Source organism: Nocardioides astragali, assembly GCF_024436375.1.
In the GTDB taxonomy this organism is placed as follows: domain Bacteria; phylum Actinomycetota; class Actinomycetes; order Propionibacteriales; family Nocardioidaceae; genus Nocardioides; species Nocardioides astragali.
The window spans coordinates 170,185-224,572 of record NZ_JAFMZM010000006.1 but is presented as its reverse complement, the minus strand read 5'-3'; the positions used below and the strand labels follow the sequence as shown (position 1 = coordinate 224,572).

The window sequence follows — 54,388 nt, the reverse complement described above, 5'->3', positions numbered from 1 at the left end:
AGTTGAAGAAGGTGTCCCGTGACCGACCAGCTCTCTCGCGTCTTCGCCGCGCTCGCCGACCCCACCCGTCGCGACATCGTGGCCCGCCTCACCGAGACGGACCACACGGTGAACGACCTGGCTGCGCCCTACGACGTCAGCCTCCAGGCCGTCTCCAAGCACCTCAAGGTGCTCGAGGACGCCGGCCTGGTGACCAGGACGCGCGAGGCACAACGCCGGCCGGTCCACCTGGAAGCCGAGGTGTTCGACCTGATGACCAAGTGGATCGAGCGCTACCGCCGACAGGCCGAGGAACGCTTCTCGCGCCTCGACGCCGTGCTCGCGCGGATGCAGGACGACGACAAGCCCCACACCAGCCCCACCACCCAGCAGGAAGGAACAGCATCATGACCACCATGCAGAACCACGAGACCCGCTACACCGAGGCCGTGATCGAGCCCGACGAGAAGGTCCCCGCCATCCACATCTGGCGCGACTTCGCGGCCACCCCCGCCCAGCTCTTCCGGGCCCACACCGATCGCGACCTCTTCGCACGCTGGAGCGGACCGAGCAGCGTCGGCGCCGAGATCACCGAGTGGGACGCCCGCGACGGCGGCAGCTGGCGCTACACCGCCCGCGGGGTCGAGGGCCGCGACGACTTCGAGACCTCCTTCCACGGGTGCTTCCACACCGTGCGCGAGGACCGCATCGTGCAGACCTTCACCTGGGACGGCATGCCCGACGAGGTCGCGCTCGAGACGATGACGTTCGAGGACCTGGGCGACGGTCGCACCCGGCTGCACGCGTTCAGCCTGTGCGACTCCTTCGAGGGCCGCGACGCCTGGCTGCGCAGCGGCATGGAGGTGGGTGTGCACGACGGCTACGCCGCGATCGACCGGCTGCTCGCCGACGGCACGCTCTGATGGCCCTCCCCGACTCCCCGGCCGCCCGTCACGCAGAGGTGGCCGGTGAGTTCTCCCGGCTCGTGGACGCGACGTCCGACTGGTCCGCCCCGGCCCCGGTCGACGGGTGGACCGCACGCGACGTCGTCGACCACCTGGTGACCTGGTTCCCCGGCTTCCTGGCCTCGGGCGGAGTCGAGCTGCCGGTCGGTCCCGCGGTCGCCGACGACCCGGGCGCCGCGTGGCGCCAGCACGCCGACGCCGTGCAGGCGCTCGTCACCGAGCGCGGCGAGGAGGAGTTCACCCACCCCCACGTCGGCACCCAGCCGCTCGCCCAGGCGGTCGACCGGTTCTACACCTCCGACGTCTTCATGCACTCCTGGGACCTGGCCCGCGCCGGCGGCCAGGACGCCCGCCTCGACGAGGACTTCGCCGGCGAGCTGCTGGGCGGCATGTCCGCGATGGAAGACGTGCTGCGCAGCTCCGGGCAGTACGGCGACCCGGTGCCCGTACCTGCCGACGCACCGGTCGTCGACCGGCTGATGGGCTTCATCGGTCGCGACCCCGCCTGGCGGCCGCCTGCCTGACGATCGCGGCGCCCTCGTAGGCTCGGGACGTGAGGTACGTGGTGTACGGCGCCGGCGCCGTCGGCGGAGTCATCGGCGCGCACCTGCACCTCGCGGGACTCCCCGTGACGCTGGTGGCTCGCGGACAGCACCTGGCGGCCATCCGCGCCCGCGGGCTCGTGCTCGACAGTGGCAATGGCCGGCACCGCATCCACGCACCGGCGACCGACACCGCCTCGGAGGTCGGCTGGACCGACGACACCGTGGTCATCCTCGCCGTGAAGTCGCACCAGGCAGCCGCCGCGCTCGGCGACCTGCGTGAGCACGCGCCCACCCGCGTGCCGGTGGTGTGCGCCACCAACGGCATCGCCACCGAGCGCGCGGCCCTGCGCCTGTTCCCTCGCACGTACGCGGTGTGCGTGATGCTGCCGGCGACGCACCTCGAGCCCGGCGTCGTGGTCGCGGCCTGCCACCCGACGCCGGCGATCCTCGACATCGGCCGCATCCCGTCAGGCACGGACGCGACCACGGCGGCCGTCGCGGCCGACCTGCGTAAGGCCGGCATGGCCTCCGAGGAGCGCGCCGACATCCTCGCGTCCAAGCGACGGAAGCTGCTGATGAACATCGGCAACGGTGTCGACGCGTCGTTCGCCCAGGGCGATGCCGCCGACGAGCTCGCGAAGCGGGCGCTGGCAGAGGGCGAGCAGGTGCTCGCCGCGGCCGGGGTCACCGTGGTCTCCGCGGCCGAGGACGAGTCCCGGCGCGGCTCCATCCTCCAGCGTCGCCCCGAGCTCGAGCGGCGCGGCGGGTCGACCTGGCAGAGCCTGGCCCGACGCACCGGCGACTCCGAGATCGACTACCTCAGTGGCGAGATCGTGCTCCAGGGCCGGCTGCACGGCGTTCCCACCCCGGCCAACGAGGCGATCGTCGCTGCCACGCGACGCCTGGCGTACGGCGGCGGCGTCCCGCGCAGCCTCGACGCGACCGAGGTCCTGTCCTCGTTGTGACGACCCACCGCGACGCACGAAGGCCCGCCACCCCAGTGGGGTGACGGGCCTCGTGGACTGGCCTGGATCGGGCCTGGATCAGGCCTTGGACTCGTCCTCGGCGTCGACCTCGGCGGCGTCGCCCTGGGCCTGCGCCTCAGCGGTCTCCACGTCGGTGGCCTCGGTCTCCACGACCTCGGTCTCACCGTCGACGCCCTCGGCCTCGACCTCGGCAGGAGCCGACTCGGCGGCCGGCGCAGGAGCGGCGGCAGCCTCGGTCTTCTTGGTCGACGGGGCCTTCGGGTTGTAGGCCTCGGTCACGAGCTCGATGACCGCCATGGGGGCGTTGTCGCCCTTGCGGGGACCGATCTTGGTGATGCGGGTGTAGCCACCGGGACGCTCGGCGAAGGTCGGCGCGATCTCGGTGAACAGCGTGTGCACGACCGACTTGTCACGGACGGTCTTGAGGACCTCGCGACGGTTGTGCAGGTCGCCCCGCTTGGCCTTGGTGATCAGCTTCTCCGCGACCGGGCGGAGCAGGCGCGCGCGGGTCTCGGTGGTGGTGATCCGGCCGTGCTCGAACAGCGCAGTCGCCAGGTTGGACAGCATCAGGCGCTGGTGGGCCGGGCTGCCGCCGAGGCGGGCACCCTTCTTGGGCTTGGGCATTGGTCTTCTCGATTCTCCCGAGCCGTATCAGGTACTCGGATAGATGGTTTCAGTGGGTCGTGCGCCGCTCAGATCAGAGCTGCTCGTCCTCGATGAACGCGTCGTCGTCGTCGTCGCCGTAGGCGGCGAGGGCGGCGTGCGGGTCGAAGCCGGGCGCGCTGTCCTTGAGCGAGAGGCCCATCTCGACGAGCTTGGCCTTCACCTCGTCGATGGACTTCGCGCCGAAGTTGCGGATGTCGAGCAGGTCCTGCTCCGAGCGGGAGATGAGCTCACCCACGGTGTGGATGCCCTCACGCTTGAGGCAGTTGTAGCTGCGGACGGTGAGCTGCAGGTCCTCGACCGGCAGGGCCAGGTCGGCGGCGAGCTGCTCGTCGACCGGCGACGGGCCGATGTCGATGCCCTCGGCCTCGACGTTGAGCTCACGGGCCAGGCCGAAGAGCTCGACCAGCGTCTTGCCGGCCGAGGCGATCGCGTCGCGGGGACGGATCGACGGCTTGGTCTCGACGTCGATGACGAGCTTGTCGAAGTCGGTGCGCTGCTCGACACGGGTGGCCTCGACCTTGTAGGTCACCTTCAGCACGGGGCTGTAGATCGAGTCGACCGGCATGCGGCCGATCTCGTTGTCGGCGCCCTTGTTCTGCACCGCGGAGACATAGCCGCGGCCACGCTCGACGACGAGCTCCATCTCCAGCTTGCCCTTGTCGGACAGGGTGGCGATCTTGATCTCGGGGTTGTGGACCTCGACACCGGCGGGCGGGGTGATGTCGGCGGCGGTGACGTCACCGGCACCGGACTTGCGCAGGTACATCACGACCGGCTCGTCGTGCTCGGAGGAGACGACGATGCCCTTGAGGTTGAGGATGATCTCGGTCATGTCCTCGGTGACGCCCTCGATGGTCGAGAACTCGTGGAGGACGGAGTCGACCTTGATGCTGGTGACCGACGCGCCCGGGATGGAGCTCAGGAGCGTACGGCGCAGCGAGTTGCCGAGCGTGTAGCCGAAGCCGGGCTCGAGGGGCTCGATGACGAACCGCGAGCGGAACTCGTCGACGGTCTCTTCCGTGAGGGTGGGGCGCTGAGCGATGAGCACGGAGTTTTTCCTTTCCGGATCCACCCACTATTTGACGGATCCGAACCGTATGAGGTTGGCGGAGAGATGACGTTGGAAGAGGGGCGTCGGTGGCCGCCCGAGTGATCAGGCGGCCACCGACGGAGAGTCACTTCTTGGAGTAGTACTCGACGATGAGCTGCTCCTGGACCGGCACGTCGATCTGTGCCCGGACCGGGACCTGGTGGATGAGGATGCGCATCCGCGACGGGATGACCTCCATCCAGGCAGGGGTGACGCGCTCGCCGTGCGTCTCGCGGGCGACGATGAGCGGGGTCAGCTCGAGCGACTTCTCCCGCACGTCGATGATGTCGTGGTCGCTGACCTGGAAGGACGGGATGTTGACCTTCTTGCCGTTGACCAGGAAGTGGCCGTGCACGACGAGCTGGCGGGCCTGGCGACGGGTCCGGGCGAAGCCGGCGCGGTAGACCACGTTGTCGAGGCGGCACTCGAGCAGCTGGAGCAGGTTGTCGCCGGTCTTGCCCTGGCGACGGCTGGCTTCCTTGTAGTAGCGGACGAACTGCTTCTCCATCACGCCGTAGGTGAAGCGAGCCTTCTGCTTCTCACGGAGCTGCAGCAGGTACTCGGACTCCTTGATACGGCCGCGGCCGTGCTGGCCGGGGGCGTAGGGGCGCTTCTCGAAGGCAGCGTCGCCGCCGACGAGGTCGACACCGAGACGGCGCGACTTGCGGGTCATGGGGCCGGTGTAGCGGGCCATGTCAGTCTCTCTTTCTCAGTCTCGGGTCGGTCAGACGCGGCGGCGCTTGGGCGGCCGGCATCCGTTGTGGGGGGTGGGCGTGACGTCCTGGATGGTGCCGACCTCGAGGCCGATGGCACCCAGCGAACGGATCGCGGTCTCACGGCCCGACCCCGGACCCTTGACGAAGACGTCGATCTTCTTCATGCCGTGGTCCATGGCGCGACGGCCGGCGGCCTCGGCAGCCATCTGGGCGGCGAAGGGGGTGGACTTGCGCGAGCCCTTGAAGCCGACGGTGCCGGCAGAGGCCCACGAGATCACCGCACCGGTCGGGTCGGTGATGGTCACGATGGTGTTGTTGAACGTGCTCTTGATGTGGGCTTCGCCCTGGGCGACGTTCTTCTTCTCCTTGCGGCGGACCTTGGTCGCGCGGCTCTTGGGAGGCATTCACTAACTCCTGATGAGGTCTGGTCTGGAAGCTTGCGTAGGGACTGAAGTGATCAGCGCTGCACCCGATGAGGGGCGCAGATCACTTCGCCTTCTTCTTGCCGGCGACGGTGCGCTTGGGGCCCTTGCGGGTGCGCGCGTTGGTCTTGGTGCGCTGACCGCGGACCGGGAGGCCCATGCGGTGGCGGCGACCCTGGTAGCTGCCGATCTCGATCTTGCGGCGGATGTCCGCCTGGACCTCACGCCGGAGGTCACCCTCGATCTTGAAGTTGGCTTCGATCTCGTCGCGAAGCTTGACCAGCTCCTCGTCACCGAGCGTGTGAACGCGAGCGTTCGGGTCGACGCCGGTGGCGGCCAGGAGCTGCTGCGAGCGGGTACGGCCGATGCCGTAGATGTAGGTGAGTGCGATCTCGATGCGCTTGTCGCGCGGGAGGTCGACCCCAACGAGGCGTGCCATGTGGCGGTTTCCTTGTCTGTTCGTCGCTTTGGTTTCTGGTCGTGTCGCGTCTCATCCCGCCTCGGGTGAGCTCCGGCCAAAGCGCCGGAGGTGAGTTCAGCCAGGTGGTGCCCGACCTAGCGATCACGTTGTATTGAGTTGCTGGTGGCCCTGCTGAGGTTCAAGCCCGCTTGCCGCAAGCGGCTGCGCGGCTCGCTCGGTCGCTGTGCCCGGGCTCCGCCCGGTCTCAGCGACCTTGCATCAACCTTGCCGCTGCTTGTGGCGCGGGTTCTCGCAGATGACCATGACCCGGCCGTGACGGCGGATGACCTTGCACTTGTCACAGATGGGCTTGACGCTCGGGTTGACCTTCATGTCAACGACTTCCTTGCTGCTCGGCTGCTGGATACTGATGAACCGGAGCCCCTACGGGCTCGGTCACTTGTAGCGGTAGACGATCCGACCCCGCGTGAGGTCGTACGGCGAGAGCTCCACCACGACCCGGTCCTCGGGGAGGATCCGGATGTAGTGCTGGCGCATCTTGCCGCTGATGTGGGCGAGCACCTTGTGTCCGTTGGCAAGTTCCACGCGGAACATGGCGTTGGGAAGGGCCTCCGTGATGGTGCCCTCGATCTCGATCACGCCTTCTTTCTTCGGCATGTCCTCCACAATCTGTTGGTCTGTTGTCTACCGTGGCCCGGGAACCGCCCGGCTCCTGCACGCAGGAGGCCGGTGGACCTCGTGAGGCGGTCCCGGAGCACCTCTTCCCGGGCACACGCCAGATTCGTCAAGAACGAGTCGGACGGGGTCCGGGCAGCCGCGAGGCGCCACGAAACACAGCCCACGTTGGGCCGACGCACCAGTTTACTCAGGCGTCCCGCGAGAACGCCAATCAGCGAGCCCGCGCCGGCGCCCGGCCAGGCCGGCGAACCGCCCAGGGGCAGTCGGAGCGGCGGCCGCGGGGTCCGCGATGTCGGACGGCGCCGTGACGGCCCGCACTGAGCCCCGCCGTGAGCCCCGCCGCAGCGACCGGAGGCTGACCGCGGCGCGCAGGCGCTGCCACCGGGTCACCTCCCGCGACATCGCCCGGCGCTCGGCGTCGATCGACTCCCAGTACGTCGCCGCGGCGGCGTCCTCGGGCACGCGCGGGCCGAACACGGAGTTGTCAGCGCGGCGGGCGAGCGTGGTGGCCCCGGCCGACACGAGGGCGACCGACTGCTCGCGCCGGGTGACGCTCGGGCCCAGCGGTACGACCTGGCCGAGGTCGCGGGCGTGATCGACCAGCTCGCGCCAGGCGCCCACGAACCGGGCGGACGCCGAGTCGGCCCTGCGTCGACGATGGCGGCGCCACGCCTTGAGCCCGACGACGGCCCCGAGCAGCAGGGCGACCACCAGCACCGGCAGGGCGACGTAGGTCAGCACGACCCCCACCCACGCCGGGAGGCCCGGGATGATGCCCTCCTCCTCGTCCTCCTCGGAGTTCTTGCGCGTGGCCTTGCGCTCCTTGAGGTCGGCGTCGCTCTGCTCCCCCGCGTCGGAGGGCGGCGGGATCGGGTTGGGGGGCGGGATCACGGTGCCGGACATCGGCGTGTTGGTCTCGGGGACCTGGTCGGCCGGCGGGGTGGTCGACATGAAGCTCTCGGTGGGCAGCGTGCGCCAGGAGCCGTCAGCGGCGCGGAGCTCCACCCATGCCTGGACCTCCTTGCCCGTGACGCGTCCGCCCTCCGGCACGACCGCGCCGAGCACGACCCGCGCCGGGACGCCGATCTCGTTGGCGATCAGCGCCATCGTCGCGGCGTACTGCTCGTCGTTGCCGACGATCTGCGGGGCGTTGACGAACTCGTCAGAGAGCCTCCAGACGCTGTGCCCGCCGACGTAGATCCGCTCGGTCCGCCCGATGCCGTCGGAGTACCTGCCCTCGGACTTGAGGTGCTCCGCGGCAGCCAGGACACGGTCCATCGGGTCGGTCCCGGCCTTCTCGGTCCACTTCTCGGCCGGTCCTTGGATGAACGCCGCCCCCGGAGGCAGGCTCGCCGTCTCCGCCGATCCCACCGTCTCCGGGGTCAGGACGTCGTCGGGCTGGACCGCGGTGAAGGAGTAGCGGTCGCCGGGCTGGAGCCCGCTGGGGACGACCGCGGTCGAGGTGGCGAGGTTGTAGCGGAACACCTCGGCCTTGGCCCGAGCGTCGCTGGTCTCGAACGTCATCGACTGGAGCGCGCCCACTGTGGGCAGCCACACGCCCGACCAGCCCTCGCCGAGAGTGACCGTGGCCTCCACCTCCTCGCCGTCGACCGGGTTGTCGATCGTGGAGGACACCCGCTGGAAGGAGTCGTCGGCCGGACCGGGCAGCGCGTTGTCGCTCGCACCCCAGACCATGCCGTCGTAGCGGTCCATCGTGGCGAAGCGGATCAGCCGGCCCGCCTCGACGCCCTCGACCTCGAGCAAGGTCTTGTCGTAGACGTTGCTTGGGTCGTTGCGGCCCTTGAGGTCGACGTACTTGCGGAACCCGGCCAGCGGGGACGGGTAGCGGCCGATGTCGAAGGGCGGCTCGACCCAGTTGCGGGCCACCGCCCGCTCGTCGTCGTCGCCAGCGAGCACGGCGCTGGCGGGGAACGCCACTCCGGCGGCCAGGGCCAGCATGGCGACGGCACCGACGGCACGGACGTACGACGTGCTGCCGCCCTGCACCGCGGCGCTCGCGCGGCGCGCCCGGACCGCGAGCCAGGCCAGCGCCACCCCGGCGAACACCGAGCCCTGCAGGAGCAGCGACTGGGGGTGGCGGACGCCGACCAGGATCGCGCCGGAGAGGACCGCCGTCATGCCGAGGACGGGGAGCACGGCGGCGAGCCAGGCGCGGCGTACGGGCAGGTGCGCCAGCCCGAGACCGACCAGGCCGGCCAGCATTCCGGAGAGCCACGGGAGGACGAGGAGCGGACCGTCGCCGTCGATGGGAGGCAGCGTGGTGAGCAGGTCCTTCCAGCCGAAGATCGCCTGGTCGGCCACCCGGCCGAGCGTCGACGCCCCCGGCAGCACCGAGGAGTCACCGAGCGAGCGCAGGCACAGCGGTCCACCCAGCAGGAAGAAGAGGACGAGGCAGATCACCGCCGCCGAGATGATCGGCCAACCCGCGGCGCGCGTCAGGTGGGTCACGGTCACCGCGATCACGGCGCCGAGCAGGCCGACCACGAGGTAGCTCGACCCGGTGAAGGAGGTGCCGAGCGCGCTCAGCGCCATGGCCGCCAGGACGAGGGTGAAGCCGATGTCGACCCACGAGTGCCGGTCGGGCAGCAGGGCGTGCGAGCGGACGCGGGTGCGCGTGCCGGTCGTAGCGGTGCTCGCGCGCGGGGTATTTCTCATCGGACGCTCCACCGCAACAGCCCGCCGAGGTCCTCTTTGGCGGCGAGGTGCAGGACATGCAGGCCACCGGTCTCGGTCACGCGGCTGTTGCCCTGGGGGTCGACGACGATGCCGAACCGGCGGACCTCGGGCGGGAAGGCCGCCGCCGACCGCAGGATGTCGGTGAACGTGGTCCGGCTGCCACCCACGAAGAAGGCGAGGCTGGTGTCGGGCGCCAGGATGCTGGCCTGCCGCCCGGACTCGACGAGACCGCGGTCGCCGAAGTCGGCGCGGCAGACCGCGTCGAGCGCGAGGTAGCCGTCGGAGCCGGTCGAGGCGCGCGCGCCGCAGACGAAGGAGACGTCGAACTCGTCGAGGACGGCGCGCACCGCGATGGAGGCAGCCACGGCCATGGCCGTCTCGAAGTCCTCCGGGTCCGCCCAGGCGGCGAGCTGGTCGTCGACCACGATCGTCGCGTGGCTGCGCCGGGTGTCGAGGTACTGGCGCACGAGCAGCGCCGACTCGCCGGTGGACGCCATCACCTTCGCCGAGGAGCGCCAGTGGATGTGGCGCAGGTCGTCACCGGGGACGTACTCGCGCAGCGCGTGGAAGGCCAGGTCGCTCTGGCTGACCGCATCGGTCGACACGCCCTCGAGGTCGCGAAGCAGGCCGGCGCCCAGGGACTCCATGGGGACCAGGTGCGGGCGGACCAGAACCTCTCGGACGGGGGTCCACACGACGTCGCGCGAGAAGATGCCGACCGGATCGCCCCTGCGGGTCATCGCCGGACCGACCGAGATCACGCCGCGTCGCTCGGTGCGGATCGTGAACGACTCCTCGTGGGCGGCCCCCGGGGCCAGCGAGCTGATGCCGTAGCGGTGGATCGCCGAGCCGACCGGCACCTCGAGCGTCGTGGGGACCAGGCGCGAGGAGGCGCGGTTGACGACGAAGACGCCGGCTGCCACCGACTCCCCCGCCGCCACTCGCTCGGGCTGCAGCCGCAGGTCCACCGAGACCGACGTGCGGCCCAGCAGGAAGGGGGCAGCGAGGACGAGCAGCGCCAGGCACGCGACGGACAGCACGGCGAGCTCGCGCCAGTGCGCGACCTGGGCGACCACGCCCGTGCCGAGTCCGATCACGAGGATCAGCCAGCCGATCGGCTTGACCACCTCGAGTGCCTGGAGGATGCGGTTCATCGACGCGTCAGACTCCCACGCGGTCGGTCGGCGGGGCCACGGAGTCGAGCAGGCGCGAGATCACGGTCTGCACGTCGATGCCGCTGAACTGGGCTTCGGCGTCGAGCAGCAGCCGGTGCGAGAGCACGGGCTCGGCGAGCTCCTTGATGTCGTCGGGCACGACGTGGTCGCGACCGTCGGCAGCGGCCCAGGTCTTGGCGACCCGGACCAGTGCCAGGCAGCCGCGCGGGGAGAGGCCGAGCTTGACGTGCGGCTGGCGACGCGACTCCTCGGCCAGCTCGGCGACGTAGCCGACCACGGCCGGATCGACGTACACCTGGTCGGCGAGGCCGCTCATCTGCGCGATCGTGGCGGCCGTGATCACCGGAGTGACCAGGGACGCGCGGTCGCGCACCGCTGCGTTGTTGAGCAGCTCCACAGTGGCCTGCCGGTCGGGGTAGCCCACGGCGGTCTTCATCAGGAACCGGTCCAGCTGCGCCTCCGGCAGGCGGTAGGTGCCGGCCTGCTCGATCGGGTTCTGGGTGGCGATCACGAGGAACGGCTTGCCGACGGGGTGCGCGACGCCGTCGACGGTCACTCGGCCCTCCTCCATGACCTCCAGCAGGGCCGACTGGGTCTTGGGTGAGGCGCGGTTGATCTCGTCGGCCAGCACGATGGTGTGGAAGATCGGGCCGGGGTGGAACTCGAAGGTGCCCTTGTGCTGGTCGTAGACCGTGACGCCGATGACGTCGGAGGGCAGCAGGTCGGGGGTGAACTGGATGCGGGCGTGGCTGCCCTGCACGGTGTTGGCCAGCGCCCGCGCCAGCATCGTCTTGCCGGTGCCCGGGAAGTCCTCCAGGAGGACGTGCCCCTCCGACAGCAGGCAGGTCAGCGCGAGCCGGACCACGTGGCGCTTGCCGAGGACGGCCTTCTCCATGTTGTCGGTGAGCTGGTCGAACGTGGACTTGAACCACTCGGCCTGTTCGTGGCTGATCGTCATGGTGTCTTCCTGTCGGTGCTGTCAGCGGTGAGTGGGGGTGTGGTGGGTGCGGGCGACGGCTACCACGATTGCGAGGCGCTCGCGGACTGGCCGAACAGGCCCGAGCCTCGGCAGGTGACGACCGCTCCTCCCCCGCTCGGGGCGTACCAGTTGGTGTCTGCACTGTTCTGCCCGCTGTAGGTCGCGTCGAAGTCGACCCGTCCCCAGCTGTCGTACGGGTTCTCCCAGGACATGGAGACCGAGCATTGGAAGTCTTCGTAGAACCCGGACACGGTGATGGCGATGAAGCCGCACGTCTCGTTCTCGCACGGAGGCGGCTTGCCGTTGCCGGGACCGCTCCAGCACTCGTTCGTGTTGTCCGTGTCGTCGTCGCGGCACGCGAGCCTCTTGGTGACCGACACACCCGGCGTCGGCACACCGCTGGTGGAGGTCTTGCTCTTGTAGGACTCACCGCGACCGCCGGGCGAGCTGTCTCGCAGCCACACCTCCAGCTTCGTCTGCTGGGCGAAGTCCGCGGTGGTGGTGCTGATCGAGCGGGTGAAGGTGCCGGTCTCGTTGAGGTCGAGGACCTGCTCCGCCCCTCCGTCGATGCGGAAGTAGAGCTGGGCCGCGTCGCCGTTGCTGGAGCCGTTCACCGTCCAGGTGACGCTCTTGCCGTTGACCGCGGCATCGGGGATGTCCGCGAGCATGCCGTCGAGGCGGCCGTAGGTCTGTACGTTCTGTTGCGCGCTCACCGTGCACCCCACGGGAGCGTCCTCGTTGCACACCCGCAGCTGGACGGGATGGGGCTGCTCGTTGTTGGGCGTCAGCACACGAGTGGTGTGGGGGCCGGTCTGCTGCGCGAACGACTTGACCACCAGGCCGCCGACGAGGATCTCGACACGACTCGTGTCGCCGCGTGAATCGGGGACCGTGTAGGTGACCTCGGCCTCCTGGCTGGTGCCGGTGCCGCGGAGCTGGAAGGCACCCCACTGCGCCGGACGACCGACGGCCTCGATGGCCGTGCCTTCGCTGGGCACGGAGCGGTTGCCCGGTTGGTTGGCGGCCACGACCCGGTAGGTGTAGGTGAGCCCGTCGTAGGGCACGCCGGAGTGTGTGCAGGTCAAGGAGGCCAGCTTCTGGCAACCCGGCACCGCAGCGGACGTGGTGCCGTTCGTGTAGGTGACCGTGTAGACGGTGGGGCCCGGCCCCTCGGGCAGGACCGCCTGCCACGCGATCCGCAGGTTCGTCTGGTTGGAGCCGGCCTCGAGGTCGGTCACGGACGGTGCCGGCGGTGCGACCGGTGTGCCGAGGGACTGCATCTCGGGCGAGGTGCGAGGCAGCGAGTAGTCGACCTTGTTCTGCGCCTTGATGGTGAAGAAGTACTTCTCGTTGTTGTTGAGGCCCCCAGCCTCGTACTCGGTGACGTCGCCCGCCACCACGGCCGAACCGCCGGCCCAGGTGATCGTGTAGTCGAGGATCCTGGAGGTGTTGCTGGTGGGCTTGTCCCAGGCGATCCGGATCGTGCCGTCGCCCCGGTCCTTCATCCGGATGTTCTGCACGCGCCCCGGCGCGGTGTCGGCCCGCGCCGAGCGCGACAAGCCACTCCACTCGCTCTTCCCGACGCGGTTCACCGCCTGCGCCCGGAAGCTGAAGTTGCCACCGGTCTCGAGCTTGCGGAACACGCACTCGTTGGTGTCGCACTGCTGCTGTGTCCCGGACTTCTCCTCCTTCACCACGTAGTAGAGGATCGGCGCGCCGCCGTCGTCGTCCGGCGGCTTCCACGACATCTTGATCGTGCCGACCTCGTCGGAGAGCCGGTAGGGGCGGGGCTCGCCCGGCGGGGCCGGCGCGCCGACGACCTGGAACTCGATCCGCGCGTCGGCGCGACGCTCGGGCGGCGGGTCGGAGGACGCGACGTCGGTGACGACCAGGCGGAAGCTGGCCTCATCACCCCGCGTGTCCCGCTCGGCGGTGAGGGTGAGCCTGCTGCCGTCGGTCGAGGCACGCACGCCCGGGTTGCCGGTGTTCTCCACCGAGAGAATCTGGGGCGACGGGTCGGCCACCCCGGCACGGAGGTAGGGCGCGATGTCGTAGGTGCGGCTCTGGCCGGCCTCCATCGTGTCGACCTTGATCGGGAGCATGGTCGGGGGTGGCGCCTGCTCGAGCCGGAAGCGCACCTCCTCGGTGTTGCTCTTCCCGGCTCGCACGCTCAGGACGGCCTCGCCGCCCTGGGTCGCTGTCTCCGCGGCCGCCACCACGACGACCGAGCCCTGCGGGGTGCCGACGTCGAGCCCGTCAACGCTTTGGCTCCACTCGGCCTCGTAGTCCAAGCGCGCTGCGTCACGCGGATCGAGCGTGAACACCGTGCAGAAGGACGCGATGTCGAGCTCGAACCGCTTCCCGGCCGAGATCGGGACCACGGTGGAGGGGCACTGGAGGTCGGGCACGTCATCGCCCACCTGGACCGGGATCGAGAGCAGCACGGTGGCTCCGTCCTCGGTGGTCGTCGTGTCCTCGTTGCCGCTCGCATCGGTTGCCGAGGTGACCTCCACCAGCACCGCGCCCGGACCCCGGAATCCCACCGGCGCGCTCAGGGAGAAGCCCTTGTCGCCGTCGGGACCGACCTGGAGCTCTGAGGGCGACCCGGACCAGGAGCGCCGCCCGGAGGCGAGGCGTACGTCGGCGCCGGCGGGTGCGGCGACGTAGTCGGAGAGCTTGCCGGTCATGCTGGCGCCGGAGTCGATCTCGATGAGGGCGCCGTCCACGACGTAGGGCAGCCCGTTGCCGGTCGGCGGGATGTACACCGACGCGGCGGCCGAGGCTCCGTCGCCGTCCTGCACCTCGAAGGGCAGCACCTGGGGGGCTGTGCCCCGGTCGGCGCGGACCTCGACGCCGTCCACGACCGTGGCGGACGGGGCGACCTCGGTGACCCGGAGGTCCTCGGCGGCACCGTCGGGGTCGTAGGCGCCCTCCAGGACGTCCACGACCACGCTGCCGCTGTCGTTGGCGCGACCGAACGCGTCGTAGACGATCGGAGGGTTGTTGAAGTCCTTGGCGGTCTCCAGCGTCATCGTCGCGCGGGACTCGCTCATGCCGTTGGTGACGCGGTAGACGATCACGACCGGCGGCGCGTCGAGCGAGTCCGGAGCCGGCACGGTGACGAGGTTGGTCTCCGGGTCGCGCGACACAGTGTCGGGCGCCTCCAGCAGCTCGAGCTCGACCGTGTCGCCCGTGGCGATGAAGTCGTTGGCCAGCGGGTCGAAGGTGGCCGTACGACCCGGCTCGACCGTCAGGCGGTCCTCCACCGCGAGCGGCGGCTGGGGCTGTGCGGGCCCCACGACGGCGATCCGGACCGTGCCGGTGGCGAAGGCGCCCTGGGAGTCGACCAGGGAGTAGGTGAACTCGTCGGTGCCGACGGTCCGCGGGTAGGCCTGGTACTCCAGGAAGTTGCCGCCGTAGCCGACGATGCGTCCCAGCCGCGGGGCAGACGTGATGCCGGTGACGGTCACCGGGTCACCGTTGCGGTCGACCCCGACACCAGGAACCCGGATCTTGACCGAGTCGGCGGACACCACGCGGCCCTCGAGGGTGGGGGGCTCCGGCGGATCGTTGGGGTCGTCCGTCGGGACCACCGTGACACGCAGCAGCCCGCTGGCGCGCTTGCCCTCGAGGTTCTGCGCGACATAGGTGACGTCGAAGGTGTCGCGCTCCTTGATCCGGGCGGGGGCGACGTAGCGCACCACACGACCGGAGACGAAGGCCTTGCCGACCTCACCTGTGACGTCGACGGGCGCGACCACCTGGAGCTGCCCGGGCATCTCGCTGTCCACGAGGTCGCTGAGCAGGGTGAGCCGGTCGCCCGCCGGCGAGACGTCGTTGTCCAGCACCGGCGCCGACACCGAGGAGCCGGCCCGTACGACCACCCGGTCGGCCGCCGTGATGGGGGTGTTGTCGGCCGGCTGGGGACGCTGGGTGACGACGACCTCGCCCCGCACCGCGGAACTGGTGCCGTTGCTGATCGTGTAGGCGACGGTCTGGGTGGACGGCGCCAGGTTCGGTTGGACGGCGGAGATGCGCAACCAGCGGCCGTCGATGATGGCGACGTCCAGCTGGTTGCTCCGGTCGCCGATCGCGCGCTGGACCACGAGCAGCCCGCCGCTCGGGTCGAGGTCGTTGGCCAGCACGTCGACGATGCCCGGCGCCTGGCCGTAGACCGTCAGCGTGTCGGGCATGGCGATCGGCTCCGCGGCGCGTTTGGGGGGCGGCTTCACGTCCACCCGGATCGTTCCCTGGTCCAGCGGCGCCATGCCGTAACCCGCGTGGTAGTTGAGGAAGTACGTGCCCGGCCGGTCGCCGGTGAACGTCAGCGCGCCGGCCTCGAGGTCCGAGACGATCTTCGCGCCCGGCTGCTGCGGCACCTTCCCGCCGAGGGTGACCTCTGGGTTGAGGGTGGTGGGATCGGAGCCGGGCAGGTCGTTGAGCAGCGGACGGATCTTGATCGGCTTGCCGACCTGCCCGCGCACGACGTCCGGCTCGGCGCTCGCGGCGAACGCCGTCTGGTCCTTGGGCGCCTGCACCTGGAAGGTCATCGACTTCCTGACCGGCTCGGAGCGATCGTCGGTCACCGCGAACTCGACCCGGACCAGCTGCTGGCCCTCGGCAGCCGTGGTCGGTGCGGTGAAGCGGATCCGGCCGTCGGCCGTGGTGCGCGCCGCTGCCCCTGACTCGTCCCCGCCCACGGCCCGCGCGGAGTCGAGCAACAGGGTGTCGCCGTCACTGTCGTCGCGCCAGTCGGAGAGCACCGGCACGGCGAGTGAGCCGCCGTGCGGCACCTTGTAGGTGGGCTTCCGGTAGCCCTCACGCACGTCGGGTGGCTCGTTCTCCGAGCCTTCACGCACCTCGACGTCGACCGTGGCGTGGGCCGAGAGCCCGTTGCGGCCGTCGTCGATGAAGTAGTCGAAGCTCGCGGGGCGAGCCTTCTGGGGCATCTGCAGGATGAGCGTCTGCCCATCAGGGCTGATCTCCACGCGGACGCCCCCGCCGGGCTGGTCGACGTCGACGATGCTGAGCAGCCGACCCTCGGGAGCCGAGTCGTTGTCGAGCGGGTGCAGCACCGTGGTGCGTCCGGCGCGCACGCCGTAGGCGTCCGGCTTGGCCTGCGGCGGGCGCTTGTCGGCGTCGCTCTCGTTCTCGTTCTCGTTCTCGTCGTCGTCCTCCTGCTCCTTCGACGTGAACGCTTCCCAGTTGTCGATCTTCTTGGGCTTGTCCTGCTCGACGTCCCACACCGTGCCGCTGTTGGCGTCGTTGAGCACGATCTCGCCGCGGTTGACCCGGAAGGCCAGATTGGTGGCGTCGCCACCGAGGTCGTTCTCGTTGGGCTCCTGCGACCCGCACTGCACCGCCACCGCACCCTCGCCGCCCGACCAGGCGCCGAAGACGCAGGCGCCGAGGCGTACGGGCTCGACCGGGGTGCCCGACCCGGACGCCACCGTGGTGACGTCGCCGGAGTCGAGGTCGACGCTCAGGAGCGCTTCGGGGGCGCCGACCAGCACCGCGTCGTAGGCGGGACCGGCCTGCTGGAGCACGCTCCTCGGAGGCACCTGGGCGCTGCTGCCGCCGAGGACGCGCAGCACTCCTGCTTCGGAGTCGAGGGTCACGACGCGCTCGCCGACCGTGGTGACGCTGGAGACCTGGCCGGCGTCGTCGGGCAGGTCCTGGGACTCGGGCGCCGCGAACGCCGCGCCCTCCGGTGCGAGCGTGGTGACCGTGCCCTCGCCGGCGGACGTCACGACGATCGTGCCGCCCTGGCTGACGGCGAGAGCGGCGTCCTCGCCGGTCTCGGCAAGTGCCTCCGCCTGGCGGTCGACCGAGCTCATGGTCGGCTTGCCGAGCTGGTCGTCGTAGCGCACGGCCCAGACCTCGCCGGTCTCGGCGTCCGCGCTGGCCAGCGTGCCACCGGCCATCCGGACGTCCGCATCCGTCGGGATCGCGGCCGCGCCGCCGTCCTGGGACTCCAGACGGCTGGTCTCGATGGCCTGTCCCCGGCTGGCGTTGATGTTGAGGGTGACGACCGCCGCCCCGTCCTGGACGACGTCCATGCGGGTCTTGCCCTCGCCGGTGGGCACGACGCCGTCGAGCTGGTTGATCGGCTTGTTGAGGCGCCCGGACCAGCCCTTCTTGCCGTTGACGACCCAGACTCCGCCGTCGTTCAGCTCGGCCTCGTGGGACTTGTAGCCGTTGGCGGTCACCGCATAGACCACCGTGGCGGTGGCAGCGATCGCGAGCACGACACCGGAGGCGATGCCCCCTCGGTGTCGACGAACGAAGGTCGTTCGCGCCACGCCGTTCCCCCTTGGCCCACGAGATGACGTGCGCCCGCCGCAGTCACCCAGAGGGAGGGTATGTATCAGGCGGAGGTTCCGACAAGTCGGGACCGCGTGCGCCGGGCTGGTGCCATAGGTGATGATGTCGTGTGGGCGTACGAGGGGAGCCGACGTTGATCGTGGAAGCGAGGTACACCAGAGGGGCTGGTGTGCTTCTCGGCAGTGGCGCGCACTGGGTGCTGCTGACCGACCCAGGTGACGAGCAGGTCGTCCTGGACATCTGGGACGTCCTGTCCATGAGCGCACCCTCGGGTTCGACCGTCGTCGAGCGGGTGATGGCGATCGTCGAGAAGGCCTTCGACGGTGATCCGCCAGGGCTCGCCCTCGTCGACTTCACCTCGGGAGCGTCCAGCGCCCTGTCGCGCGGCGCGGGCCACGTACGCCTGGCCGGGCCCGGACGCATCCTCAGCCTCGACGGCGGCACGGATCCCGACGACCTCGCGCCGACCCGGCGTCTCGTCGGCGGGGTGGTGGCAGCCGACCGTGTCGAGCTCACGCCGATCTCCGCGCGCACCGCGCCCGTCCCCCAAGTGCAGCAGGTGCAGCAGGCCGAGGCCCCCGCCGCCTCGACGGCCATGATCGACGGGATCCCCGCGGCCATCCTCGCCGCGAAGGGCCCCGACGGCCCTCCCCCGCGCACGCGCATCCGGCGGCCCGTGGAGGACACGGGGTCGCTGACCGACACGTCCGAGCCCGACCCGCTGCTCATGGAACGCATCGAGGCGGGCACCCACACGACCATCCGGCCGCCGTCGGAGCCCCACAGCGCCCCGGCGACGGACGAGCCGGACGACCACGACGGGTCGACCACCTTCCGCCCGGCGCACCTGTCGCACAGCACGGCGCCCACGGTGCTCGCGGTCAGCTGCCCGCTGGGTCACCTCACGCCGCCGATCTCCCCGCAGTGCCGGGTCTGCCACCAGCGGGTCGCGCCGCAGGAGCCGCGTCGCGTGGACCGGCCGTCGCTGGGCGGCCTGCGCCTGCCGACCGGCGAGGTCGTGCCGCTCGACCGTGGCGTGATCCTGGGGCGCAAGCCCGCCCCCGCCGACGGCAGCACCGACTGGCCGCACCTGGTGCACCTGCCCGCCGACCACTCCTTCGTCTCACGCCGGCACCTCCAGATCGAGCTCGACGGCTGGGACGTCGTGGCACGCGACCTCGACAGCCGCGGCGGTACGACGATCGCGCTCCCCGGTCGCCAGCCGCAACGGATGCGCCCCGGCGACTCCTACGTCCTCGAGTCGGGCACGGTCCTCGACATGGCGCAGGTCTACGCCGTGCGGTTCGAGACGGGAGCGGTTGCCCGGTGAGCGCTCCCGTCATCCCCGGGTTCGCCTTCGTCGAGCACCTGGGCAGCGGCGGTTTCGCCGACGTGTTCCTCTACGAGCAGCAGTGGCCGCGCCAGCGCGTCGCGGTCAAGGTCGTACGACCCGACGTGCCGCTGACCGACCGCGAGAAGTACCTGTTCACCGCCGAGGCCAACTCGATGGCGCGGCTGGCCGACCACCCCTACATCGTCTCGGTGATCACGGCCGGCGTGACCGCCGAGGGCGGCCGCCCGTTCCTCGTCATGCGCTACTGCCCACCGCCGGACCTCGGCGTGCGCGTGCGCTCCAACCCGATGGCTCCCGTGGACGCGGTGTCGACGGGCATCAAGCTGGCCAGCGCGATCGAGACGGCCCACCGCTCGGGGATCCTGCACCGCGACATCAAGCCCAGCAACGTCCTGGTCACCAGCTACCACGAGCCGGCGCTGACCGACTTCGGCATCGCCGGTCACATGTCCGAGGTCGAGGGCGACCACGACGTCCGGATCTCCTACCCCTGGTCCCCGCCGGAGCTCCTCGACGGGCGCTCCAACGGCTCGGTCGCCTCCGACGTCTACTCGCTCGGTGCCACCATCTGGCACCTGCTCGTGGGGCGCTCGCCGTTCTCCATCCCCTCGGGTGACAACTCCACCCGGGCCCTGAGTGCCCGCATCCTGCACGCCGCTCCCCCGGCCACCCAGCGTCCAGACGTGCCGCCGGCGCTCGACCGGCTGCTCCAGCAGTGCCTCGCCAAGCGTCCCGAGCACCGGCCGGCCAGTGCCCTCGAGCTCGCTCGGGCCCTGCAGCGGATCGAGTCCGCCGCGGGCTGGGCGCGCACCGCGGTCGCGGTGGAGGGCGACCGGCCCGACTCCTCGGTGTCGGCTCCCGAGGTCGCGGAGGCTCCCGAGGACGCCACCGCGATGAAGCCGGTGACCGTCATCTCCGCCAGCGGGCCGCGCCGCATCGCCGCCCAGGACCCGACCCCCGCCTCCGGCTCCGACGAGGAGGACACCGGCGGCGTGTCGGGCCTGGTGTGGGCCGGCGTCGGCGCGGTCGTGGTCGCCCTGCTGGTCGGCTTCCTCGTCCTCCGTGGCGACGGGCGCGGGGAGGACCCCGGCGTCGTCGTCCCGACCGAGTCGCAGACACCGAGCGACGTCGTTCCCGACGTGCTGACGGAGGCGCCGACGCTCACCGGACGCCGTACGGCTCGGGGCGTCCTGTTCGAGTGGAACGCGCCTGTCCGCGTCGAGCCCGGCGACTCCTTCAGCTACCACCGCGACGACACCGACTCCTACGGCACCACCACCGCGCGGCAGCTCCTCGTCAGGACGGACGAGGCCGTCTGCCTCGACGTGCGGATGACTCGGGGAGCCGACAACTCGCCGAGCGTCAGCGAGTGCGTGTCCTGATCGCGGCGGCCGCCGTACGACGCACCGCCGCGACCTGCTGACCCGTCAGGACGGATCGCCGGCTCAGCCGTCGTCCCAGTCGCGGCGTGGACCCGTGGCGGCGTCCTGCTCCTCGGGCGTCATGCGGCTGGAGGCCCACAGCGAGAGGACCGCGGTCACCACCAGGGTGGCCAGGATGACCACGAGCGAGAGCCAGATCGGGATCTCGGGAGCCCACGTGATGTGCTCGCCGCCGTTGATGAACGACAGCTCGTTCTCGTGCATCGCGTGCAGGGTCAGCTTCACGCCGATGAACGCCAGCAGGAACGCGAGGCCGTAGGAGAGGTAGATCAGGCGCTGGAGCAGGCCACCGATGAGGAAGTAGAGCTGGCGCAGGCCCATCAACGCGAAGATGTTGGCCGTGAGCACCAGGTAGGGCTCCTTGGTGATGCCGAAGATCGCGGGGATCGAGTCGAGGGCGAACAGCAGGTCGGTGGTGCCGAGCGTGACGATCACGATGAACATCGGGGTGATCATGCGCCTGCCGTTGACGCCCTGCGTGAACAGGCTCTTGCCGTGCCACTCCGAGGTGGCGGGGAAGCGACGTTCGATGAACGCGACGAGCTTGTTCTCCTCGAACTCCTCGTCCTCGTCCTCCGCGCCCTCCTTGGCCAGCTTGACGGCCGTGTAGACCAGGAACAGGCCGAACAGGTAGAAGACCCAGCTGAAGTTGCTGATCGCCGCGGCGCCGACGGCGATGAAGATGGCGCGCATGACCAGCGCCATCACGATGCCCACCATCAGGGCGTACTGCTGCAGCTGCCGTGGCACGGCGAACTTGGCCATGATGATGATGAAGATGAAGAGGTTGTCGATGGAGAGCGAGTACTCCACCAACCAGCCGGAGTAGAACTCCAGCGCCGGCGTGCCGCCGGAGGTGTACCAGACACCGAGGCCGAAGATCACGGCGAGACCGACGTAGATCGAGAGGTAGGTCGCGCACTCCTTCATGCTCGGCTCGTGGGGCCGGCGGCCGACCACGGCGAGGTCGAAGGTGAAGATCGCGATGGTCACCACTGCAGTGGCGATCCAGACCCAGGTGGGGACGTCCACGCTGATGCTCCTAGGGATGAGGGTGAGTTTCGGTGTCCGCGAACCACACGGACGCCGGAGGTCTCTTCCGCTCGCACGTCACCGGCGAACCAGTGGCACCGGGCTCCGCTCGCGCGGGGGCCGTACTGACGACACCACTGCGGGGAAATACTCCCCTCCTGCGGTGCCTAGTGTTCCACGCCCGGGCAGCCGCGTGCGAATCCGGCGTCAGCGTCCGCCGAATGGGACGCCCAGCGCGGCCAGCCGGGCCTCGCCGCCGTCCACGGCGGTCAGCACCCACGCGCCCTGAGGGGTCACGGTGAAGGTGTGCTCGAAGTGCGCTGACATCGACCCGTCGACCGTGGCCACGGTCCACTCGTCCTCGAGCACGTCGGTGTGCTTGCTGCCCAGGGTCACCATCGGCTCCACGGCCAGAGCGAGACCCTCGACGATCGAGGGACCACGCCCGCGCCGGCCGACGTTGGGCACGCTGGGCTCCATGTGCATCTCCGTGCCGATGCCGTGGCCGGTGTAGTCCTCGAGGATGCCGTAGCGGCCCTGGGAGCGGACGTAGGACTCCACCGCGTGGCTGATGTCGGTGACCCGGCCCCCGAGGCGCGCAGCGGCCATGCCGCGCCACAGCGCCTCCTCGGTGACCCGCAGGAGGTCACGGACGTCGTCGGCGACCTCCCCGATCGGCACCGTGATGGCCGCGTCGCCGTGCCACCCCTCCACGATCGCGCCGCAGTCGATGGAGATCACGTCACCCTCGGCGAGGGTCCGCGGGCCCGGGATGCCGTGCACGACCTGGTCGTTGACCGAGGCGCAGATCGTCGCGGGGAACGGGGGTACGCCGTAGCCGAGGAAGGAGGGCACGCCACCGTGGTCACGGATGTTGGTCTCCGCGAGGGTGTCGAGCTCCTGCGTGCTGACGCCCGGACGGGCCGCGTCCCGGAGCAGCTCGAGGGTCTCCCCCACGAGCCGACCGGCCACCCGCATCAGGTCGATCTGCTCGGGGGTCTTGATCTCGAGGCCGCGGTCCCGGAAGCCCATCGGGCGGCTCAGCTCTGCGGGACCACGTCGAGGGCCTCGAAGATGCGCTTGGTCACGTCGTCGACCTCACCCATCCCGTCGACCTCGATGAGGATGCCGCGCTCGCGGTAGACCTCGATGAGCGGCTCGGTCTGCTCGGCGTAGACCTCCTGGCGGCGACGGATGACGTCCTCGGTGTCGTCGGCGCGGCCGTCGGTCACCGCGCGCTGGAGCAGGCGCTGGACGAGCTCCTCCGGGTCCACCGTCAGCACGACCACCGCGTCGAGCTGGTGGCCGGTGAAGCGGATCATCCCGTCGAGCTCGGTGACCTGCGCGAGCGTGCGCGGGTAGCCGTCGAGCAGGAACCCGGGCTCGGCGTCGGGCTCGTCGATCCGGTTGCGGACCATGAGGTTGGTGACCTCGTCGGGAACGTACTCCCCGGCGTCCATGTAGCGCTTGGCCTCCAGCCCGAGGGGCGTGCCCTTGCTGACGTTGGCCCTGAAGATGTCGCCGGTGGAGATCGCCGGGACCCCGAAGTGGTCCGCGATGAACCGCGCCTGGGTGCCTTTGCCCGCACCCGGCGGGCCCATGAGGATGAGTCTCATTTAACGGAGGAATCCTTCGTAGTTGCGCTGCTGGAGCTGGCTCTCGATCTGCTTCACCGTGTCGAGCGCAACGCCGACCATGATGAGGATGGACGTGCCCCCGAACGGGAAGTTCTGGTTGGCCTCGATCATCGCGAAGGCGACGAGGGGGACCAACGAGATCAGGCCGAGGTAGAGAGCTCCAGGGAACGTGATGCGGGACAGGACGTAGGACAGGTAGTCCTCGGTCGGCTTGCCCGCCCGGATCCCGGGGATGAAGCCGCCGTACTTCTTCATGTTGTCCGCCACCTCGACAGGGTTGAAGGTGATCGAGACGTAGAAGTACGTGAAGAAGATGATGAGCGCGAAGTACATGAGCATGTAGAGCGGGTGGTCGCCGCCGACGAGGTAGGTGCCGATGAAGTCCAGGACCGGGTTCTTGCTCTCCGGGTTGAACTGCACCGCCATCGCCGGGAGGTAGAGGAGCGACGAGGCGAAGATGACCGGGATGATGCCGGCCTGGTTGACCTTGAGCGGGATGTAGGTCGAGTTCCCGCCGAACATCTTGCGCCCGACCATGCGACGGGCGTACTGCACCGGGATACGGCGCTGCGCCTGCTCGATGAAGATGACGCCCGCGACCAGGATCAGGCCGATGACCATCACGATGCTGAAGACCACCCAGCCCTTGGAGGTCTGCACGCTCCACAGGGAGGCCGGGAACGTGGCCACGACCTGGGTGAAGATGAGGATCGACATGCCGTTGCCGATGCCGCGGTCGGTGATGAGCTCACCGAGCCACATGATGACCGCGGTGCCGGCCGTCATCGTGACGACCATGACCAGGAAGGTCGCGGTGCTGTTGTCGTGCAGCAGGTCGCGCTCACAGCCCTGGAGCAGCGCCTTGTTGCGCGCGAGGGCCACGATGCCGGTGGCCTGGAGGACGGCGAGACCGAGCGTGAGGTAGCGGGTGTACTGCGTGATCTTCGTCTGGCCGGCCTGGCCCTCCTTCTTCAGCGCTTCGAGTCGCGGGATCACCACGACGAGCAGCTGGAGGATGATCGAGGCCGTGATGTAGGGCATGATCCCCAGCGCGAAGATGGTGAGCTGGAGCAGCGCACCGCCGGAGAAGAGGTTGATCAGGCTGTAGAGGCCACCCTCCTCGAGCTGGCTGATGCAGGCCTGGACGTTGGCCACGTGGACACCCGGAGTGGGCACCTGGGACCCGAGCCGGAAGATCGCGATGATCAGCAGGACGAACAGCAGCTTGCGCCGCAGGTCCGGTGTCCGGAAAGCATTGGCGAACGCGCCTAGCACTGGTTCCTCTTTCGTATGGGTGCCCGGCCAGGATCGGCGGGCGGACGACAGACCCTCACCGGCGTGCGGCGGAGAGCCCGGGGAAGCCTAACAGTCGGGTTGCGACCCGCTTCCCCGCTAACGACGAAGGCCCGGCCGACAGTTCCCACTGTGCGGCCAGGCCTTCACCGGATGAGCGAACGTGTGGCCTCAGGCCACGGTCGCGGTGCCGCCCGCGGCCTCGATCTTCTCCTTGGCGGAGCTCGAGAACGCGTCGACGCTGACCTGGACGGCGACCGAGATGTCGCCCTGACCGAGGACCTTGACAGGCTGGCCCTTGCGGACGGCGCCCTTGGCCACGAGGTCGGCGACCGTCACGGAGCCACCCTCGGGGAAGAGTTCGCCGAGGCGGTCGAGGTTGACGACCTGGAACTCCACGCGGAAGGGGTTCTTGAACCCCTTCAGCTTGGGCAGGCGCATGTGGATCGGCATCTGGCCACCCTCGAAGGCAACCGGAACCTGGTAGCGCGCCTTGGTGCCCTTGGTGCCGCGGCCGGCGGTCTTGCCCTTCGAGCCCTCACCGCGACCCACACGGGTCTTCGCGGTCTTGGCGCCCGGAGCGGGACGCAAGTGATGCAGCTTGAGCGTCATATCACTCCACCTCCTCGACCGTCACCAGGTGACGGACCGTGTTGACCATGCCCCGGATCTCCGGGCGGTCTTCCTTGACGACGACGTCGCCGATCCGCTTGAGACCGAGCGAACGCAGCGTCTCGCGCTGGTTGGCCTTGAGGCCGACGAGACCGCGCTTCTGCTGGACCTTGAGCTGAGCCATCAGGCAGACACCCCCGTCTCAGCCTCGGCGCGCGCTCGCAGGAGCGCAGCCGGGGTGACGTCCTCGACGCGCATGCCGCGGCGAGCCGCAACCTGCTCGGGCTCCTCGAGCATGCGAAGGGCCTCCACGGTCGCGTGGACGATGTTGATCTGGTTGGACGAGCCGAGCGACTTGCTCAGCACGTCGTGGATGCCGGCGCACTCGAGCACCGCGCGCACCGGGCCACCGGCGATGACGCCGGTACCGGGAGCGGCGGGACGCAGCAGGACGACGCCCGCGGCCTTCTCGCCCTGGACCGGGTGCGGGATGGTGCCCTGGCTGCGGGGGACCTTGAAGAAGTTCTTCTTGGCCTCCTCGACGCCCTTGGCGATCGCTGCCGGGACTTCCTTGGCCTTGCCGTAGCCGACGCCGACCATGCCGTCGCCGTCGCCGACGATCACGAGGGCGGTGAAGCTGAAGCGACGACCACCCTTGACGACCTTGGCGACACGGTTGATGGCGACGACTCGCTCGATGTAGACAGACTTTTCAGCGCCGCCACCGCGACGGTCGTCACGCTGACGACGGTCGCCCGAGCCACCGCTGCGCTGTCCGCGCTGGGCTCCGCTCATGAGATGTGCTCCATATCTAAGTTCTCTCTCTTACCGCGTTGTCCGCGATCAGAAGGACAATCCGCCCTCACGGGCGGCATCGGCGAGGGCCGCGATGCGACCGTGGTACTTGTTGCCGGCACGGTCGAAGACGACGCCTTCGATCCCCGCCGCCTTGGCACGCTCGGCCACCCGCTCGCCGACCAGCTTGGCCTGCGCGGTCTTGTCGCCGCCCGCGGCGCGGACGTCGGCCTCCATGGTGGAGGCGTAGGCCAGCGTCGCGCCGGCCAGGTCGTCGACGACCTGGACCGAGATGTGACGGGCCGACCGGGTCACCACCAGGCGCGGGCGCTCGGTGGTGCCGTGGATGCGCTTGCGACCGCGCGCCTGACGGCGCAGACGGGCACGTACGCGGTTCGCGGTGTGCTTGTTGTTGCTGAGTGAGATCGCCATGTCACTTACCGGCCTTTCCGACCTTGCGGCGGATGTGCTCGCCGGAGTAGCGCACACCCTTGCCCTTGTAGGGCTCGGGCTTGCGCAGCTTGCGGATCTTGGCCGCGACCTCACCGACGAGCTGCTTGTCGATGCCGACGACGCCGAGCTTGGTCGGGCCCTCGGTGGTGAAGGTGATGCCCTCGGGCGCGTCGAAGACGATGGGGTGCGAGTAGCCGAGCTGGAACTCGAGCTGCGTGGGGCCCTTGGGCAGCACGCGGTAGCCCACGCCCACGATCTCGAGCTTCTTCTCGTAGCCCTCGGTGACGCCGACGACCATGTTGTTGATCAGGGTGCGGGTCAGCCCGTGCAGCGAGCGGCTGTTGCGCTCGTCGTCGGGGCGGTTGACCGAGAGGACGCCGTCCTCACCCTTCTCCACCACGATGGGTGAAGCCACGGTGTGGCTCAGCGTGCCCTTGGGGCCCTTGACGGTGACCGTCGCCTCGTCGATGGCAACATCGACACCGGACGGGACCGGGATGGGGAGCCTGCCGATACGCGACATGCTTGTTTCTCCTTCTGGTCTAGTAGTCCGGATTACCAGACGTAGGCGAGGACTTCTCCGCCCACGCCCTTCTGGTTCGCCTGGCGGTCGGTGAGCAGGCCCTGGCTCGTCGAGATGATCGCGACGCCGAGGCCACCGAGGACCCGAGGCAGGTTGGTGCTCTTGGCGTAGACGCGCAGGCCGGGCTTGCTGATGCGGCGGACGCCGGCGATCGAGCGCTCCCGGTTGCGGCCGTACTTGAGCGTGACGGTCAGCGTCTTGCCGACCGAGGGCTCGCCCTCGGCGGTGACGTTGTCCTGTACGTCGTAGGAGGTGATGTAGCCCTCCTGCTTGAGGATCTCCGCGAGGCCGGCCTTCATCTTGCTGTAGGGCATCGACACGGCGTCGTGGTACGCCTGGTTGGCGTTGCGCAGACGCGTGAGCATGTCTGCGATCGGGTCAGTCATCGTCATGATGTGGTTCTTTCTCGTCGTGGTTTCGAGCGGCGCGCGGCCGGTTCGACCTTCAACGTGTTGAGGTGGTGAGCGAGGAGACCGTGGTCACCAGGAGGACTTGGTGACGCCGGGCAGCTCGCCGCGGTGGGCCATCTCCCGCAGGCAGATGCGGCACAGGCCGAACTTGCGGTAGACGGCCTTCGGACGGCCGCAGCGCTGGCAGCGGGTGTAACCGCGGACAGCGAACTTCGGCTTGCGAGCGGCCTTGACCTTGAGGGCAGTCTTCGCCATGTCAGTTCTCCTTGAACGGGAAGCCGAGCTGCTTGAGCAGTGCGCGGCCCTCGTCGTCATTGGTGGCGGTGGTCACGACGGTGATGTCCATGCCGCGGGACCGGTCGATCTTGTCCTGGTTGATCTCGTGGAACATGACCTGCTCGGTGAGACCGAAGGTGTAGTTGCCGCGCCCGTCGAACTGCTTGGGCGAGAGGCCGCGGAAGTCACGGATGCGGGGCAGCGCCAGGGAGAGCAGGCGGTCCAGGAACTCCCACATCCGGTCGCCGCGCAGCGTGACGTGCGCACCGATCGGCATGCCCTCGCGCAGCTTGAACTGCGCGATGGACTTGCGGGCCTTCGTGACGGCCGGCTTCTGGCCGGTGATCGCGGTGAGGTCGCGGATGGCGCCCTCGATCAGCTTGGAGTCGCGAGCAGCCTCACCGACACCCATGTTGACCACGATCTTGGTCAGGCCGGGGACCTGCATGATGTTGGCGATCTCGAACTCGGAGCGCAGCGCGGGGATGATCTCCTCGCGGTAGCGCGCCTTGAGACGCGGGATCTCGGTCGTCGGGGAGGTGGTCTCCGAGGTGGACTGGGTCATCTCAGATCTCCTTGCCGGTCTTGCGGGACACGCGGACCGAGCGGCTGGCGGTGTAGGTCGAGCCGTCGGGACGGCGCTTGGTGACCTCGTCGCGGCGGAAGCTGACGCGGGTGACGCCGTCACCCTCGACCAGCATCACGTTGGAGACGTGGATCGGCGCCTCCCGGGTGATGATGCCGCCGGTCGTACCGGTCTGCTGCACGGACTTGGTGTGGCGCTTGACGAGGTTGACCCCCTCGACGATCACGCGGTCCTCCTCGCGGAGCACCGTGATGACCTTGCCCTGGGCACCCTTGTCCTTGCCTGCGATCACCTTGACGGTGTCGCCCTTCTTGATGTTCATGTGCTTACCCATCTCTCACAACACCTCCGGGGCGAGCGAGATGATCTTCATGAACCGCTTCTCACGCAGCTCTCGACCCACGGGGCCGAAGATGCGCGTGCCACGGGGCTCGCCGTCGTTCTTGAGGATGACGGCGGCGTTCTCGTCGAAGCGGATGTAGGAACCGTCGGCGCGGCGACGCTCCTTGACGGTGCGTACGACCACGGCCTTGACGACGTCGCCCTTCTTGACGTTGCCACCGGGGATCGCGTCCTTGACGGTGGCGACGATGACGTCACCGATGCCGGCGTAGCGACGGCCAGAGCCACCGAGAACACGGATGCAGAGGATTTCCTTCGCACCGGTGTTGTCGGCGACCTTGAGTCGCGACTCCTGCTGGATCATTGGTTTCTCCTGGTTGTCGAGCTGGTTCTCACGCCCTCGCGGGGCGGGAGCCTGGCCGAACTGGTGGGGTTCTTCGCTGGGTGGACCTGGGCGGGGCGAGCGGGGCTCACCTCACCGATGGATCACTTGGCCTTCTCGAGGACCTCGACGAGGCGCCAGCGCTTGGTGGCGGACAGCGGACGGGTCTCCATGATCAGGACCCGGTCGCCGATGCCGCAGGTGTTGGTCTCGTCGTGAGCCTTGAGGCGCGACGTCTTGCGCAGGACCTTGCCGTAGAGGGCGTGCTTCACGCGGTCCTCGACGGCGACGACGATGGTCTTGTCCATCTTGTCGCTGACGACGAGGCCCTCACGGACCTTGCGCTGGTTGCGCTGCTCGGTGGTGTCCTGGTCGTTGGTGTCGCTCATGCCTTCGCCTCTTCAGTGTTCGCGCCCGGCGTGGTGCGGATCCCGAGCTCGCGCTCGCGGACCACGGTGTAGATGCGGGCGATGTCCTTCTTGACCGTGCGGAGCCGGCCGTGGCTGTCCAGCTGGCCGGTGGCCGCCTGGAACCGGAGGTTGAACAGCTCCTCCTTGGCCTCGCGCAGCTTCGCCTCCAGGTCGGTGGCGTTGAGCTCGTCGAGCTCGTGGGCGTTCAGCTTGGTAGCCATCAGAATTCACCGGCCTCTCGGGAGATGAACCGGCACTTCATCGGAAGCTTGTGCATCGCGCGGCGCATGGCCTCACGAGCAGTCACCTCGTCGACACCGGAGAGTTCGAACATGACGCGGCCGGGCTTGACGTTGGCAACCCACCACTCGGGGGAGCCCTTGCCGGAACCCATGCGGGTCTCGGCGGGCTTCTTGGTCAGCGGGCGGTCCGGGTAGATGTTGATCCAGACCTTTCCACCACGCTTGATGTGACGGGTCATGGCGATACGAGCCGACTCGATCTGTCGGTTGGTCACGTAGTGACCCTCGACCGCCTGGATGCCGAAGTCACCGAAGGCCAGCGAGGTGCCGCCCTTCGCAACGCCACGGCGCTTGGGGTGGTGCTGCTTGCGGTGCTTGACGCGACGGGGCATCAACATGAGGTCAGGCCTCCTGTCCGGCGCTCGGTGCTGCCTCGACAGCCGGGGCGTCGGTGCCCTCGGTGCGAGGAGCGCGGTCGCCGCGCGAGCCACGGCTCGGGCGGTCGGCGCCACGGGTGGTGGGACGGCCGCCGCCGCGACCGGGGGCACCGGCGCGGGCGGCCTGCTGGGCCTGGCGCTCGGCACGGGTGCCGGCGACCTCGCCCTTGTAGATCCAGACCTTCACACCGATGCGGCCGAAGGTGGTCTTGGCCTCGTAGAAGCCGTAGTCGATGTCGGCACGGAGGGTGTGCAGGGGCACGCGGCCCTCGCGGTAGAACTCCGTACGCGACATCTCGGCGCCGTTGAGACGACCCGAGCACTGGATCCGGATGCCCTTGGCACCCGAGCGCATCGAGGTCTGCATCGCCTTGCGCATCGCGCGGCGGAACTGCACACGACCCGAGAGCTGCTCGGCGACACCCTGGGCGACCAGCTGCGCGTCGATCTCGGGGTTCTTGACCTCGAGGATGTTGAGCTGGACCTGCTTGCCGGTGAGCTTCTCGAGCTCGCCGCGGATGCGGTCGGCCTCGGCGCCTCGGCGACCGATCACGATGCCGGGACGCGCGGTGTGGATGTCCACACGGACGCGGTCACGGGTGCGCTCGATCTCGACCTTGGAGATGCCGGCCCGCTCCATGCCCTTGGAGAGCAGCTTGCGGATCGCGACGTCCTCGCCGACGTACGACTTGTAGAGCTTGTCGGCGTACCAACGGCTCTTGTGGTCGGTGGAGATGCCCAGGCGGAAGCCGTTCGGGTTGATCTTCTGGCCCATCAGGCACTCCTTCCGTTCTTCGTGGCACGGCCGTTCTTGCCCTGCTTGGCGGTGGTCAGCGCGTCGGCCGGCTGCACCGCGAGGGTGATGTGGCTCGTGCGCTTGTTGATGCGGGTGGCACGGCCCTGGGCACGCGGACGCCAACGCTTCATCGTCGGGCCCTCGTCGACCATGGCGACGGAGAGGACGAGGTCGGCCCGGTTGAGGCCCTCAGTCGTCTCCGCGTTGGCGACGGCGCTCTCCAGCACCTTGTAGACGGTCTCGGAGGCGGCCTGCGGCGCGAACTGCAGCAGGGTCAGGGCCTCGTCGACCTGGAGGCCGCGGACCATGTCGACGACACGGCGGGCCTTCATCGGGGTGATCCGCACGTAGCGTGCGCTGGCGAACGCGCCCGGCTGGTCGCCGAGCAGCGACTCGCGGCGCGCACTGGTGCGGCTGCGCTCGGTGGTGCTCATCGACGGCGTCCCTTCCGGTCTTCCTTGACGTGCCCGCGGTAGGTGCGGGTGGGGGCGAACTCCCCGAGCTTGTGGCCGACCATGGAGTCGGTCACGAAGACAGGGACGTGCTTGCGACCGTCGTGCACGGCGATGGTGTGACCGATCATGTCGGGCACGATCATCGACCGGCGCGACCAGGTCTTGATGACGTTGTGGCTGCCCTTCGCGTTCTCGGCGTCCACCTTCTTCTGAAGGTGGTCGTCGATGAAGGGGCCCTTCTTCAGGCTGCGAGGCATGTCGGTTACTTCCTACCCTTGCCGGACTTGCGACGACGGATGATCTGGGAGTCGCTGGCCTTGCGCTTGCGCGTACGGCCCTCGGGCTTGCCCCAGGGGGAGACGGGGTGGCGACCACCGGACGTCTTGCCCTCACCACCACCGTGCGGGTGGTCGACCGGGTTCATGACGACACCGCGGACGGTCGGGCGAACGCCCTTCCACCGCATGCGGCCGGCCTTGCCCCAGTTGATGTTGGACTGCTCGGCGTTGCCGACCTCACCGATCGTCGCGCGGCAGCGCACGTCGACGAAGCGCATCTCGCCCGAGGGCAGGCGCAGCGTCGCGCGGCTTCCCTCGCGGGCGACCAGCTGGGCGGAGTTGCCGGCCGAGCGGGCGATCTTGGCGCCGCCGCCCGGACGAAGCTCCACGCAGTGGATGGTCGTACCGACCGGGATGTTGCGCAGCGGGAGGTTGTTGCCGGGCTTGATGTCGGCGTTGGGACCGGCCTCGACGGCCGTGCCCTGCTCGAGGCCCTTGGGCGCCACGATGTAGCGCTTCTCGCCGTCGGCGTAGTGGAGCAGCGCGATGCGAGCGGTGCGGTTGGGGTCGTACTCGATGTGAGCGACCTTGGCCGGCACGCCGTCCTTGTCGTAGCGACGGAAGTCGATGATGCGGTAGGCACGCTTGTGACCGCCACCCTTGTGACGGGTGGTGATCCGGCCCTGGTTGTTGCGGCCGCCGTTCTTGGGCAGCGGACGCGTCAGCGACTTCTCGGGCGTGGTCCGGGTGATCTCGACGAAGTCGGCCACCGACGAGCCACGACGGCCCGGGGTGGTCGGCTTGTACTTGCGGATAGCCATTATCAGTTCCTAGTCAGGAGCCCGGTCAGGAGACCGGACCTCCGAAGATGTCGATGCGGTGGCCCTCGGCGAGGCTGACGATCGCGCGCTTGGTGTTGGGGCGCTTGCCCAGGCCGTACTTGGTGCGGCGCGTCTTGCCCTGGCGGTTGATGGTGTTGACCGAGGTGACCTTGACGTCGAAGACCTTCTCGACCGCGATCTTGATCTCGGTCTTGTTGGCGTCCGGGTGGACGATGAAGGTGTACTTGTTGGCGTCGAGGAGGCCGTAGCTCTTCTCCGAGACGACCGGGGCGATCAGGACGTCGCGGTGGTCCTTGTGCAGGGTGCTCACTTGTCGTCCTCCTTCTTCTCGTCACGGGTCAGGCCTGCGGCCTCGGCGTCCTCTGCGGACTTGAACCAGAAGTCACCAGCGGCGTCGTCGTAGCCCGCGTCGCCCTCGAGGAGGTAGACACCCGACTGCTTGCCGAGGACCTCGTGGCCCTTGGGGGCCTTGCCGCTCTTGAGCGGAGCCTTGGCGCCTGCCGGCAGGGCCGGGGCGTCGGCGGGCGTCTCGTCCTTGGCGGGCTTCTCAGCCGCCACGGGCTTCTCGACCTTGGTCGTGGAGGCAGATGCGCCGCCCACGAAGGCGTCGTAGGCACCCTTGGTGAAGACAATGTCGTCGGCGTTGAGCACGTCGTAGGTGTTGAGCTGGTCGACGGCGACGATGTGGACCTCGGGCGCGTTGCGCAGCGAGAGCCAGGTGATCGCGTCGGAGCGCTCGAGCACCACGAGGTAGCCCACGCGGTCGGTCAGCGAGACGAGCGAGGCCAGCGCGGCCTTGGTGGAGGGCTTGTCGCCCGACACGAGGGCCTCGACCACGTGGACGCGGTCGTTGCGGGCCCGGTCGGAGAGGGCACCGCGCAGGGCGGCGGCCTTCATCTTCTTGGGGGTGCGCTGGTCGTAGCTGCGCGGCTGCGGGCCGTGGACGACGCCACCACCGGCGAACTGTGGCGCGCGGGTCGAGCCCTGGCGGGCGCGGCCGGTGCCCTTCTGCTTGTAGGGCTTGCGGCCACCACCGCGCACGTCGGCGCGGGTCTTGGTGGCGTGCGTGCCCTGACGAGCAGCAGCCTGCTGCGCGACGACGACCTGGTGGATCAACGGGATGTTGACCTCGACGTCGAAGATCTCGGCAGGCAGATCAACCTTGACGGTCTTGACAGCCATGCTCAGGCCTCCTTGCCAGAAACGGCGGTGCTCTTGGCGGCCGAGCGGAGGACCACGAGACCACCTCGGGGGCCGGGGACGGCGCCCTTGAGGAGGATGAGTCCCTTCTCGGCGTCGACGGCGTGGACCGTCAGGTTCTGCGTGGTGACCGTGTCGTTGCCCATGCGGCCGGCCATGCGCGTGCCCTTGAACACGCGGCCCGGCGTGGCGCAGGCACCGATGGAACCCGGCTTGCGGTGGTTGCGGTGGGCACCGTGCGAGGCGCCGACACCGTGGAAGCCGTGGCGCTTCATGACGCCCGCGAATCCCTTGCCCTTGCTGGTGCCGGTGACGTCGATCTCCTCGCCGGCGGCGAAGGTGTCGACACCGAGCTCCTGGCCCACCGTGTAGGTGGCGGCGTCAGCCGTGCGGATCTCGGCCACGTGGCGGCGCGGGGTGACCCCGGCCTTGGTGAAGTGACCGGCCTCGGGCGAGTTGACCTTGCGGGCCTCGATCTCGCCGTAGCCGACCTGGATGGCGTTGTAGCCGTCCACCTCGGGCTGGCGGACCTGGGTGACCACGTTGGTGCTCGCGGCGATCACGGTCACGGGGACGACCTTGTTGTTCTCGTCCCAGAGCTGGGTCATGCCGAGCTTGGTGCCCAGCAGGCCCTTCACGTTGCGTTCGAAAGTCTTTGCCATGTCGCGCCTCAGAGCTTGATCTCGATGTCGACACCGGCAGGCAGGTCGAGACGCATCAGCGAGTCGACGGTCTTCGGCGTCGGGTCGATGATGTCGATCAGGCGCTTGTGGGTGCGCATCTCGAAGTGCTCGCGGGAGTCCTTGTACTTGTGGGGCGAACGGATGACGCAGTACACGTTCTTCTCGGTCGGCAGCGGCACAGGGCCGGCGACCTTCGCACCCGTACGGGTGACGGTGTCCACGATCTTCCGCGCCGAGGTGTCGATCACCTCGTGGTCATAGGCCTTGAGCCTGATGCGGATCTTCTGTCCCGCCATAGGTCTCTCTCGTCCTCTTCGATCTCGTACGCCTGGTCTGTTTCGGCACTCGACCCCCGGTGGGCCTGTGCCGCCTGTCTCTCCTCCACCCTCCGACCCCCGCGGTCGGGCGTGTCGCGCATGTTTCTCGCGACACTTCCCGCCTGGGAAGTGGTGCAGCTCTGGGTGGCACCCGACGGTCGTCGGATCTGGTCGGGTCTCCGATCAAGAGTTCTTGATCCGGTGCGGCGCACACAGACGACTGTTTCGATCAAAGGAGACGCGATTCAGAAGTCAAGGTTGCCGCACCCCGGCGACCCGCCGGAGCAACCGGAACATCTTGGCAGACACCGCACGCCCACGCCAAATCGCAGCGGGGAACGGGGCCGAGCCGAGCTGGTCAGGCCCCGGGCCGGCCCTCCGCCAGGTCCAGCAGGCGGCGACCGATGCGGGTCAGGGATCCGTTGACGGGGTCGACGAGCAGCTCCCAGCCATGGCCGTTCCTGCCCGCCACGAAGGGTACGCCGGCGGACCGAGCCAGGTGCGCGGCGGCATCGAAGGCCTGCTCACCGTCGCTCGGTGCCATCACCACCAGGCCGTCGGGCGGGAGCGCCGTGGCGAGCGTGACCAGCCGGACCCCATCCCATGCGGAGGGCCCGGACACGTCGGCCCACCCGTCGACGTCGGCGCCCCGGGCGACCGCGATGACGGTCAGCGACCCGCCCATCGACGTACCGAGCAGGACGACCCGCTCGGCGCCGAGGTCACGCCGGGCGAGGTCGATCGCTGCGCTCACCTCGTTGAGCGCGTCCGCGTCCTCCTCCTGGGTGCACACGGACTCGCCGTAGCCGCACGGGTTGACCAGGAGCGAGGTGAGCCCGGTCTGCTCGGCGGCCGCCGCGGCCCAGCGGCCCCATCCGCACATCCCGCCGACCTGCGGCAGTAGGATCGCGACCCGGTCGTTGGTGTCCGGCCCCATGCGGGCAGCCTCGATGTCGCCGCCAGTCCTGCCCCGGAGGGTCAGCGCCTCGAGCGGCGCGTCCTCGGGGATCGCGGAGAGGCAGCGCTCGCGCAGCGCCTCGGTCGCACCTGTGGTGGCATCGGTCGTCGGGGTCCTGCTGTCGTCGGCCGCGGGCGACCCGCCGGTGCCGGTGCATCCCGCGCACAGGGCTAGCGCGGCCAGCAGCGGCGCTCCCACGCCTCGTCCCGGCACTCGCACGCGACGAGGATAGGGGGACCGACGCCTGTCGAGCCCTAGGATCCGGACATGCCGACCGACCTGCGGCACGTCTGGGACTTCGAGGACCCGGCGGCCAGCGAGCAGCGCTTCCGGGACCTCGCCGCCACGACGGCAGAACCCGTGGCGACGCACGCGTGGACGCAGGTGGCGCGGGCGCTCGGGCTCCAGGAGAGGTACGACGAGGGGCACGCGGTGCTGGACGACCTGGTCGCCGGCGACGCCGAGTCGCGGGTGCGCGTCGAGCTCGAGCGCGGGCGCCTGCTGCGCTCGGCCGGCAGCTCGGCGGCTGCGCGGCCGCGCTTCGAGGCGGCGGCCGGAGCTGCTGCGCGGGCCGGGCTGGAGGAGCTCGAGGTGGACGCCCTGCACATGGTCGCCCTGGTGGTCGAGCCGACCGAGCAGCTGGCGGCCCAGCACGCGGCGCTCGCCCGCGCCCGCACGGCCTCGGCGAGGGCTGCGCGCGACTGGGACGCCTCGATCCTCAACAACATCGGCATGTCGCACGCGGACGCCGGCGACCACGGGGCCGCCCTCGCCGCGTTCGAGGACGCCCTCACCGCCCGCGAGCGGATCGGCGACGACGCGCGCACCCGGGTCGCCCGGTGGATGGTGGCATGGTCGCTGCGACACCTCGGCCACACGGAGAGGGCGCGGGAGATGCAGCTCGCGCTGCGGACCGAGCTCGACGCCCTCGGGGAGCACGACCCCTACGTCGACGAGGAGCTGGGCATCCTGGGCGGCTAGCACTGCTTGCCGTAGGCCGCGGGCGGACCTACCGTCGAAGGATGGCCGGGGTGGTCGCGCTCGTCCTCTGCACGCTGATGCTGGGCATCGCGTTCGGCGCGTTCCTGTGCCAGGACGAGATCTCGCGGGTCCACCGTCGGGTTCGGGAACGCCTCTCGCCGTCACCGGTGGCTCCGGACGGTCCCGCGATCGAGGACGTGGCTCGTGCGCTGCGGCGGCTGCACGCCGAGGTGAGGGCACCCGAGCCGGGCACCACGATGGCCAAGCGACGCGGTGCCGCAGCAGCGTACGAGGACCTCCTGATCCAGGCGGCCCAGGCGCTGGGCGTGCCCGACACGTTGAGCGACGTGAGGGAGGGGCCCGACCACGAGGCCGAGCGGCTACGCCTCGAGCACGTCCTGCGCGAAGCCGGACTGGTCATCGACTGAGGCGTTCAGGCTGACCGTCGGTAGAGGAAGTCGGTGATCTCGCGACCGACCTCGACCCCCTTGCGCTCGAAGCGCGTCACCGGGCGCTCGGCCCAGCGCGGCACCTGACCGCCCTCGAGAGTGGGCTCGGCGTCGAGGACCTCGGCCATCTGCTCGGCGTAGTCGGCCCAGTCCGTGGCCAGGCGCCACGCGCCGCCCGGCACGAGGCGGGAGGAGATGAGGGCGGCGTTGACGGGGTTGACCAGGCGGCGCTTGTGGTGCTTGGTCTTGCGCCACGGGTCGGGGAAGAACGTCCAGACCTCGGCAAGGCTGGCCGGGGCGAGGAGGTGCTCGAGCGACCACACGGCGTCGACCGAGCAGAAGCGGACGTTGTCGGCGCCCGCCTCGGCCACTCGCCACAGCGAGTCGGCCACGCCGGGGAGCCAGACCTCCAGGGCGAGGACGTTGTGGTCGGGACGCGCGGCCGCCAGGACCGCCGTCGCCTCCCCGACCCCGGACCCGATCTCGACGATCAGCGGCGCGTCGCGCCCGAAGCGCTCGGTCAGTGAGAAGTCGGGCCGGTCGACGGCCTCGTCGGGAATGACCCAGTCGGCCTGGTGCGCGGCCCACGCCTCGGCCTGTCGGGGGGTGAACCGGCTGCCCCGGCGCGAGTAGGTCAGGACCTCGCGCATGCGACGCCCGTCGTCGGTGAGCTTGTGGTGCGGGCGGGCAGGGCGTACGGCGTCGTTCACTGGCTTATTGTCGCTCGCTCCGCTCGCGAGTGCTCGGCGCCCCGGCTGTTGGGCGCTCGCTGCGCACCGATGACCTTCCTTCGTGCCAGGCGGTCGGACTGCCTCAGCCACAGCGCACCCCGCCCGACGTCGTCTGGACTGACGAGCGAGCAAGCGTGACGAGCGCAGCGAGGCAGCGCCGTCGAGCGAGGAGGGAAGACGACGTCTTCAGGGGCGGGGAGCACGCGCGAGCGGAGCGAGCGCCAAAAGCACAGCGCCATCTACAGGTGGTCGAGCGCCCCGGTCAGCACTGAGCGCAGCCGCTGCTCGATGTCGTCGAACTCCGGCTGGCCGATGATCAGCGGCGGCGCGAGCTGGATGACCGGGTCGCCGCGGTCGTCGGCGCGGCAGTAGAGCCCCGCCTGCCACAGCGCACCCGAGAGGTAGCCGCGCAGCAGGCGCTCGGACTCGGCGTCGTCGAAGGTCTCCTTGGTCTCGCGGTCCTTGACGAGCTCGATGCCGTAGAAGTAGCCGTGTCCGCGGACGTCGCCGACGATCGGGATGTCGAGCAGCTTCTCGAGCGTCGCCCGGAAGGCCGGCCCGTTCTGCTGGACGTGGTCGACCAGGCCCTCGCGCTCGAAGATGTCGAGGTTGGCCAGGGCCACGGCCGACGAGACGGGGTGGCCACCGAACGTGTAGCCGTGGGCGTACGCGGTCGTGCCGGTCTTGAACGGCTCGAACAGCCGGTCGCTGGCGATCATCGCGCCGATGGGCGAGTAGCCCGAGGTCATGCCCTTGGCGCAGGTGATGATGTCGGGCTGGTAGCCGAACTCGGCGGCGCCGAACATCTCCCCCACCCGGCCGAAGGCGCAGATGACCTCGTCGGAGACGAGCAGTACGTCGTACTGGTCGCAGATCTCGCGGACCCGCTCGAAGTAGCCCGGCGGGGGCGGGAAGCAGCCACCGGCGTTCTGCACCGGCTCGAGGAACACGGCGGCGACGGTGTCGGGACCCTCGAACTCGATCGCCTCCGCGATCCGGTCGGCGGCCCACCGGCCGAACGCCTTCTCGTCGTCGCCCAGGTAGTCGGGGCGACGGTAGAAGTTGGTGTTGGGCACCTTGTGGGCGCCCGGGACCAGCGGCTCGAACATCTCCTTCAGCGGGGGGATGCCGGTGATGGACAGCGCGCCCTGCGGCGTGCCGTGGTAGGCGACGGCCCGGGAGATCACCTTGTGCTTGTTGGGCTTGCCGGTGAGCTTGAAGTACTGCTTGGCGAGCTTCCAGGCCGACTCGACCGCCTCGCCGCCGCCGGTGGTGAAGAAGACGCGGTTGAGGTCGCCCGGGGCCATCGCGGCGATCCGGTCGGCGAGCTCGACGGCGCGCGGGTGGGCGAAGGACCACAGCGGGAAGAACGCCAGCTCCTTGGCCTGCTTGGCGGCCGCCTCGGCCAGCTCCTCGCGGCCGTGGCCGACCTGGACCACGAACAGGCCGGCCAGGCCGTCGATGTACTCGCGGCCGTGGCTGTCCCAGATCTTGTGCCCCTCCCCCTTGACGATGAGCGGCATCTCGCCGCCCTTCTCGTAGGTCGAGTGCCGCGTGAAGTGCAACCACAGGTGGTCGCGACCGGCGGTCTGGTAGTCGAAGGACTCGCCCTCGAACGATGGGAGGCTCATCTCGTTCCCCAGTTGTAGTGCTGCTTGTTGAGCTTGAGGTAGACGAAGGTCTCCGAGGAGACCACTCCCTCGAGCTCTCGGACCTGACGGATGACGTCGAGCAGGTGCGGATCGTCCTCGCACACCACCTCGACGAGGAGGTCGAAGCTGCCGGCCGTCGTCACGACGTAGTCGACCTCGGTGAGCTCGGCGAGCCGGTCCCCCACCTTCGTGAGGTCGCCCTCGGTGCGCACGCCGATCATCGCCTGGCGGGTGAATCCCACCTGGGTCGGATCGGTGACGGCGACGATCTGCATGATCTCGGAGTCGAGCAGCTTCTGGACCCGCGCGCGGGCAGCGGCCTCCGAGAGACCCACCGCCTTGGCGATCGCGGCATAGGAGATGCGGCCGTCCTCCTGGAGGAGCTCGATGATCCGCTTCGCGGTCGCATCGAGGCGCACAGCTCCGTCGTTCATGCGGCCCATGGTGCTGTGCCGGGCCCCGGGTCCGCAACCCGTCGAACGCGGATTCCGCAATTCCACGCGGCGATTTCCGCGATTCCCGCACTTTCTTTGCCGTTCGCTATGGCGATCGGTCCGTCTCCCGTCCTACTCTCCCTTCACCGCACTCGACCGGAAGGACGACACGTGACCAGCCCCCGCACGCTGCGCAACTTCATCGGCGGCGCCTATGTCGACGCCGATTCCGGCGCCACGAGTGACGTCGTCAACCCGGCGACCGGGCAGGTCGTCGCCCACGCTCCTCTGAGCGGCGCCGAGGAGGTGGACGCGGCGTACGCAGCGGCGGACACGGCCTTCGGCGAGTGGGGGCGTACGACGCCCAGCGAGCGCCAGCAGGCGCTGCTGAAGTTCGCCGACGCGATCGAGTCGCACGCCGAGGAGCTCATCGCCCTCGAGTCCGAGAACACCGGGAAGATCAAGGCGCTCACCGCGAGCGAGGAGATCCCTCCTATGGTCGACCAGCTCCGCTTCTTCGCCGGCGCGGCGCGCGTCCTGGAGGGCAAGGCGGCCGGGGAGTACCTCGCCGGCCACACCTCGTGGGTGCGGCGGGAGCCGATCGGCGTCGTCGGGCAGGTGACGCCGTGGAACTACCCGCTGCTGATGGCTGTGTGGAAGATCGGTCCGGCACTCGCGGCCGGCAACACGGTCGTCCTCAAGCCGAGCGACACCACTCCCGAGAGCACGTTGCGCCTGGCCGAGCTCGCCTCGGAGTTCCTCCCCGCCGGCACGCTCAACGTCGTCACCGGCGACCGCGAGACCGGTCGTCTCCTCGTCGAGCACCCCACCCCCAGCCTGGTCGCCATCACCGGGTCGGTGCGTGCCGGCGCCGAGGTCGCGGCCAGCGCGGCGCCGAACCTCAAGCGGGTGCACCTCGAGCTCGGCGGCAAGGCACCCGTCGTCGTCTTCGACGACGCCGACATCGAGGCGGCCGTCGAGGGCATCGGCGTGGCCGGCTACTTCAACGCCGGACAGGACTGCACCGCGGCCACCCGTGTGCTCGCGGCACCGCACATCCACGACGACTTCGTCGCGGCGCTCACCGACTACGCCCGGAGCTCGGCGTCGGTGGGGCTCCCCGACGACGAGGACGCGCTCTTCGGCCCGGTGAACAACGCCAACCAGCTGGCCCGCGTCAGCGGCTTCATCGAGAACCTCCCGTCGCACGCGACCGTGTCGGCCGGCGGCAACCGCCGCACCGACCTGGGCGACGGCTTCTACCTCGAGCCCACCGTCCTCTCGGGTCTGCGCCAGGACGACGACGCCATCCAGAACGAGATCTTCGGTCCGGTCATCACCGTGCAGCGCTTCACCGACGAGGACGAGGCGATCCGGTGGGCCAACGGCGTCGACTACGGCCTCGCGTCGTCGGTCTGGACCAAGGACTTCGGACGTGCGATGCGGATGTCCAGGGCCCTCGACTTCGGCTGCGTGTGGATCAACACGCACATCCCGCTCGTCGCCGAGATGCCGCACGGCGGCTACAAGAAGTCCGGGTACGGCAAGGACCTGTCGATGTACGGGTTCGAGGACTACACCCGGATCAAGCACGTGATGGCCAACATCGAGAGCTGACCCTGCACCACACCAGAGTGACTCAGGGCTGACCGGAGGACTGAACTGATGACACCGATCCCGCGCCGGCGACGGCAGCCGATGTCGCCGCCGGCGGCTGCTCTCGCCTCGGTTGCGACCGGCGGCCTGAGCCGTCGAGCACTCCTCGGCACCGGCCTCGCTGCCGGCACCGGCCTCGCGCTGACCGGCTGCGCCCCGCCCGCACCGCCCTCCGGAGGTCCGGCGAGCCTCAAGCTGCCGAAGGACGTCTCGGACTCCGAGAAGGTCCTCAAGTGGGCCAACTGGACGGCGTACCTCGACATGAACGGCAAGGAGACGAAGTCGCCGACCCTCGAGGCCTTCATGGAGAAGACGGGCATCGAGGTCAGCTACAGCGAGGACATCGACGACAACGACTCCTACTACGCCAAGGTCGGGCCGCAGCTACGCGCCGGCCAGACCATCGACCGCGACATCATCACCCTGACCGACTGGATGGCCGCGCGGGTCATCCGCGACCAGCTCTGCCAGCCTCTGGAGCTGATCCAGATGCCCAACGTGGTGAGCAACCTCCTGCAGCCGCTCAAGGACGTGTCCTTCGATCCGGGCCGCCAGCACTCGATCACCTGGCAGAGCGGCTTCGCCGGCATCGGCTACAACAGGGACAAGGTGGGCCGAGAGCTGAAGTCGCTCGACGACCTCTGGGCCGACGACCTCAAGGGCCGCATCGTGGTGCTCTCGGAGTTCCGTGACACCGCCGGTCTCGTCATGCAGTCGCAGGGCGTCGACATCGACAGCGACTGGGGCCGGGCGGAGTTCGAGAGCGCCCTCGACTTCATCGAGCAGAAGATCGAGGAGGGCTACATCCGCAAGGTGAAGGGCAACTCCTACATGGAGGACCTCACCAGCGGCAACGCGGTGGCCGGGATCACCTGGAGCGGCGACATCTTCGTCCTGGCCTTCGACACCGAGGACCCCAGCTGGACGTTCACCATCCCCGAGTCCGGCGGCACGCTGTGGTCGGACAACCTGATGGTGCCGATCACCTCCACGCATCGCAGCAACGCCCAGCTGCTGATGGACTACTACTACGACCCGGCCGTCGCCGCCCAGGTGGCCGCCTGGGTCAACTACGTGTGCCCGGTCGACGGCGCCCAGGCCGAGATGGAGAAGATCGACCCGGACCTGGCCGAGAGCCCCTTCATCTTCCCCACCGCCGAGTACATCGCGGACAACAACATCCAGGCCTTCCGGGTGCTCAGCCCCGACGAGGACATCGAGTACGCCGACCTGTGGTCCACGAAGGTGATGGGGAACTGACATGGCCGGATTCCGCGAGGCGAGCGGCGACCTCCAGCTCGAGAGCGTGACCAAGACCTTCGGCGACTTCACCGCGGTCGACGACATCGACCTCCACGTCCCCCGAGGCTCCTTCTTCGCCCTGCTCGGCCCGTCGGGCTGCGGCAAGACCACCACCCTGCGGATGATCGCCGGGCTCGAGCAGCCCACGGCCGGCCGGGTGCTGATCGGGGACACCGACCTCACCGGGTCGCGCCCCTACGAGCGTCCGGTCAACACCGTGTTCCAGTCCTACGCGCTCTTCCCCCACCTCAACATCCGCGACAACGTGGCCTTCGGCCCCAAGCGCCGCAAGGCTGCCGACACGGCCAAGCGGACCGACGACGCCCTCGAGCTGGTGCAGATGTCGGGCTTCGCCACGCGCAAGCCCTCCCAGCTCTCGGGCGGCCAGCAGCAGCGGGTGGCGCTGGCGCGGGCCCTGGTCAACCACCCCGAGGTGCTGCTGCTCGACGAGCCGCTCGGTGCCCTCGACCTCAAGCTGCGGCGCGAGATGCAGGTGGAGCTCAAGCGCATCCAGACAGAGGTCGGACTGACCTTCATCCACGTCACCCACGACCAGGAGGAGGCCATGACCATGGCCGACACGGTCGCGGTGATGAACAGGGGCCACATCGAGCAGCTCGGCGCACCGGCGGCGCTGTACGACCTGCCGCGCACGCGGTTCGTCGCGAACTTCCTCGGCCAGGCCAACACCGGCGTCGGCATCATCAAGGACACCGACGGCGACCACATCGTCGCCGACGTGCTCGGCACACCCGTGAAGATCCTCAAGTCCCGCTCGCAGGTTCACGACGGCGAGGTCCTGTTCGGCGTCCGACCGGAGAAGGTCACCGTGTCGCGCACCCAGCCCGAGGGAGCCGGCAACGACGTCAAGGGGGTGGTGCGCGACGTGTCCTTCCTAGGGGTCGCCACCAGCTACCTGGTCGACATGCCGAGCGGCACGACGTGGAGCTGCTACGAGCAGAACCTCGACGTCGAACCGCTCGACCTCCGACCCGGGGACGAGGTCTGGCTGACCTGGAACGCCGGGCACGCGTTCGGGGTGCCCGCATGAGCACGTCACGGGATGCAGCATGACGGCCCTCGCGCACGCGGCCGTCGACCCGGGAGCCGACCCGGCCGCGCCCGCTCCCCGGGCCACGAAGCGCAGCTGGACGGCGTACGTGCTGCTGCTCCCGGGCGCACTGTGGCTCGGCGTGTTCTTCCTCCTGCCGCTGGTCCAGCTGGCGTCGGTCAGCCTGCAGAGCCGCTATCCGGGCTTCCCCGGGTACTACTACCGCGACGTCAACCTCGACAACTACGCCAGCGCGCTCACCGACTACGCGCCGCACTTCGCGCGGTCCTTCCTCTATGCCGGCCTGGCGACGCTGCTGGCCTTCGTCGTGGCCTACCCGCTCGCCTACGCGATGGCGTTCAAGGCCGGGCGCTGGCGCAACCTCATGATGATCTGCGTCATCGCGCCCTTCTTCACCTCGTTCATCCTGCGCACGTTCGCGTGGTCGCAGATCCTGGCCGACGAGGGGTGGGTGGCCGGCACCCTCAACTTCCTGCACCTGCTGCCCGGCGGCAACATCATCAACACACCCGTCGCGGTGATCGCCGGCCTGACCTACAACTTCCTGCCCTTCATGGTGCTGCCGATCTACGCCTCGCTCGAACGCGCCGACCCGCGCGTGATCGAGGCCGGCGGCGACCTGTACGCCAACGGGTTCACGACGTTCCGCACCGTGACGCTGCCGATGTCGATGCCCGGCGTGCTGGCCGGGACGCTTCTGACCTTCATCCCCGCGGCCGGCGACTTCGTCAACATGGAGCTGCTCGGCCCGCAGCGCGGGAAGATGGTCGGCAACGTCATCAACGACCAGTTCCTGGCCATCCCGGGCGGCTACCCGGTGGCGGCCGCGCTGTCGTTCACGTTGATGGCCGCGATCCTCGTGATGGTCTTCCTCTACGTACGCCGTTTCGGCACCGAGGAGCTGGTGTGAGGTGAGCACGACGAGTCCCCCGGCCAGCGCCACGAGCGCCCGCTCGACCGCCTACCGGCCCTCGGCCGCCAAGCGCGCCCAGGTCTGGCTTGCCAACCACTTCGCGATCCTGTCCGCGATCCTGGTGCTGCTCTACCTCTTCCTGCCGGTCGCCTACACGTTTGCCTTCTCGTTCAACGACCACGGCAAGACCAACATCGTGTGGCAGGGCTTCACCTGGGAGCACTGGCAGGACCCGTGCGGGGTGCCGGGCGTCTGCGGGTCGCTGGTGACCTCGCTGCAGGTCGGGGCGATCTCCACGGTGGTGGCCACGGTCCTGGGCACGCTGATGGCACTGGCCATGGTCCGCTACCGCTTCCGGGGCAAGTCGGCCAGCAACGTGCTGATCTTCGTGCCCATGGCCACGCCCGAGATCGTGATGGGCGCGGCTCTGCTGACGATCTTCGTGCAGGGCTTCGCCAACATCGGCATCGACCTCGGCTTCACCACGATCGTCTTCTCCCACATCATGTTCTGCCTGAGCTTCGTGGTGGTCACGGTCCGGGCCCGCATCCAGTCCCTCGACCCCCGGATCGAGGAGGCTGCCCAGGACCTCTACGCCAGCCCGATGCAGACCTTCTGGAAGGTGACCTTCCCGCTGATCCTGCCCGGCATCCTGGGCGCCGCCATGCTCGCCTTCTCGCTGTCCTTCGACGACTTCATCATCACCAACTTCGTCTCCGGCAACGAGAACACGTTCCCCAAGTTCGTCTACGTCGCCTCGCGCCGCGGCATCCCCGCAGAGGCCAACGTGATCGGCTTCTCGATGTTCGTGATCGCCGTCCTGCTGGTGGTCGGTGCGCAGTTCGTGAGCTCGGTCCGGGCGTCCAAGGTCAAGGAGTGACCCATGCCTGAATCGATCCCCGAATCGGGGTCGGGTCCGATGCGCGTGCTCATGGTCGGCGCCGGTGGCGTCGGTGACGCAGCCGCCCGGATCGCCGTCGAGCGCGACTTCTTCGAGGCGTGGGTGGTGGCCGACTACGACCGCGAGCGCGCCGAGCGCACCGTCGCAGCCGCCCGAGGCCGCCGCACGGGCGAGGAGAGGTTCAGTGCGGCCCAGGTGGACGCCTCCGACCCTGGCGCGGTGGCTGCGCTCGCCCGCGACGTACGGGCCACGCACGTCTTCAACGCCGTCGACCCGCGGTTCGTCATGCCGATCTTCACCGGCGCCCTGGCTGCCGACGCCGACTACCTCGACATGGCGATGAGCCTGTCGGTGCCACACCCGGACGCCCCTCACGAGCAGGTCGGGGTCAAGCTCGGCGACGAGCAGTTCGCGCAGGCCGCCGCGTGGGAGGCCGCCGGACGCCTGGCCCTCCTCGGCATCGGCGTCGAACCCGGCCTCTCCGACGTCTTCGCCCGCTACGCCGCCGACGAGCTCTTCGACCACATCGACGAGCTCGGCACCCGTGACGGGGCCAACCTGGTGATCCGCGACGACGACGGCAACGAGGTCTTCGCGCCGGGCTTCTCCATGTGGACGATCATCGAGGAGTGCCTCAACCCGCCAGTGGTGTGGGAGCGGAAGAGGGCAGGCGGCGACCTCGAGTCGGGGTTCTTCACGTTGCCGCCCTTCTCCGAGCCGGAGGTCTTCGACTTTCCCGAGGGCATCGGACCGGTGGAGTGCGTGCACGTCGAGCACGAGGAGGTGCTCCTCATGCCGCGCTGGGTCGACGCCGACCGCGTGACCTTCAAGTACGGCCTGGGCGAGGAGATGATCGCCATCCTGCGCACGCTTCACACCCTCGGACTCGACTCGACGGAGCCGGTGTCGGTCAAGGGGGTCACGGTCTCACCGCGCGACGTCGTGGCCGCCTGCCTGCCCGATCCCGCGACCATCGGGCCGCGCATGGAGGGCAAGACCTGCGCCGGGGTGTTCGTCACCGGCACCGGCAAAGACGGCGCGCCGAGGTCGACGTACCTCTACCACGTGGTCGACAACGCCGACTCGATGCGCGACTACGGCGCCCAGTGCGTGGTGTGGCAGACCGCGATCAACCCGGTGGTCGCGCTGGAGCTGCTCGCTGACGGCACCTGGTCGGGCGCGGGTGTGCTCGGTCCCGAGGCGATGCCGCCGGGACCGTTCCTCGATCTGCTGGCGGCACCCAAGCCCAAGGGCTACGGATCCCCGTGGGGCATCGAGGAGCGGTCATGACGCTGTCCCAAGAACGGATCCTGGCCACCGAGATCCCCGGTCCGCGCTCGCAGGCGCTGCAGGCTCGCAAGCTGGCAGCCGTGTCCGCGGGCGTCGGCACGACGCTGCCGATCTACGTCGAGCAGGCAGGCGGCGGCATCCTGCGCGACGTCGACGGCAACCAGCTGATCGACTTCGGCTCGGGGATCGCCGTGACCACGGTCGGCAACGCGTCGCCGCGGGTGGTCGAAGCGGTGCAGCGGCAGGTCGCCGACTTCACGCACACCTGCTTCATGGTCACCCCCTACGAGGAGTACGTCTCGGTCTGCGAGAAGCTCACGGAGCTCACCCCGGGCAGCTACGAGAAGCGCTCGGCCCTCTTCAACTCCGGCGCCGAGGCGGTGGAGAACGCGGTGAAGGTGGCCCGGCACCACACGGGGCGCGACGCGATCGTCGTGTTCGACCACGCCTACCACGGGCGTACGAACCTGACGATGGCGCTGACGGCGAAGAACATGCCCTACAAGCACGGCTTCGGTCCCTTCGCCGGTGAGATCTACCGCTCGCCCATGGCCTACCCCTACCGCTGGCCCGGCGGCGCGGAGGCGTGCGCCGACGAGGCCTTCGACGCGTTCGTCGCGACCGTGCACGCCCAGGTCGGCGAGGACAACTGCGCCGCCGTCCTGATCGAGCCGATCCAGGGCGAGGGCGGGTTCATCGTGCCGCCCCCGGGCTGGCTGCCGCGGGTCGCGGACTGGTGCCGCGAGCACGGGATCCTCTTCATCGCCGACGAGATCCAGACGGGCTTCGCGCGCACCGGCGACTGGTTCGCGTGCGACCACGAGGGCGTCGTCCCGGACCTGGTGACGACCGCCAAGGGCATGGCGGGCGGTCTGCCGCTGGCCGCCGTGACCGGGCGCGCGGACGTGATGGACTCCGTGCACGTCGGCGGCCTGGGCGGGACCTACGGCGGCAACCCGGTGGCCTGCGCCGCCGCGCTGGCCGCGATCGAGACCATGGAGGCGGCCGATCTCCCTGCCCGGGCCAGGGAGATCGAGGCGATCTTCGTGCCGCGGCTGCGTGCCCTCGCGGAGCGGCACCCCGACCGGGTGGGCGACATCCGTGGGCGCGGCGCGATGCTGGCGATCGAGCTCGTCAGCGACGGCCCGGGGCGTACGCCGGACGCAGCGCTCGCCGCCTCCGTGCACCGGGCCTGCTCGGCCGAGGGCCTGGTGACGCTGACCTGCGGCACCCTCGGCAACGTGTTCCGCTTCCTGCCGCCGCTCGCCATCGGTGACGACCTCCTGGCGGAGGGCCTCGACATCTTCGAGGCGGCGTTCGACAAGTCAGCGGCCGGGAGCGAGTGAGAGGCTGCTGTGATGGCTGACGTGATCGAGACCGTGCCCCGCCAGCTCCTCATCGGCGGCGAGTGGGTGGACGCCACCGGGGGCGCCACCTTCGAGGTGACCAACCCCGCCGACGGCCGGGTGCTCACCCGCATCGCCGACGCGACGCCGGCCGACGGCGAGCGGGCGCTCGCGGCCGCGGCCGCTGCGCAGAAGGAGTGGGCCGCCACCGAGCCCCGCACGCGCGGTGAGGTCCTGCGCCGCGCCTTCGAGCTGCTCACCGAGCGCGCCGACGTCTTCGCGCGGCTGATGACCCTCGAGATGGGCAAGACGCTCGCCGAGGCGAAGGGGGAGGTGACCTACGGCGCCGAGTTCTTCCGGTGGTTCTCCGAGGAGGCGGTGCGCATCCACGGTCGCTACTCCCCCGCGCCGTCCGGCCCGACGCGCCTCATCACGATGAAGGGCCCGGTGGGTCCGACCCTGATGATCACGCCGTGGAACTTCCCGCTCGCGATGGGCACCCGCAAGATCGGGCCGGCCATCGCGGCCGGGTGCACGATGGTGGTCAAGCCGGCCCACGAGACCCCTCTCACGATGCTGGCGCTCGCCGCGCTGCTGGAGGAGGTCGGCGTCCCGGCCGGGGTGCTCAACGTCGTCACCACCACCGACTCAGGTGGGGTGTGCGAGCCGCTCATCCGCGACTCCCGGCTCCGCAAGCTCACCTTCACCGGCTCGACCGGCGTGGGCAAGGTCCTGGTGTCGCAGGCCGCCGACCAGCTGCTGCGGGTGTCGATGGAGCTCGGCGGCAACGCGCCCTTCCTCGTCTTCGAGGACGCCGACGTGGACGCGGCCGTCGACGGCGCGATGCTCGCCAAGATGCGCAACATCGGCGAGGCCTGCACCTCGGCCAACCGCTTCCTGGTGCACGAGTCCGTCGCCGAGGAGTTCTCGGCCCGGATGGCGGAGCGGATGGGAGCACTCAGGGTCGGGGACGGGACTGAGGAGGGAGTCGACGTGGGCCCGCTGATCACGGCCAAGGCGCGCGCCGGCGTGCACGAGCTGGTGGACGACGCCGTCTCGGGCGGCGCCCGGGCGCTCGTCGGCGGTGTGGTGCCCGAGGGGCCGGGTCACTTCTACCCGCCCACGGTGCTGGTCGACGTACCTCCGACGGCGCGCGTCTTCCGCGAGGAGATCTTCGGACCCGTCGCCCCCATCGCCACCTTCCGTGACGAGGACGAGGTGATCGAGCGTGCCAACGACACCGAGTACGGCCTGGTCGCCTACGTCTTCACCCGCGACCACGCTCGGGTGCTCCGGGTGAGCGAGGCCCTCGAGTTCGGCATGGTCGGGATCAACACCGGCATCGTCTCCAACCCCGCCGCACCCTTCGGTGGCGTGAAGCACTCGGGCTTCGGCCGCGAGGGCGGCTTCGAGGGCATCGAGGAGTACCTCGAGACCAAGTACGTCGGCAGCGCGCTGTGAGCCCGACGACGACGAGCGTGGACCGGAGGCGGCTGGCCGCGCTCCACGCCGAGGAGGAGCAGCGGTTCGTCGACCTGCACCCGGCTTCGGCCAGGCTCGCGGCCGAGGCAGGCGAGCACCTGCTGGCCGGCGTCCCGATGCCGTGGATGACCCGGTGGCCGGGCTCCTTCCCGCTGTTCGTGGACTCGGCGGCGGGCGGGCGCTTCACCGACGTCGACGGCATCGACTACGTCGACCTGTGCCTGGGTGACACCGGATCGATGACCGGCCACTGCCTGCCGGCGGTCGCCGCGGCCGTACGCGAGCGCACCGAGCGCGGCATCACCACCATGCTCCCCTCCAGCGACGCGGCGTGGGTCGCGGCGGAGCTGAGCCGCCGCTTCGGGGTCCCCCGGTGGCAGATGGCGATGACCGCGACCGACGCCAACCGCTTCGTGCTGCGCTTCGCGCGGCACCTCACCGGGCGGCCGCGCATCGCGGTCATGGACTGGTGCTACCACGGCACCGTCGACGAGACCCTGGCCGTGCTCGAGCACGGCCGGGCCGGCGACCGGGTCGTGGCCCGTCCCGGCGCGCTCGGCCCGCAGGTCGACGTCGCCACGACCACCGCGGTGGTGCCCTTCAACGACCTCGACGCGCTGGACGCCCGCCTGGCCGAAGGCGACGTCGCCTGCCTGCTGATGGAGCCCGCGCTGACCAACATCGGCATCGTCCTCCCCGACGACGGCTACCTGGCCGGCGTCCGCGAGATCACCCGGCGGCACGGGGTCCTGCTCGTCAACGACGAGACGCACACGATCTGCGCGGGGCCGGGTGGCGCGAGCGCCGCCTGGGGCCTCGAGCCCGACTTCGTCGTGATCGGCAAGCCCATCGGCGGCGGGATCCCCGTCGCGGCCTACGGGATGACCGCGGAGGTGGCCTCCCGGCTCGAGGGGCCGATGCTGGGCCATGACATCGACGTGGCCGGCGTCGGCGGAACCCTGTCCGGCTCGGCCCTGGCCATGGCGGCCGTGCGCGCGACGCTCTCGACGGCGCTGCGTCACGAGGACTTCGACGTCGCCATCCCCCTGGCCGAGCGCTTCACCGCAGGGATCCAGGACGTGATCGACGCCCACGGCCTGCCGTGGCACGTGCAGCGGCTCGGCTGCCGCGCGGAGTACTGGTTCTGCCCGCCGCCGCGTACGGGCGCCGAGGCGGCCGCGGCCGTCGACGAGGAGCTCGACGCCTTCCTGCACCTGTGGACGGTCAACCGCGGCGTGCTGCTGGCGCCGTTCCACAACATGAGCCTGTTCTCGGCGTTCCACACCACCGGCGACGTCGACCGGCACACCGAGGTGTTCGCCGGTGCGGTGGAGGCCCTGCTCGGGTGAGCGGCACGCGTCGGGTCCCGGGCGACGTGCTGGTCCACCTGCGCCGCGCACGCGACCACCTCGATCGCCACTTCGCCGAGCCGTTCGACCTCGACCACCTCGCTGCGCTGGCCGGGATGAGCCGCTTCCACTTCCTGCGCTCCTTCGCGATCACCTACCGCACCACGCCCGCCGCCTACCTCGCCCAGCGCCGCATCGAGCGCTCCCAGGACCTGTTGCGGGCGGCCAACCTGACGGTCACCGAGGTGTGCCACCTGGTCGGCTACAGCAGCCTCGGGTCCTTCAGCTCGACGTTCCGCGAGATCGTCGGCGAGAGTCCCAGCGCCTTCCAGAAGCGGTACGCCGCCGCCGGCAACCCCAGGATCCCTGGGTGCTACGTGTTCATGGCGGGGCTCGTGGAGAGGACCGCAACACAGGAGAAGCAGGACCGGGCCGGTCCTTCCTAGGCTCGTCCCATGATCACCAACATCGCCCTCCTGTCCCTGTGGGTGACGGACATCGACGAGTCCCTCGCCTTCTACACCGACGTCATGGGCTTCGAGGTCGGCGACGACCTCCGGCTCGGCCCGGACTTCCGGTGGTGCACCGTCTTCCACCCCAAGCAGCCCGAGGTCCACATCCACCTCACCACCCCGAGCGGCCCCCTCCCCGACTACCTCATCGAGGCGATGAACCGCGCGCAGGACGAGGGCGGGCTTCCCGGCATCGGGATGAACGTCGACGACTGCCGCGCCACCTACGAGGACCTCAAGGCCAAGGGCGTGGAGTTCCTGCAGGAGCCGGAGGAGCGCCCGTACGGCGTCGAGGCGCTGATGCGCGACAACTCGGGCAACTGGATGGTCCTGGTCGAGAAGCGTGACTACACCCCCGAGGACTTCGAGGGCGTCGACATGGGCTGACCCGCCCACGTGCGCCGCGACGCGTGTCGACGCGGGATGACCGCCGGAGCCGTGCGGGCGTACCGTGAGGTGGTGCGTGGTTGGTTCGAGCTGTTGGGCGTGCTGCTGGGCGTCTACCTGCTCGGATGGGTGGCGCTCGCGGCCCTTCGGGGCGAGCTCCGCGAGTGGCGGAGCTACCGCGCCGTGGCCCGCCGGCTCCGGATGATCGGCCGACGCCCCGACCCCGACGCTGAGGTGCTCCCGTTGCGTCGACCCATCGAGCAGGTCGCGGCCGACCTGCGCCGGCTCCACTCGTCCTTCCACCGCGAGGGCATGCGCTTCGCCAAGTACGAGGGGTGCCGACAGGCCTACGACCGGGTGCTTGCCGAGGCGGCCGACATGGTCGAGATGGCCCACCTGATGGAGGTGCTGCCGCCCGGCGCGGAGCGAGACGGCGAGCGCGAGCGCGTGGAGCTCCTGCTCGAGGAGGCCGGGCTGCTGCGCCGGCCGCGGGCCGCCTGATCCGGCTCGACGAGCGCTCGGTCAGGGCTGCGGGACGCCCTCGACGATCCCTGCCGCCCGCGCCGCCTCGGCGTAGGCCGTGGCCAACGTGTCGACGGTCTCGTGCGCGTTGAGGCCCGAGGGGTTGGGCACCACGAACACCCGGGAGGTCCCCCACCGGTCGGGCTGCTCGCCGGCCTTGGCCCGACGGTGGCCGAACGCCGCGCGGTAGGCCGTCACGCCGGCCACGGCCACCACCTGGGGCTGCACCTCCGACACGAGCTGCCGGAGGCGTTCGCCGCCCTGCCGCAGCTCCTCGGGCGTGAGCTCGTCGGCTCGGGCAGTCGCGCGAGCGACCACGTTGGTGATGCCGATGCCCCGACGCCGCAGCGCCTCGCGGTCCTCCTCCGACATGCCTGCGGCCTGGTCCACCGGTTCGGTCAGGATCCCGGCCCGCAGGAGCGCTGGGTAGAACCGGTTGCCCGGATGGGCAAAGTGGGTCTGCGTGGCGGCGGTCCACAGCCCGGGGTTGATGCCCACGAACAGCAGCCGGAGCGGCTGGTCGCGACCAGGCAGCAGGTCGGGCACCACGGCATCGCGGAACGACTCCAGCTCGGCGCGCGTGAACCCCATGCCGGACATCCTGCCCTGTGCCTACGACTCAGGACGGGTCGAGCCCGGAAGCCTCCGCCGCAGCGGCCACGCAGAACTGGTTGCCGTCGGGGTCGGCCAGGGTCACCCAGCGGAAGCTGTCGTCTCCCCGGCGCTCGACCAGCGTCGCGCCCGCGGCCGTCAGGCGGTCGACCTCCGCGTCGAGGTCGGGCGCGGTGAGGTCGAGGTGCAGCCGGTTCTTGCCCGGCGTGGGGTCGTCGACCTTCTGGAACGCGAGCAGGCCGGGCAGCCCGCCCCCGCTTACCATGACGTAGTGGCCGTCGTTGGTCTCCCCCACCGTGGCGCCGGTCTGCTCCGCCCACCAGTCGGCGAGCGACAGGGCGTCGGCGGTGTCCATCGTGATCATGCCCAAGGTCAGAGTCATGACGGAGACGGTAGCGACGACCACCGACAGCGAGAAGACGCACGAGGCCCCGCCTCCCTTGCGGGGGACGGGGCCTCGAATGTGGTGCGGGTGCCGGTCAGCGACCGGCGGGGATCACTTGGTGATCTTGACGACGCGGCCGGCGCCGACCGTGCGGCCACCCTCGCGGATGGCGAAGCGCAGGCCCTCGTCCATCGCGATGGGCTGGATGAGCTCCACCGACATCTCGGTGTTGTCACCCGGCATGACCATCTCGGTGCCCTCGGGCAGGGTCACAACACCGGTCACGTCAGTCGTACGGAAGTAGAACTGCGGGCGGTAGTTGTTGAAGAACGGCGTGTGACGGCCGCCCTCGTCCTTGCTGAGGATGTAGACCGAGGCGTCGAAGTTGGTGTGCGGGGTGGTCGTGCCCGGCTTGATCACGACCATGCCGCGCTCGATGTCCTCGCGCTTGGTGCCACGGAGGAGCAGACCGACGTTCTCGCCCGCCTGGCCCTCGTCGAGCAGCTTGCGGAACATCTCGACACCGGTGACGGTCGACTTCTGGGCGGTCTCGCGGATGCCGATGATCTCGACCTCCTCGTTGACCTTGACGATGCCGCGCTCGATGCGACCGGTGATGACGGTGCCACGACCGGTGATCGTGAAGACGTCCTCGACGGGCATGAGGAACGGCTTGTCGGTCTCGCGCTCGGGAGTCGGGATGGACTCGTCCACCGCGTTCATGAGCTCGACGATCGACTCGCTCCACTTCTCGTCACCCTGGAGGGCCGGGAAGGCAGCAACGCGCACCACGGGGATGTCGTCGCCCGGGAACTCGTACTCGGAGAGGAGCTCGCGCACCTCCATCTCGACGAGCTCGATGAGCTCCTCGTCGTCGACCATGTCGCACTTGTTGAGCGCCACGACCAGGGCCGGCACGCCGACCTGGCGAGCGAGCAGCACGTGCTCACGCGT

General features: G+C 69.7%; 63 protein-coding genes (1 of these 63 cut by a window edge). 20 read left to right on the top strand and 43 right to left on the bottom strand.

The window, feature by feature from the left end; genetic code table 11:
* Nucleotides 1-18 precede the first annotated feature (18 nt).
* Genes J3P44_RS20610 through J3P44_RS20595 form a run of 4 tightly spaced genes read left to right on the top strand, consistent with a single transcriptional unit; the run spans nt 19 to nt 2,454 of the window.
* Complete coding sequence (locus J3P44_RS20610) at nt 19-390, top strand: ArsR/SmtB family transcription factor (RefSeq protein ID WP_255892343.1); 372 nt, start codon at nt 19-21, stop codon at nt 388-390.
* Nucleotides 387-902 (top strand): SRPBCC domain-containing protein, encoded by a 516-nt coding sequence (locus tag J3P44_RS20605; RefSeq protein ID WP_255892342.1) that lies wholly within the window; start codon nt 387-389, stop codon nt 900-902. The genes J3P44_RS20610 and J3P44_RS20605 overlap by 4 nt, the downstream gene beginning before the upstream one ends.
* Nucleotides 902-1,468, top strand: a complete 567-nt coding sequence (locus tag J3P44_RS20600; RefSeq protein ID WP_255892341.1) for a TIGR03086 family metal-binding protein — start codon at nt 902-904, stop codon at nt 1,466-1,468. The genes J3P44_RS20605 and J3P44_RS20600 overlap by 1 nt, the downstream gene beginning before the upstream one ends.
* Before the next feature lie 29 nt (nt 1,469-1,497).
* Nucleotides 1,498-2,454 carry a ketopantoate reductase family protein gene (locus J3P44_RS20595; RefSeq protein WP_255892340.1) on the top strand — a complete coding sequence of 319 codons (957 nt, stop codon included), beginning with the start codon at nt 1,498-1,500 and terminating at the stop codon, nt 2,452-2,454.
* A gap of 78 nt (nt 2,455-2,532) precedes the next feature.
* On the opposite strand, the gene rplQ is transcribed toward J3P44_RS20595, so the two are convergent.
* The 11 genes from rplQ to J3P44_RS25635 all read right to left on the bottom strand — a co-directional run bounded on the left by rplQ (nt 2,533) and on the right by J3P44_RS25635 (nt 17,621).
* Nucleotides 2,533-3,099, bottom strand: a complete 567-nt coding sequence (gene rplQ / locus J3P44_RS20590) for a 50S ribosomal protein L17 (RefSeq protein ID WP_255892339.1) — start codon at nt 3,097-3,099, stop codon at nt 2,533-2,535.
* 73 nt (nt 3,100-3,172) lie between these two features.
* Nucleotides 3,173-4,189 carry a DNA-directed RNA polymerase subunit alpha gene (locus tag J3P44_RS20585; RefSeq protein WP_255892338.1) on the bottom strand — a complete coding sequence of 339 codons (1,017 nt, stop codon included), beginning with the start codon at nt 4,187-4,189 and terminating at the stop codon, nt 3,173-3,175.
* A gap of 127 nt (nt 4,190-4,316) precedes the next feature.
* Nucleotides 4,317-4,925, bottom strand: coding sequence for a 30S ribosomal protein S4 (gene rpsD / locus J3P44_RS20580; RefSeq protein ID WP_255892337.1), 609 nt, complete (start codon nt 4,923-4,925; stop codon nt 4,317-4,319).
* 30 nt (nt 4,926-4,955) lie between these two features.
* The gene (rpsK, locus tag J3P44_RS20575; protein WP_056906616.1) at nt 4,956-5,351 is read right to left on the bottom strand and encodes a 30S ribosomal protein S11; all 396 of its coding nucleotides are present in this window, start codon (nt 5,349-5,351) and stop codon (nt 4,956-4,958) included.
* An 82-nt stretch (nt 5,352-5,433) separates the two neighbouring features.
* The gene (gene rpsM / locus J3P44_RS20570) at nt 5,434-5,808 is read right to left on the bottom strand and encodes a 30S ribosomal protein S13 (RefSeq protein ID WP_036490072.1); all 375 of its coding nucleotides are present in this window, start codon (nt 5,806-5,808) and stop codon (nt 5,434-5,436) included.
* A gap of 240 nt (nt 5,809-6,048) precedes the next feature.
* Complete coding sequence (gene rpmJ / locus J3P44_RS20565; protein WP_004008316.1) at nt 6,049-6,162, bottom strand: 50S ribosomal protein L36; 114 nt, start codon at nt 6,160-6,162, stop codon at nt 6,049-6,051.
* A 63-nt stretch (nt 6,163-6,225) separates the two neighbouring features.
* Nucleotides 6,226-6,447 carry a translation initiation factor IF-1 gene (infA, locus tag J3P44_RS20560; RefSeq protein WP_129474469.1) on the bottom strand — a complete coding sequence of 74 codons (222 nt, stop codon included), beginning with the start codon at nt 6,445-6,447 and terminating at the stop codon, nt 6,226-6,228.
* A 204-nt stretch (nt 6,448-6,651) separates the two neighbouring features.
* The gene (locus J3P44_RS20555; protein ID WP_255892335.1) at nt 6,652-9,144 is read right to left on the bottom strand and encodes a transglutaminase TgpA family protein; all 2,493 of its coding nucleotides are present in this window, start codon (nt 9,142-9,144) and stop codon (nt 6,652-6,654) included.
* The gene (locus J3P44_RS20550) at nt 9,141-10,319 is read right to left on the bottom strand and encodes a DUF58 domain-containing protein (RefSeq protein ID WP_255892334.1); all 1,179 of its coding nucleotides are present in this window, start codon (nt 10,317-10,319) and stop codon (nt 9,141-9,143) included. The genes J3P44_RS20555 and J3P44_RS20550 overlap by 4 nt, the downstream gene beginning before the upstream one ends.
* Nucleotides 10,320-10,326: 7 nt before the next feature.
* A complete protein-coding gene (locus J3P44_RS20545; protein WP_255892333.1) occupies nt 10,327-11,298 on the bottom strand; it encodes an AAA family ATPase in 972 nt (323 codons plus the stop codon).
* A 59-nt stretch (nt 11,299-11,357) separates the two neighbouring features.
* A complete protein-coding gene (locus tag J3P44_RS25635; protein ID WP_255892332.1) occupies nt 11,358-17,621 on the bottom strand; it encodes an Ig-like domain-containing protein in 6,264 nt (2,087 codons plus the stop codon).
* A 191-nt stretch (nt 17,622-17,812) separates the two neighbouring features.
* Between J3P44_RS25635 and J3P44_RS25630 the strand changes: the two genes are divergently transcribed.
* Nucleotides 17,813-18,973: an FHA domain-containing protein gene (locus J3P44_RS25630; protein ID WP_255892331.1), complete on the top strand. Its 1,161-nt coding sequence runs from the start codon at nt 17,813-17,815 to the stop codon at nt 18,971-18,973.
* Nucleotides 18,970-20,379: a serine/threonine-protein kinase gene (locus J3P44_RS20530; RefSeq protein ID WP_255892330.1), complete on the top strand. Its 1,410-nt coding sequence runs from the start codon at nt 18,970-18,972 to the stop codon at nt 20,377-20,379. Before J3P44_RS25630 ends, J3P44_RS20530 begins: the two co-directional genes overlap by 4 nt.
* Nucleotides 20,380-20,442: 63 nt before the next feature.
* On the opposite strand, the gene J3P44_RS20525 is transcribed toward J3P44_RS20530, so the two are convergent.
* From J3P44_RS20525 to J3P44_RS20400, 26 genes are all read right to left on the bottom strand, one after another.
* Entirely contained in the window at nt 20,443-21,471 is a 1,029-nt protein-coding gene (locus J3P44_RS20525; RefSeq protein WP_255892329.1) for a TerC family protein, read from the bottom strand.
* Between the two features lie 207 nt (nt 21,472-21,678).
* A complete protein-coding gene (gene map, locus J3P44_RS20520; protein WP_255892328.1) occupies nt 21,679-22,503 on the bottom strand; it encodes a type I methionyl aminopeptidase in 825 nt (274 codons plus the stop codon).
* A gap of 8 nt (nt 22,504-22,511) precedes the next feature.
* A complete protein-coding gene (locus J3P44_RS20515; protein ID WP_255892327.1) occupies nt 22,512-23,087 on the bottom strand; it encodes an adenylate kinase in 576 nt (191 codons plus the stop codon).
* A complete protein-coding gene (gene secY, locus J3P44_RS20510; protein WP_255892326.1) occupies nt 23,088-24,383 on the bottom strand; it encodes a preprotein translocase subunit SecY in 1,296 nt (431 codons plus the stop codon).
* A 189-nt stretch (nt 24,384-24,572) separates the two neighbouring features.
* Entirely contained in the window at nt 24,573-25,013 is a 441-nt protein-coding gene (gene rplO / locus J3P44_RS20505; RefSeq protein WP_255892325.1) for a 50S ribosomal protein L15, read from the bottom strand.
* Nucleotide 25,014: 1 nt separating this feature from the next.
* Nucleotides 25,015-25,197: a 50S ribosomal protein L30 gene (gene rpmD / locus J3P44_RS20500; protein ID WP_129426320.1), complete on the bottom strand. Its 183-nt coding sequence runs from the start codon at nt 25,195-25,197 to the stop codon at nt 25,015-25,017.
* Entirely contained in the window at nt 25,197-25,808 is a 612-nt protein-coding gene (rpsE, locus tag J3P44_RS20495) for a 30S ribosomal protein S5 (protein WP_255892322.1), read from the bottom strand. The genes rpmD and rpsE overlap by 1 nt, the downstream gene beginning before the upstream one ends.
* Nucleotides 25,809-25,856: 48 nt before the next feature.
* A complete protein-coding gene (gene rplR, locus J3P44_RS20490) occupies nt 25,857-26,240 on the bottom strand; it encodes a 50S ribosomal protein L18 (protein WP_255892321.1) in 384 nt (127 codons plus the stop codon).
* A gap of 1 nt (nt 26,241) precedes the next feature.
* Nucleotides 26,242-26,784, bottom strand: a complete 543-nt coding sequence (gene rplF, locus J3P44_RS20485; protein ID WP_255892320.1) for a 50S ribosomal protein L6 — start codon at nt 26,782-26,784, stop codon at nt 26,242-26,244.
* A 32-nt stretch (nt 26,785-26,816) separates the two neighbouring features.
* Nucleotides 26,817-27,236, bottom strand: a complete 420-nt coding sequence (gene rpsH, locus J3P44_RS20480) for a 30S ribosomal protein S8 (RefSeq protein WP_255892319.1) — start codon at nt 27,234-27,236, stop codon at nt 26,817-26,819.
* Nucleotides 27,237-27,323: 87 nt separating this feature from the next.
* On the bottom strand, nt 27,324-27,509 hold the full coding sequence (locus J3P44_RS20475; protein WP_011757321.1) for a type Z 30S ribosomal protein S14: 186 nt from the start codon (nt 27,507-27,509) through the stop codon (nt 27,324-27,326).
* A gap of 1 nt (nt 27,510) precedes the next feature.
* Nucleotides 27,511-28,095 carry a 50S ribosomal protein L5 gene (rplE, locus tag J3P44_RS20470; protein ID WP_305122727.1) on the bottom strand — a complete coding sequence of 195 codons (585 nt, stop codon included), beginning with the start codon at nt 28,093-28,095 and terminating at the stop codon, nt 27,511-27,513.
* A gap of 1 nt (nt 28,096) precedes the next feature.
* Entirely contained in the window at nt 28,097-28,438 is a 342-nt protein-coding gene (gene rplX / locus J3P44_RS20465; RefSeq protein WP_255892318.1) for a 50S ribosomal protein L24, read from the bottom strand.
* Between the two features lie 15 nt (nt 28,439-28,453).
* The gene (gene rplN / locus J3P44_RS20460) at nt 28,454-28,822 is read right to left on the bottom strand and encodes a 50S ribosomal protein L14 (RefSeq protein WP_056599693.1); all 369 of its coding nucleotides are present in this window, start codon (nt 28,820-28,822) and stop codon (nt 28,454-28,456) included.
* A gap of 122 nt (nt 28,823-28,944) precedes the next feature.
* Nucleotides 28,945-29,229 (bottom strand): 30S ribosomal protein S17, encoded by a 285-nt coding sequence (gene rpsQ / locus J3P44_RS20455; RefSeq protein ID WP_255892317.1) that lies wholly within the window; start codon nt 29,227-29,229, stop codon nt 28,945-28,947.
* Nucleotides 29,226-29,471 carry a 50S ribosomal protein L29 gene (gene rpmC, locus J3P44_RS20450; RefSeq protein WP_305122726.1) on the bottom strand — a complete coding sequence of 82 codons (246 nt, stop codon included), beginning with the start codon at nt 29,469-29,471 and terminating at the stop codon, nt 29,226-29,228. The genes rpsQ and rpmC overlap by 4 nt, the downstream gene beginning before the upstream one ends.
* Entirely contained in the window at nt 29,471-29,890 is a 420-nt protein-coding gene (gene rplP / locus J3P44_RS20445) for a 50S ribosomal protein L16 (RefSeq protein ID WP_135838849.1), read from the bottom strand. The genes rpmC and rplP overlap by 1 nt, the downstream gene beginning before the upstream one ends.
* Before the next feature lie 4 nt (nt 29,891-29,894).
* The gene (rpsC, locus tag J3P44_RS20440) at nt 29,895-30,704 is read right to left on the bottom strand and encodes a 30S ribosomal protein S3 (protein WP_255892316.1); all 810 of its coding nucleotides are present in this window, start codon (nt 30,702-30,704) and stop codon (nt 29,895-29,897) included.
* The gene (rplV, locus tag J3P44_RS20435) at nt 30,704-31,159 is read right to left on the bottom strand and encodes a 50S ribosomal protein L22 (protein ID WP_255892315.1); all 456 of its coding nucleotides are present in this window, start codon (nt 31,157-31,159) and stop codon (nt 30,704-30,706) included. The genes rpsC and rplV overlap by 1 nt, the downstream gene beginning before the upstream one ends.
* Nucleotides 31,156-31,437, bottom strand: coding sequence for a 30S ribosomal protein S19 (rpsS, locus tag J3P44_RS20430; RefSeq protein ID WP_091109718.1), 282 nt, complete (start codon nt 31,435-31,437; stop codon nt 31,156-31,158). Before rpsS ends, rplV begins: the two co-directional genes overlap by 4 nt.
* 5 nt (nt 31,438-31,442) lie before the next feature.
* On the bottom strand, nt 31,443-32,279 hold the full coding sequence (gene rplB, locus J3P44_RS20425; RefSeq protein WP_255892314.1) for a 50S ribosomal protein L2: 837 nt from the start codon (nt 32,277-32,279) through the stop codon (nt 31,443-31,445).
* Between the two features lie 25 nt (nt 32,280-32,304).
* A complete protein-coding gene (rplW, locus tag J3P44_RS20420; protein ID WP_091198294.1) occupies nt 32,305-32,610 on the bottom strand; it encodes a 50S ribosomal protein L23 in 306 nt (101 codons plus the stop codon).
* The gene (rplD, locus tag J3P44_RS20415; RefSeq protein WP_255892313.1) at nt 32,607-33,482 is read right to left on the bottom strand and encodes a 50S ribosomal protein L4, sunset domain variant; all 876 of its coding nucleotides are present in this window, start codon (nt 33,480-33,482) and stop codon (nt 32,607-32,609) included. The genes rplW and rplD overlap by 4 nt, the downstream gene beginning before the upstream one ends.
* Before the next feature lie 2 nt (nt 33,483-33,484).
* Nucleotides 33,485-34,162 carry a 50S ribosomal protein L3 gene (gene rplC / locus J3P44_RS20410; protein ID WP_255892312.1) on the bottom strand — a complete coding sequence of 226 codons (678 nt, stop codon included), beginning with the start codon at nt 34,160-34,162 and terminating at the stop codon, nt 33,485-33,487.
* Nucleotides 34,163-34,170: 8 nt separating this feature from the next.
* On the bottom strand, nt 34,171-34,479 hold the full coding sequence (gene rpsJ, locus J3P44_RS20405) for a 30S ribosomal protein S10 (protein WP_008360994.1): 309 nt from the start codon (nt 34,477-34,479) through the stop codon (nt 34,171-34,173).
* Between the two features lie 379 nt (nt 34,480-34,858).
* Nucleotides 34,859-35,677 carry an alpha/beta hydrolase family protein gene (locus J3P44_RS20400; protein ID WP_255892311.1) on the bottom strand — a complete coding sequence of 273 codons (819 nt, stop codon included), beginning with the start codon at nt 35,675-35,677 and terminating at the stop codon, nt 34,859-34,861.
* 48 nt (nt 35,678-35,725) lie between these two features.
* On the opposite strand from J3P44_RS20400, the gene J3P44_RS20395 reads away from it, so the two are divergent.
* Nucleotides 35,726-36,439, top strand: coding sequence for a tetratricopeptide repeat protein (locus J3P44_RS20395; protein ID WP_255892310.1), 714 nt, complete (start codon nt 35,726-35,728; stop codon nt 36,437-36,439).
* A gap of 41 nt (nt 36,440-36,480) precedes the next feature.
* A complete protein-coding gene (locus J3P44_RS20390; RefSeq protein ID WP_255892309.1) occupies nt 36,481-36,867 on the top strand; it encodes a hypothetical protein in 387 nt (128 codons plus the stop codon).
* Nucleotides 36,868-36,872: 5 nt separating this feature from the next.
* On the opposite strand, the gene trmB is transcribed toward J3P44_RS20390, so the two are convergent.
* The 3 genes from trmB to J3P44_RS20375 all read right to left on the bottom strand — a co-directional run bounded on the left by trmB (nt 36,873) and on the right by J3P44_RS20375 (nt 39,705).
* Nucleotides 36,873-37,598: a tRNA (guanine(46)-N(7))-methyltransferase TrmB gene (gene trmB, locus J3P44_RS20385; protein WP_255892308.1), complete on the bottom strand. Its 726-nt coding sequence runs from the start codon at nt 37,596-37,598 to the stop codon at nt 36,873-36,875.
* Nucleotides 37,599-37,858: 260 nt separating this feature from the next.
* Nucleotides 37,859-39,250 (bottom strand): aspartate aminotransferase family protein, encoded by a 1,392-nt coding sequence (locus tag J3P44_RS20380; RefSeq protein WP_255892307.1) that lies wholly within the window; start codon nt 39,248-39,250, stop codon nt 37,859-37,861.
* A complete protein-coding gene (locus J3P44_RS20375; protein ID WP_255892306.1) occupies nt 39,247-39,705 on the bottom strand; it encodes an Lrp/AsnC family transcriptional regulator in 459 nt (152 codons plus the stop codon). The genes J3P44_RS20380 and J3P44_RS20375 overlap by 4 nt, the downstream gene beginning before the upstream one ends.
* 171 nt (nt 39,706-39,876) lie before the next feature.
* On the opposite strand from J3P44_RS20375, the gene J3P44_RS20370 reads away from it, so the two are divergent.
* From J3P44_RS20370 to J3P44_RS20315, 12 genes are all read left to right on the top strand, one after another.
* Nucleotides 39,877-41,322 carry a gamma-aminobutyraldehyde dehydrogenase gene (locus J3P44_RS20370; protein ID WP_255892305.1) on the top strand — a complete coding sequence of 482 codons (1,446 nt, stop codon included), beginning with the start codon at nt 39,877-39,879 and terminating at the stop codon, nt 41,320-41,322.
* Between the two features lie 48 nt (nt 41,323-41,370).
* Nucleotides 41,371-42,621 (top strand): ABC transporter substrate-binding protein, encoded by a 1,251-nt coding sequence (locus J3P44_RS20365; RefSeq protein ID WP_255892304.1) that lies wholly within the window; start codon nt 41,371-41,373, stop codon nt 42,619-42,621.
* 1 nt (nt 42,622) lies between these two features.
* Nucleotides 42,623-43,714 (top strand): ABC transporter ATP-binding protein, encoded by a 1,092-nt coding sequence (locus tag J3P44_RS20360; protein ID WP_255892303.1) that lies wholly within the window; start codon nt 42,623-42,625, stop codon nt 43,712-43,714.
* A 19-nt stretch (nt 43,715-43,733) separates the two neighbouring features.
* A complete protein-coding gene (locus J3P44_RS20355; protein WP_255892302.1) occupies nt 43,734-44,645 on the top strand; it encodes an ABC transporter permease in 912 nt (303 codons plus the stop codon).
* A gap of 1 nt (nt 44,646) precedes the next feature.
* Nucleotides 44,647-45,528: an ABC transporter permease gene (locus J3P44_RS20350; RefSeq protein WP_255892301.1), complete on the top strand. Its 882-nt coding sequence runs from the start codon at nt 44,647-44,649 to the stop codon at nt 45,526-45,528.
* Nucleotides 45,529-45,531: 3 nt separating this feature from the next.
* The gene (locus J3P44_RS20345) at nt 45,532-46,839 is read left to right on the top strand and encodes a saccharopine dehydrogenase family protein (protein WP_255892300.1); all 1,308 of its coding nucleotides are present in this window, start codon (nt 45,532-45,534) and stop codon (nt 46,837-46,839) included.
* Entirely contained in the window at nt 46,836-48,185 is a 1,350-nt protein-coding gene (gene gabT / locus J3P44_RS20340; RefSeq protein WP_255892299.1) for a 4-aminobutyrate--2-oxoglutarate transaminase, read from the top strand. Before J3P44_RS20345 ends, gabT begins: the two co-directional genes overlap by 4 nt.
* A gap of 12 nt (nt 48,186-48,197) precedes the next feature.
* A complete protein-coding gene (locus J3P44_RS20335) occupies nt 48,198-49,646 on the top strand; it encodes an NAD-dependent succinate-semialdehyde dehydrogenase (protein WP_255892298.1) in 1,449 nt (482 codons plus the stop codon).
* A 17-nt stretch (nt 49,647-49,663) separates the two neighbouring features.
* Entirely contained in the window at nt 49,664-51,016 is a 1,353-nt protein-coding gene (locus J3P44_RS20330; protein WP_255892297.1) for a transaminase, read from the top strand.
* Nucleotides 51,013-51,462: a helix-turn-helix domain-containing protein gene (locus J3P44_RS20325; RefSeq protein WP_255892296.1), complete on the top strand. Its 450-nt coding sequence runs from the start codon at nt 51,013-51,015 to the stop codon at nt 51,460-51,462. The genes J3P44_RS20330 and J3P44_RS20325 overlap by 4 nt, the downstream gene beginning before the upstream one ends.
* A gap of 9 nt (nt 51,463-51,471) precedes the next feature.
* Nucleotides 51,472-51,915, top strand: a complete 444-nt coding sequence (locus J3P44_RS20320; RefSeq protein WP_255892295.1) for a VOC family protein — start codon at nt 51,472-51,474, stop codon at nt 51,913-51,915.
* Between the two features lie 72 nt (nt 51,916-51,987).
* A complete protein-coding gene (locus J3P44_RS20315; protein WP_255892294.1) occupies nt 51,988-52,416 on the top strand; it encodes a hypothetical protein in 429 nt (142 codons plus the stop codon).
* 21 nt (nt 52,417-52,437) lie between these two features.
* On the opposite strand, the gene J3P44_RS20310 is transcribed toward J3P44_RS20315, so the two are convergent.
* The 3 genes from J3P44_RS20310 to tuf form a co-directional block, all read right to left on the bottom strand.
* Complete coding sequence (locus J3P44_RS20310; RefSeq protein ID WP_255892293.1) at nt 52,438-53,028, bottom strand: mismatch-specific DNA-glycosylase; 591 nt, start codon at nt 53,026-53,028, stop codon at nt 52,438-52,440.
* A gap of 28 nt (nt 53,029-53,056) precedes the next feature.
* Nucleotides 53,057-53,431 carry a VOC family protein gene (locus J3P44_RS20305; RefSeq protein ID WP_255892292.1) on the bottom strand — a complete coding sequence of 125 codons (375 nt, stop codon included), beginning with the start codon at nt 53,429-53,431 and terminating at the stop codon, nt 53,057-53,059.
* Nucleotides 53,432-53,545: 114 nt separating this feature from the next.
* A protein-coding gene (gene tuf, locus J3P44_RS20300; protein ID WP_255892291.1) for an elongation factor Tu crosses the window boundary here: on the bottom strand, nt 53,546-54,388 show its 3' portion. Its footprint extends 351 nt past the window's final position; 843 of the gene's 1,194 nt are visible here — the last part of the coding sequence; its start codon lies beyond the right edge, outside the window; the stop codon is at nt 53,546-53,548.

Excerpts from the sequence above, each read along its gene's own strand:
- rplX (WP_255892318.1), bottom strand. The coding sequence starts at position 28,438 with ATGAACATCAAGAAGGGCGACACCGTCAAGGTGATCGCAGGCAAGGAC.
- J3P44_RS20345 (WP_255892300.1), top strand. The coding sequence starts at position 45,532 with ATGCCTGAATCGATCCCCGAATCGGGGTCGGGTCCGATGCGCGTGCTC.
- rpmJ (WP_004008316.1), bottom strand. The coding sequence starts at position 6,162 with ATGAAGGTCAACCCGAGCGTCAAGCCCATCTGTGACAAGTGCAAGGTC.
- rplC (WP_255892312.1), bottom strand. The coding sequence starts at position 34,162 with ATGGCAAAGACTTTCGAACGCAACGTGAAGGGCCTGCTGGGCACCAAG.
- J3P44_RS20305 (WP_255892292.1), bottom strand. The coding sequence starts at position 53,431 with ATGACTCTGACCTTGGGCATGATCACGATGGACACCGCCGACGCCCTG.
- J3P44_RS20515 (WP_255892327.1), bottom strand. The coding sequence starts at position 23,087 with ATGAGACTCATCCTCATGGGCCCGCCGGGTGCGGGCAAAGGCACCCAG.
- J3P44_RS20550 (WP_255892334.1), bottom strand. The coding sequence starts at position 10,319 with ATGAACCGCATCCTCCAGGCACTCGAGGTGGTCAAGCCGATCGGCTGG.
- J3P44_RS20320 (WP_255892295.1), top strand. The coding sequence starts at position 51,472 with ATGATCACCAACATCGCCCTCCTGTCCCTGTGGGTGACGGACATCGAC.
- J3P44_RS20355 (WP_255892302.1), top strand. The coding sequence starts at position 43,734 with ATGACGGCCCTCGCGCACGCGGCCGTCGACCCGGGAGCCGACCCGGCC.
- J3P44_RS20555 (WP_255892335.1), bottom strand. The coding sequence starts at position 9,144 with ATGAGAAATACCCCGCGCGCGAGCACCGCTACGACCGGCACGCGCACC.
- J3P44_RS20390 (WP_255892309.1), top strand. The coding sequence starts at position 36,481 with ATGGCCGGGGTGGTCGCGCTCGTCCTCTGCACGCTGATGCTGGGCATC.
- rpsC (WP_255892316.1), bottom strand. The coding sequence starts at position 30,704 with ATGGGCCAGAAGATCAACCCGAACGGCTTCCGCCTGGGCATCTCCACC.
- rplO (WP_255892325.1), bottom strand. The coding sequence starts at position 25,013 with ATGACGCTCAAGCTGCATCACTTGCGTCCCGCTCCGGGCGCCAAGACC.
- rpsQ (WP_255892317.1), bottom strand. The coding sequence starts at position 29,229 with ATGAGCGACACCAACGACCAGGACACCACCGAGCAGCGCAACCAGCGC.
- rpsH (WP_255892319.1), bottom strand. The coding sequence starts at position 27,236 with ATGACGATGACTGACCCGATCGCAGACATGCTCACGCGTCTGCGCAAC.
- J3P44_RS20395 (WP_255892310.1), top strand. The coding sequence starts at position 35,726 with ATGCCGACCGACCTGCGGCACGTCTGGGACTTCGAGGACCCGGCGGCC.
- rpsK (WP_056906616.1), bottom strand. The coding sequence starts at position 5,351 with ATGCCTCCCAAGAGCCGCGCGACCAAGGTCCGCCGCAAGGAGAAGAAG.
- gabT (WP_255892299.1), top strand. The coding sequence starts at position 46,836 with ATGACGCTGTCCCAAGAACGGATCCTGGCCACCGAGATCCCCGGTCCG.
- rpmD (WP_129426320.1), bottom strand. The coding sequence starts at position 25,197 with ATGGCTCAGCTCAAGGTCCAGCAGAAGCGCGGTCTCGTCGGCCTCAAG.
- infA (WP_129474469.1), bottom strand. The coding sequence starts at position 6,447 with ATGCCGAAGAAAGAAGGCGTGATCGAGATCGAGGGCACCATCACGGAG.
- J3P44_RS20600 (WP_255892341.1), top strand. The coding sequence starts at position 902 with ATGGCCCTCCCCGACTCCCCGGCCGCCCGTCACGCAGAGGTGGCCGGT.
- rplQ (WP_255892339.1), bottom strand. The coding sequence starts at position 3,099 with ATGCCCAAGCCCAAGAAGGGTGCCCGCCTCGGCGGCAGCCCGGCCCAC.
- rpsE (WP_255892322.1), bottom strand. The coding sequence starts at position 25,808 with ATGAGCGGAGCCCAGCGCGGACAGCGCAGCGGTGGCTCGGGCGACCGT.
- J3P44_RS20605 (WP_255892342.1), top strand. The coding sequence starts at position 387 with ATGACCACCATGCAGAACCACGAGACCCGCTACACCGAGGCCGTGATC.
- J3P44_RS20380 (WP_255892307.1), bottom strand. The coding sequence starts at position 39,250 with ATGAGCCTCCCATCGTTCGAGGGCGAGTCCTTCGACTACCAGACCGCC.
- J3P44_RS20310 (WP_255892293.1), bottom strand. The coding sequence starts at position 53,028 with ATGGGGTTCACGCGCGCCGAGCTGGAGTCGTTCCGCGATGCCGTGGTG.
- J3P44_RS20335 (WP_255892298.1), top strand. The coding sequence starts at position 48,198 with ATGGCTGACGTGATCGAGACCGTGCCCCGCCAGCTCCTCATCGGCGGC.
- J3P44_RS20545 (WP_255892333.1), bottom strand. The coding sequence starts at position 11,298 with ATGACGATCAGCCACGAACAGGCCGAGTGGTTCAAGTCCACGTTCGAC.
- J3P44_RS20365 (WP_255892304.1), top strand. The coding sequence starts at position 41,371 with ATGACACCGATCCCGCGCCGGCGACGGCAGCCGATGTCGCCGCCGGCG.
- rpmC (WP_305122726.1), bottom strand. The coding sequence starts at position 29,471 with ATGGCTACCAAGCTGAACGCCCACGAGCTCGACGAGCTCAACGCCACC.
- rplE (WP_305122727.1), bottom strand. The coding sequence starts at position 28,095 with ATGACCCAGTCCACCTCGGAGACCACCTCCCCGACGACCGAGATCCCG.
- rplF (WP_255892320.1), bottom strand. The coding sequence starts at position 26,784 with ATGTCGCGTATCGGCAGGCTCCCCATCCCGGTCCCGTCCGGTGTCGAT.
- rpsD (WP_255892337.1), bottom strand. The coding sequence starts at position 4,925 with ATGGCCCGCTACACCGGCCCCATGACCCGCAAGTCGCGCCGTCTCGGT.
- map (WP_255892328.1), bottom strand. The coding sequence starts at position 22,503 with ATGGGCTTCCGGGACCGCGGCCTCGAGATCAAGACCCCCGAGCAGATC.
- rplR (WP_255892321.1), bottom strand. The coding sequence starts at position 26,240 with ATGGCGATCTCACTCAGCAACAACAAGCACACCGCGAACCGCGTACGT.
- J3P44_RS20475 (WP_011757321.1), bottom strand. The coding sequence starts at position 27,509 with ATGGCGAAGACTGCCCTCAAGGTCAAGGCCGCTCGCAAGCCGAAGTTC.
- rplB (WP_255892314.1), bottom strand. The coding sequence starts at position 32,279 with ATGGCTATCCGCAAGTACAAGCCGACCACCCCGGGCCGTCGTGGCTCG.
- rplN (WP_056599693.1), bottom strand. The coding sequence starts at position 28,822 with ATGATCCAGCAGGAGTCGCGACTCAAGGTCGCCGACAACACCGGTGCG.
- J3P44_RS20375 (WP_255892306.1), bottom strand. The coding sequence starts at position 39,705 with ATGAACGACGGAGCTGTGCGCCTCGATGCGACCGCGAAGCGGATCATC.
- rplP (WP_135838849.1), bottom strand. The coding sequence starts at position 29,890 with ATGTTGATGCCCCGTCGCGTCAAGCACCGCAAGCAGCACCACCCCAAG.
- J3P44_RS20360 (WP_255892303.1), top strand. The coding sequence starts at position 42,623 with ATGGCCGGATTCCGCGAGGCGAGCGGCGACCTCCAGCTCGAGAGCGTG.
- rpsS (WP_091109718.1), bottom strand. The coding sequence starts at position 31,437 with ATGCCTCGCAGCCTGAAGAAGGGCCCCTTCATCGACGACCACCTTCAG.
- rpsM (WP_036490072.1), bottom strand. The coding sequence starts at position 5,808 with ATGGCACGCCTCGTTGGGGTCGACCTCCCGCGCGACAAGCGCATCGAG.
- rplV (WP_255892315.1), bottom strand. The coding sequence starts at position 31,159 with ATGAGCACCACCGAGCGCAGCCGCACCAGTGCGCGCCGCGAGTCGCTG.
- rpsJ (WP_008360994.1), bottom strand. The coding sequence starts at position 34,479 with ATGGCGGGACAGAAGATCCGCATCAGGCTCAAGGCCTATGACCACGAG.
- rplD (WP_255892313.1), bottom strand. The coding sequence starts at position 33,482 with ATGGCTGTCAAGACCGTCAAGGTTGATCTGCCTGCCGAGATCTTCGAC.